Annotated in this window: 54 protein-coding genes (2 of these 54 only partly in view); 27 read left to right on the plus strand and 27 right to left on the minus strand. The window is 60.8% G+C overall.

Annotated elements, in window-relative coordinates; all coding sequences use genetic code 11:
* The 3 genes from dnaQ to LOY52_RS15325 all read right to left on the minus strand — a co-directional run.
* A protein-coding gene (gene dnaQ, locus LOY52_RS15315; RefSeq protein WP_027613146.1) for a DNA polymerase III subunit epsilon crosses the window boundary here: on the minus strand, window positions 1-80 show its 5' end (the start). It extends 679 nt beyond the left edge of the window; 80 of the gene's 759 nt are visible here — the first part of the coding sequence; the start codon lies at window positions 78-80; its stop codon lies beyond the left edge, outside the window.
* A 257-nt stretch (window positions 81-337) separates the two neighbouring features.
* Complete coding sequence (rnhA, locus tag LOY52_RS15320; protein ID WP_003224162.1) at window positions 338-799, minus strand: ribonuclease HI; 462 nt, start codon at window positions 797-799, stop codon at window positions 338-340.
* Window positions 800-890: 91 nt separating this feature from the next.
* The gene (locus LOY52_RS15325) at window positions 891-1649 is read right to left on the minus strand and encodes a methyltransferase domain-containing protein (RefSeq protein ID WP_003224159.1); all 759 of its coding nucleotides are present in this window, start codon (window positions 1647-1649) and stop codon (window positions 891-893) included.
* 66 nt (window positions 1650-1715) lie between these two features.
* Here LOY52_RS15325 and gloB point away from each other — a divergent pair, with 66 nt between their 5' ends.
* The 8 genes from gloB (at window position 1716) to fabI (ending at window position 12421) form a co-directional block, all read left to right on the plus strand.
* Window positions 1716-2483, plus strand: coding sequence for a hydroxyacylglutathione hydrolase (gene gloB / locus LOY52_RS15330; protein WP_258674798.1), 768 nt, complete (start codon window positions 1716-1718; stop codon window positions 2481-2483).
* 99 nt (window positions 2484-2582) lie between these two features.
* Window positions 2583-4049: a LysM peptidoglycan-binding domain-containing protein gene (locus LOY52_RS15335; protein WP_258674800.1), complete on the plus strand. Its 1467-nt coding sequence runs from the start codon at window positions 2583-2585 to the stop codon at window positions 4047-4049.
* Window positions 4050-4225: 176 nt separating this feature from the next.
* Window positions 4226-6058, plus strand: coding sequence for an extracellular solute-binding protein (locus LOY52_RS15340; protein WP_258674801.1), 1833 nt, complete (start codon window positions 4226-4228; stop codon window positions 6056-6058).
* Window positions 6055-7896 carry an extracellular solute-binding protein gene (locus LOY52_RS15345; protein WP_258674802.1) on the plus strand — a complete coding sequence of 614 codons (1842 nt, stop codon included), beginning with the start codon at window positions 6055-6057 and terminating at the stop codon, window positions 7894-7896. Before LOY52_RS15340 ends, LOY52_RS15345 begins: the two co-directional genes overlap by 4 nt.
* A 4-nt stretch (window positions 7897-7900) precedes the next feature.
* The gene (locus tag LOY52_RS15350) at window positions 7901-8974 is read left to right on the plus strand and encodes a microcin C ABC transporter permease YejB (RefSeq protein WP_202370720.1); all 1074 of its coding nucleotides are present in this window, start codon (window positions 7901-7903) and stop codon (window positions 8972-8974) included.
* A gap of 1 nt (window position 8975) precedes the next feature.
* Window positions 8976-9995, plus strand: a complete 1020-nt coding sequence (locus LOY52_RS15355) for an ABC transporter permease (protein WP_007965317.1) — start codon at window positions 8976-8978, stop codon at window positions 9993-9995.
* A gap of 1 nt (window position 9996) precedes the next feature.
* On the plus strand, window positions 9997-11607 hold the full coding sequence (locus LOY52_RS15360) for an ABC transporter ATP-binding protein (protein WP_258674806.1): 1611 nt from the start codon (window positions 9997-9999) through the stop codon (window positions 11605-11607).
* Between the two features lie 19 nt (window positions 11608-11626).
* Window positions 11627-12421 (plus strand): enoyl-ACP reductase FabI, encoded by a 795-nt coding sequence (fabI, locus tag LOY52_RS15365; RefSeq protein WP_053119821.1) that lies wholly within the window; start codon window positions 11627-11629, stop codon window positions 12419-12421.
* Between the two features lie 290 nt (window positions 12422-12711).
* On the opposite strand, the gene LOY52_RS15370 is transcribed toward fabI, so the two are convergent.
* From LOY52_RS15370 to LOY52_RS15385, 4 genes are all read right to left on the minus strand, one after another.
* On the minus strand, window positions 12712-13677 hold the full coding sequence (locus tag LOY52_RS15370) for a sensor domain-containing diguanylate cyclase (RefSeq protein ID WP_258674809.1): 966 nt from the start codon (window positions 13675-13677) through the stop codon (window positions 12712-12714).
* A gap of 61 nt (window positions 13678-13738) precedes the next feature.
* A complete protein-coding gene (locus LOY52_RS15375) occupies window positions 13739-14317 on the minus strand; it encodes a hypothetical protein (protein WP_258674811.1) in 579 nt (192 codons plus the stop codon).
* A gap of 1 nt (window position 14318) precedes the next feature.
* Window positions 14319-16481, minus strand: coding sequence for a xanthine dehydrogenase family protein molybdopterin-binding subunit (locus LOY52_RS15380; protein ID WP_258674812.1), 2163 nt, complete (start codon window positions 16479-16481; stop codon window positions 14319-14321).
* Between the two features lie 20 nt (window positions 16482-16501).
* Window positions 16502-16957, minus strand: a complete 456-nt coding sequence (locus LOY52_RS15385; RefSeq protein ID WP_003224136.1) for a (2Fe-2S)-binding protein — start codon at window positions 16955-16957, stop codon at window positions 16502-16504.
* A gap of 250 nt (window positions 16958-17207) precedes the next feature.
* Between LOY52_RS15385 and LOY52_RS15390 the strand changes: the two genes are divergently transcribed.
* A complete protein-coding gene (locus tag LOY52_RS15390; protein ID WP_258674815.1) occupies window positions 17208-18038 on the plus strand; it encodes an alpha/beta fold hydrolase in 831 nt (276 codons plus the stop codon).
* A 273-nt stretch (window positions 18039-18311) separates the two neighbouring features.
* Here LOY52_RS15390 and LOY52_RS15395 read toward each other — a convergent pair whose 3' ends face one another.
* Window positions 18312-18704 carry a GFA family protein gene (locus LOY52_RS15395; protein ID WP_258674817.1) on the minus strand — a complete coding sequence of 131 codons (393 nt, stop codon included), beginning with the start codon at window positions 18702-18704 and terminating at the stop codon, window positions 18312-18314.
* 92 nt (window positions 18705-18796) lie between these two features.
* Between LOY52_RS15395 and LOY52_RS15400 the strand changes: the two genes are divergently transcribed.
* From LOY52_RS15400 to LOY52_RS15415, 4 genes are all read left to right on the plus strand, one after another.
* Window positions 18797-19465: a bifunctional 2-polyprenyl-6-hydroxyphenol methylase/3-demethylubiquinol 3-O-methyltransferase UbiG gene (locus LOY52_RS15400; RefSeq protein WP_258674819.1), complete on the plus strand. Its 669-nt coding sequence runs from the start codon at window positions 18797-18799 to the stop codon at window positions 19463-19465.
* 216 nt (window positions 19466-19681) lie between these two features.
* Window positions 19682-20185: a VOC family protein gene (locus LOY52_RS15405; protein ID WP_258674820.1), complete on the plus strand. Its 504-nt coding sequence runs from the start codon at window positions 19682-19684 to the stop codon at window positions 20183-20185.
* 36 nt (window positions 20186-20221) lie between these two features.
* Complete coding sequence (locus tag LOY52_RS15410) at window positions 20222-21055, plus strand: AraC family transcriptional regulator (protein ID WP_258674822.1); 834 nt, start codon at window positions 20222-20224, stop codon at window positions 21053-21055.
* Between the two features lie 60 nt (window positions 21056-21115).
* Window positions 21116-21868, plus strand: a complete 753-nt coding sequence (locus LOY52_RS15415; protein WP_258674824.1) for a DJ-1/PfpI family protein — start codon at window positions 21116-21118, stop codon at window positions 21866-21868.
* A 52-nt stretch (window positions 21869-21920) separates the two neighbouring features.
* Here LOY52_RS15415 and LOY52_RS15420 read toward each other — a convergent pair whose 3' ends face one another.
* The 3 genes from LOY52_RS15420 to LOY52_RS15430 form a co-directional block, all read right to left on the minus strand.
* Window positions 21921-22508: a LysE family translocator gene (locus LOY52_RS15420; protein WP_202370730.1), complete on the minus strand. Its 588-nt coding sequence runs from the start codon at window positions 22506-22508 to the stop codon at window positions 21921-21923.
* An 89-nt stretch (window positions 22509-22597) separates the two neighbouring features.
* On the minus strand, window positions 22598-24841 hold the full coding sequence (locus LOY52_RS15425) for an ATP-binding protein (protein ID WP_258674827.1): 2244 nt from the start codon (window positions 24839-24841) through the stop codon (window positions 22598-22600).
* Entirely contained in the window at window positions 24838-25452 is a 615-nt protein-coding gene (locus tag LOY52_RS15430) for a biliverdin-producing heme oxygenase (RefSeq protein ID WP_258674829.1), read from the minus strand. Before LOY52_RS15430 ends, LOY52_RS15425 begins: the two co-directional genes overlap by 4 nt.
* A 275-nt stretch (window positions 25453-25727) precedes the next feature.
* On the opposite strand from LOY52_RS15430, the gene LOY52_RS15435 reads away from it, so the two are divergent.
* On the plus strand, window positions 25728-26348 hold the full coding sequence (locus LOY52_RS15435) for a LysE family translocator (protein WP_258674831.1): 621 nt from the start codon (window positions 25728-25730) through the stop codon (window positions 26346-26348).
* Here the strand turns inward: LOY52_RS15435 and LOY52_RS15440 are convergent.
* The gene (locus tag LOY52_RS15440) at window positions 26345-26758 is read right to left on the minus strand and encodes a VOC family protein (protein ID WP_258674834.1); all 414 of its coding nucleotides are present in this window, start codon (window positions 26756-26758) and stop codon (window positions 26345-26347) included. The two genes, LOY52_RS15435 and LOY52_RS15440, sit on opposite strands and share 4 nt — an antisense overlap.
* 184 nt (window positions 26759-26942) lie before the next feature.
* Between LOY52_RS15440 and LOY52_RS15445 the strand changes: the two genes are divergently transcribed.
* From LOY52_RS15445 to LOY52_RS15455, 3 genes are read left to right on the plus strand one after another with little or no spacing between them, the layout of a single operon-like run.
* Window positions 26943-28025, plus strand: coding sequence for a bifunctional transcriptional activator/DNA repair enzyme AdaA (locus tag LOY52_RS15445; protein ID WP_258674836.1), 1083 nt, complete (start codon window positions 26943-26945; stop codon window positions 28023-28025).
* Window positions 28026-28056: 31 nt separating this feature from the next.
* Window positions 28057-28854 (plus strand): isocitrate lyase/phosphoenolpyruvate mutase family protein, encoded by a 798-nt coding sequence (locus LOY52_RS15450; protein WP_258674838.1) that lies wholly within the window; start codon window positions 28057-28059, stop codon window positions 28852-28854.
* 1 nt (window position 28855) lies between these two features.
* On the plus strand, window positions 28856-29485 hold the full coding sequence (locus LOY52_RS15455) for a DNA-3-methyladenine glycosylase (RefSeq protein ID WP_258674840.1): 630 nt from the start codon (window positions 28856-28858) through the stop codon (window positions 29483-29485).
* Window positions 29486-29632: 147 nt separating this feature from the next.
* On the opposite strand, the gene LOY52_RS15460 is transcribed toward LOY52_RS15455, so the two are convergent.
* From LOY52_RS15460 to LOY52_RS15470, 3 genes are all read right to left on the minus strand, one after another.
* Window positions 29633-30730 (minus strand): extracellular solute-binding protein, encoded by a 1098-nt coding sequence (locus LOY52_RS15460; protein WP_258674841.1) that lies wholly within the window; start codon window positions 30728-30730, stop codon window positions 29633-29635.
* A 2-nt stretch (window positions 30731-30732) separates the two neighbouring features.
* The gene (gene aguA / locus LOY52_RS15465; RefSeq protein WP_258674843.1) at window positions 30733-31854 is read right to left on the minus strand and encodes an agmatine deiminase; all 1122 of its coding nucleotides are present in this window, start codon (window positions 31852-31854) and stop codon (window positions 30733-30735) included.
* A gap of 99 nt (window positions 31855-31953) precedes the next feature.
* Entirely contained in the window at window positions 31954-32838 is an 885-nt protein-coding gene (locus LOY52_RS15470; RefSeq protein ID WP_123587923.1) for a LysR substrate-binding domain-containing protein, read from the minus strand.
* Window positions 32839-33046: 208 nt separating this feature from the next.
* On the opposite strand from LOY52_RS15470, the gene LOY52_RS15475 reads away from it, so the two are divergent.
* Entirely contained in the window at window positions 33047-33535 is a 489-nt protein-coding gene (locus LOY52_RS15475; RefSeq protein WP_258674844.1) for a GFA family protein, read from the plus strand.
* Between the two features lie 124 nt (window positions 33536-33659).
* On the opposite strand, the gene LOY52_RS15480 is transcribed toward LOY52_RS15475, so the two are convergent.
* The 3 genes from LOY52_RS15480 to LOY52_RS15490 form a co-directional block, all read right to left on the minus strand.
* Window positions 33660-34946 carry an ATP-binding protein gene (locus tag LOY52_RS15480; protein ID WP_258674845.1) on the minus strand — a complete coding sequence of 429 codons (1287 nt, stop codon included), beginning with the start codon at window positions 34944-34946 and terminating at the stop codon, window positions 33660-33662.
* Window positions 34947-35654, minus strand: coding sequence for a response regulator (locus LOY52_RS15485; RefSeq protein ID WP_139055957.1), 708 nt, complete (start codon window positions 35652-35654; stop codon window positions 34947-34949).
* Window positions 35655-35880: 226 nt separating this feature from the next.
* Complete coding sequence (locus LOY52_RS15490) at window positions 35881-36489, minus strand: tRNA-(ms[2]io[6]A)-hydroxylase (protein WP_258674848.1); 609 nt, start codon at window positions 36487-36489, stop codon at window positions 35881-35883.
* A gap of 159 nt (window positions 36490-36648) precedes the next feature.
* Here LOY52_RS15490 and LOY52_RS15495 point away from each other — a divergent pair, with 159 nt between their 5' ends.
* Window positions 36649-37512 carry a universal stress protein gene (locus LOY52_RS15495; protein ID WP_258674850.1) on the plus strand — a complete coding sequence of 288 codons (864 nt, stop codon included), beginning with the start codon at window positions 36649-36651 and terminating at the stop codon, window positions 37510-37512.
* Between the two features lie 86 nt (window positions 37513-37598).
* On the opposite strand, the gene LOY52_RS15500 is transcribed toward LOY52_RS15495, so the two are convergent.
* Entirely contained in the window at window positions 37599-38069 is a 471-nt protein-coding gene (locus tag LOY52_RS15500; protein ID WP_007965774.1) for a DUF1289 domain-containing protein, read from the minus strand.
* A gap of 467 nt (window positions 38070-38536) precedes the next feature.
* Between LOY52_RS15500 and acnB the strand changes: the two genes are divergently transcribed.
* On the plus strand, window positions 38537-41146 hold the full coding sequence (acnB, locus tag LOY52_RS15505) for a bifunctional aconitate hydratase 2/2-methylisocitrate dehydratase (protein ID WP_027613175.1): 2610 nt from the start codon (window positions 38537-38539) through the stop codon (window positions 41144-41146).
* A gap of 177 nt (window positions 41147-41323) precedes the next feature.
* Here acnB and LOY52_RS15510 read toward each other — a convergent pair whose 3' ends face one another.
* From LOY52_RS15510 to LOY52_RS15520, 3 genes are all read right to left on the minus strand, one after another.
* The gene (locus tag LOY52_RS15510; RefSeq protein WP_258674852.1) at window positions 41324-42976 is read right to left on the minus strand and encodes a SulP family inorganic anion transporter; all 1653 of its coding nucleotides are present in this window, start codon (window positions 42974-42976) and stop codon (window positions 41324-41326) included.
* A gap of 148 nt (window positions 42977-43124) precedes the next feature.
* Window positions 43125-44405 carry an HAAAP family serine/threonine permease gene (locus LOY52_RS15515; protein WP_258674854.1) on the minus strand — a complete coding sequence of 427 codons (1281 nt, stop codon included), beginning with the start codon at window positions 44403-44405 and terminating at the stop codon, window positions 43125-43127.
* 253 nt (window positions 44406-44658) lie between these two features.
* Window positions 44659-44829 carry a hypothetical protein gene (locus LOY52_RS15520; protein ID WP_258674855.1) on the minus strand — a complete coding sequence of 57 codons (171 nt, stop codon included), beginning with the start codon at window positions 44827-44829 and terminating at the stop codon, window positions 44659-44661.
* A gap of 474 nt (window positions 44830-45303) precedes the next feature.
* Between LOY52_RS15520 and LOY52_RS15530 the strand changes: the two genes are divergently transcribed.
* The 7 genes from LOY52_RS15530 (at window position 45304) to LOY52_RS15560 (ending at window position 50885) form a co-directional block, all read left to right on the plus strand.
* A complete protein-coding gene (locus tag LOY52_RS15530; protein WP_258674857.1) occupies window positions 45304-45687 on the plus strand; it encodes a tautomerase family protein in 384 nt (127 codons plus the stop codon).
* 207 nt (window positions 45688-45894) lie between these two features.
* Window positions 45895-46419, plus strand: coding sequence for a cysteine hydrolase family protein (locus tag LOY52_RS15535; RefSeq protein ID WP_258674859.1), 525 nt, complete (start codon window positions 45895-45897; stop codon window positions 46417-46419).
* 367 nt (window positions 46420-46786) lie between these two features.
* Window positions 46787-47284, plus strand: coding sequence for a DUF4822 domain-containing protein (locus LOY52_RS15540; RefSeq protein ID WP_258674861.1), 498 nt, complete (start codon window positions 46787-46789; stop codon window positions 47282-47284).
* An 18-nt stretch (window positions 47285-47302) separates the two neighbouring features.
* Window positions 47303-47731, plus strand: coding sequence for a hypothetical protein (locus LOY52_RS15545; RefSeq protein ID WP_258674862.1), 429 nt, complete (start codon window positions 47303-47305; stop codon window positions 47729-47731).
* A 171-nt stretch (window positions 47732-47902) separates the two neighbouring features.
* Window positions 47903-48871: a 2-hydroxyacid dehydrogenase gene (locus LOY52_RS15550; protein ID WP_258674864.1), complete on the plus strand. Its 969-nt coding sequence runs from the start codon at window positions 47903-47905 to the stop codon at window positions 48869-48871.
* A gap of 156 nt (window positions 48872-49027) precedes the next feature.
* Complete coding sequence (locus LOY52_RS15555; protein WP_258674866.1) at window positions 49028-50095, plus strand: phosphotransferase family protein; 1068 nt, start codon at window positions 49028-49030, stop codon at window positions 50093-50095.
* A 22-nt stretch (window positions 50096-50117) separates the two neighbouring features.
* Window positions 50118-50885: an SDR family oxidoreductase gene (locus tag LOY52_RS15560; protein ID WP_007965755.1), complete on the plus strand. Its 768-nt coding sequence runs from the start codon at window positions 50118-50120 to the stop codon at window positions 50883-50885.
* A 112-nt stretch (window positions 50886-50997) separates the two neighbouring features.
* On the opposite strand, the gene LOY52_RS15565 is transcribed toward LOY52_RS15560, so the two are convergent.
* From LOY52_RS15565 to LOY52_RS15585, 5 genes are all read right to left on the minus strand, one after another.
* A complete protein-coding gene (locus tag LOY52_RS15565; protein WP_147304815.1) occupies window positions 50998-51219 on the minus strand; it encodes a hypothetical protein in 222 nt (73 codons plus the stop codon).
* 817 nt (window positions 51220-52036) lie between these two features.
* Window positions 52037-52294: a DUF1652 domain-containing protein gene (locus LOY52_RS15570; protein WP_123588182.1), complete on the minus strand. Its 258-nt coding sequence runs from the start codon at window positions 52292-52294 to the stop codon at window positions 52037-52039.
* 134 nt (window positions 52295-52428) lie between these two features.
* Entirely contained in the window at window positions 52429-53925 is a 1497-nt protein-coding gene (locus tag LOY52_RS15575; protein WP_258674870.1) for a helix-turn-helix transcriptional regulator, read from the minus strand.
* Window positions 53926-54114: 189 nt separating this feature from the next.
* Window positions 54115-55008 (minus strand): LysR substrate-binding domain-containing protein, encoded by an 894-nt coding sequence (locus tag LOY52_RS15580; RefSeq protein ID WP_007965231.1) that lies wholly within the window; start codon window positions 55006-55008, stop codon window positions 54115-54117.
* Window positions 55009-55014: 6 nt separating this feature from the next.
* Window positions 55015-56655, minus strand: the 3' portion of a protein-coding gene (locus LOY52_RS15585; protein WP_258674873.1) for a xanthine dehydrogenase family protein molybdopterin-binding subunit. The gene runs 573 nt beyond the window's last position; the window shows 1641 of its 2214 coding nt (coding positions 574-2214); its start codon lies beyond the right edge, outside the window; its stop codon occupies window positions 55015-55017.

Below are 56655 nucleotides of genomic sequence, written 5' to 3' on the forward strand. Positions count from 1 at the left end.
CCGATTTCAATGATCCGGTGACCATCGGTCACCGGCATGCCGGTGGTTTCGGTATCGAGTACAACGGATCTGGTGGCCATCAGTGTTCAATTCTCAACGGGGGGCAATCGTACAAAAGCGGCGATGTTAACACGCTCACGGTGCGCTTCGCCCACCACCGCTTGATCGGCACCTATGACCCTGTAGGAGCTGCCGCAGGCTGCGATCTTTTGATCTTGCTTTTAAAAAAACAAAGTCAAAAGATCGCAGCCTGCGGCAGCTCCTACAGGGGAATGCATTTCAGATTGCAAGCGTGAGCCTGCTCGCGATTGGGTGCGCCACGGTGTAATGGAGGGAATCAGCTCTGCTTGTACCCCCGAACTTCATCCACCCCACGGTTGGCCAACTGGTCAGCCCGCTCGTTACCGTGATGACCAATGTGCCCGCGCACCCACTTCCAGGTGACCTTGTGGCGGTTGACCTGCTCATCCAGCTCTTTCCACAGATCAGCGTTTTTCACTGGCTCCTTCGCCGCCGTTTTCCAGCCGCGTTTTTTCCAGTTGGCCATCCACTCGTTGATGCCTTTCATTACGTACTGCGAGTCGGTCACCAGCAGCACTTCACAGGGCCGCTTCAAGGCTTCCAGGCCACGGATGGCGCCGAGCAGCTCCATGCGGTTGTTGGTGGTGTTGGCTTCGCCGCCCCACAGTTCCTTTTCGACGCCCTTGCACACCAGCAAGGCGCCCCAGCCGCCCGGGCCGGGGTTGCCCTTGCAGGCGCCGTCGGTGAACAGTTCTACGCTATCGACGCTTTCGCTCATGCCACTCTATCCAGAAAAATGCCTGGCCCCGTCAATCGCGGATCAACGATGACCGCGGCCGGAGCAGGTCCGGCCACTATAAAAAGAAGGTTTACGGTTCGATACGACGGCGGTTGACCTTGGCCATCGGCAGCGGAATCAGCTTGCCCATCGGCTCGCGACGCTCCTGACGCACCGGGCGCAGGCCGACCACGATCTTGCGCGCGACCAATAAATAGAAGCCACCGCCCGACAGTTGCCAGTCGCCGGCCTTGCGTTCCCAGCCGGCCAGTCGGGCCTGCCACTTGGGCGACGCGAGCGGCGGACGATAGCACCCGAAGCGGCGTTTCTCCAGCGCAAACCCCAGCAGGTTGAGCCAGTCGGCGACCCGCGACGGCGAGATGCAACGTGCCTGACGCAAGGCGTCGTGAGCGAAAACGTGGCGCAAACCCCAGGTGCTCCAGGGGTTGATGCCGATGATCAGCAGATGTCCGCCGGGGCGTACGCTGCTCGCCGCTTCGCGCAGCAAACCGTGGGGTGACAGGCAGAAATCCAGACCGTGCTGCAACACCACCACGTCGGCGGCGTGCTCGCTCAACGGCCAGGCCTGTTCCTCGCAGACGATCTCGACACCCGGCAACGGCGCGCCGAGCCGCACGTTGCGCTGCACCTGCGGCGCCGACGGCGGGGTCTGGGCCGACGGCCCGTAGTGCACCAGGTAGCCGCCGAAGAACCGCCCCAACTCGTCTTCGAGCATGCGTCGTTCTTCATCCAGCAGAAATTGCCCGAGCGGGCCGGCCAGCCATTCACGGGCCGCGCCGATCAACGCCAGCCAGTCGGGATCGGCCTGAGCGAACGCTTTATCGGTCATGTCATTCTCCAACGCCGCTAGAAGCTCTAAGATGCGCCAATGTTTTCCGCTTGGCGAATTCCGACGATGATACAGATCAGTGCCCTGCCCGCGTTCACCGACAACTACATCTGGTTGTTACAGGATCACCGCACCCAGCGATGCGCGGTGGTTGACCCGGGCGATGCCGCGCCGGTGCAGGCCTGGCTGGCCGCACACCCGGGCTGGGTGCTGAGCGACATTCTGATCACTCATCACCATCACGATCACGTCGGCGGCGTCGAACGCCTGAAAGCGGCAACCGGCGCCAAAGTCTACGGCCCGGCCAGCGAAAACATTCCGGGGCGCGACGTGGCGCTCAAGGACAACGACAAGGTCAGCGTGCTCGGCTGGGACTTCGATGTCTATGCGGTACCCGGTCACACCCTCGGCCATATTGCCTATTATCACCACGGCCTGCTGTTTTGCGGCGACACCCTGTTCGCCGCCGGTTGCGGACGCCTGTTCGAAGGCACGCCGGAGCAGATGCACCACTCGCTCGGCCGTCTCGCTGCCTTGCCCGAGGATACGCTGGTGTATTGCACCCATGAATACACCCTGAGCAATCTGAAATTTGCCGCGGCAGTCGAACCGAGCAACCCGGACATTGCCGCCCGTCTGGAAAAAGTCACCCAACAACGGGAAAAAGGCGTGATGACCCTGCCCTCGACCCTGGCCCTGGAAAAGCTCACAAATCCGTTTTTGCGTACCGCTGAAACATTAGTTACACAAAAAGTGGACGAACGGGCAGGCGCTCAAAACCGGGCGCCGAGTGAGGTTTTTGCGGCTCTGCGAGCATGGAAAGATAAGTTCTAAGTGACTCACCAGCTGGTACAAAAATTCTGAATGGTTGACCGCACGGGGTGCGCTTTCTAGAATCGCCCGACATTTTTGCCCGGAACTTACTTCCAGCCAATGTCGTCATCCATACGTAAGTCCGTCAATTCAGACACGCTGACCCGCCTGGCGCAAGCCATCGCGGTGGCTGTGTCCGCCACGTTGGCGGGCTGTTCCAGCCATGCTCCGCAGCCTGAAGCGAGCCATACGCCGAACATTGCTGCGCGAGCCAAGCAGAAACCGATCTGGCTCAGCGAAAAGCCCAGCCCGCAGGTGCCTCAGGACATCTGGGAGCGCATGCGCGGTGGTTTCCAGCTGCAGGACGGCCTGGGCGTCAACCCGCGCATCGAGCAGCAGCGGCTATGGTTTGCCAGTAACCCGTCCTTTCTGGAGAACGCCGGCGAACGCGGCAGTCTCTACATTCATTACATCGTAGAGCGTCTCGAAGAGCGCAACATGCCGCTGGAGCTGGCCCTGCTGCCAGTGATCGAGAGCGCCTACAACCCGATGGCCTATTCCCGGGCCGACGCTTCGGGCCTGTGGCAATTCATTCCGTCCACCGGTCGTTACTACAACCTGCGCCAGACCCGCTTCTATGATGGCCGTCGCGATATTACCGCCTCGACCACCGCCGCAATGGACTACCTGACTCGTCTGCACGACATGTTCAACGGTGACTGGCTGCTGGCCCTGGCGGCGTATAACGCCGGTGAAGGCACAGTCAGCCGCGCCATCGAGCGTAACGAGAAGCTCGGCCTGCCAACCGACTATTGGAACCTGTCGTCGCTGCCGGCGGAAACCCAGGCCTACGTGCCGAAACTGCTGGCCCTGTCGCAAGTGGTGCTGGCCCCGGAAGCCTACGGGGTGAACCTCAACCCGATCGCCAACGAACCCTATTTCCAGGTCGTCGAAATCAACCAGCGCATGGACCTGTCCAAGGTTGCGGCGGTGGCCAACATCGACGAAGACGAGCTGTTCCAGCTCAACCCGGCCTTCAAGCAGCGCACCACCATCGACGGCCCCCAGCATCTGCTGGTGCCGACGTCCAAGGCGCAATTGCTGACCGCCAGCCTGCAGACCATGCGACCTGAAGAACTGATCAGCCCGCGCTCGCTGAAGCCGGTGTTCGACGGAGCTGATCCGACCGAGGTGGCGAAGCTCAAGCGCGCCTATCGAGTCAAACGTGGCGACAATCTCGGTTCCATCGCCAAGGCCAACAAGGTCGAAGTCAAGGACCTGCAGCGTTGGAACAAGCTGACCGGCAAGAACCTCAAGGTCGGCCAGACCCTGGTGATGCAGGACAACACCAAGCGCGCCCCGGCGCGCAGCGGTGGCCGGGTCAACACGGTGATCGCTGCCAACAGCAAGAGCAAAGGCAAGGCCGACAGCCAGCAGCAGACCCAATACAAGGTCAAGCGTGGCGACACGTTGTATGTGGTGGCCAAGCGTTTCAACGTCGAGATGCAACATCTCAAGCGCTGGAACCCGGGTGCGGGCAAGGCCCTCAAGCCTGGGCAGATGCTCACGGTTTACCAGCCGCACTGAGTTGAAATCAAAAGATCGCAGCCTTCGGCAACTCCTGCATTGATCCCTGTAGGAGCTGCCGAAGGCTGCGATCTTTTTTTTGCATTAACACAGCATTAACCCGCTATCTTTTTCCTGTCCAGACAAGCTGTTACTGTACGGCCACAAAAGCCCAAGCCGCCTGGATCGGATCTGACTTGAAGCGTCCCCTTCTCCTGCTCCTGATCAGCCTGGCCTTGAGCTCACCCGCAAGCGCGACGATTACCGAGAGTCACGGTTATGCGCAGTTCGGCACGCTCAAGTACCCGGCCAGATTTACCCACTTCGACTGGGTCAACCCGCAAGCGCCCAAGGGCGGTACGTTGCGGGTGATGGCGTTCGGCACCTTCGATACGGTCAATCCATACACGTTCAAGGGCACCAGCCCGGTTACCACACCGAATTTCCTGCAGTACGGCATCAACGAGCTGAACGAACCGCTGATGGTCGGCACCGGCCAGTATTCGCCGTCCGGCGACGAGCCGGCATCGAGCTATGGCCTGATCGCGCAATCGGTGGAGTACAGCGAAGATCGCAGCTGGGTAGTGTTCAATCTGCGCCCGGAAGCACGCTTTCACGACGGCACCCAGATCACCGCCTACGACGTGGCGTTCTCCTACCGAACACTGCTCAAGGACGGCCACCCGCTGTACCGCACCGCCCTGCAGGAAGTGTCGCGGGTCGACATCCTCAACCCGCAGCGCATTCGTTTCGTGATGAAACGCTCGGGCAATCCGTTGCTGATTCTGCGCCTCGGCGAGTTGCCGGTGCTGCCGCAGCACTACTGGAAGGATCGCGACTTCAAGGCCACCACCTTCGAGCCACCGCTGGGCAGTGGCCCGTACCGCATCACCTCGGTGACGCCGGGGCGGCAGCTGATTTTCGAGCGGGTCAAGGATTACTGGGGCAAGGACCTGCCGGTCAATCGCGGCAAATACAACTTCGATCGCATGGAAGTCGAGTTCTACCGCGACAGCGACGTGGCCTTCGAAGCGTTCAAGGCCGGCGAATTCGACATCTACATCGAGCATCAGGCAAAGAACTGGGCCAACGGCTACAACTTCCCCGCAGTGCGCCGTGGCGAAGTGATCAAGGCGCAGATCCCGCACCAGATCCCGACCCAGAGCCAGGGCCTGTTCATGAACACCCGGCGCGCAACCTTCAGCGACGTCAAGGTGCGCGAAGCGCTGGGCCTGATGTTCGACTTCGAATGGACCAACCGCGCACTGTTCAGCGACGCCTACCAGCGCACCACCAGCTACTACCCCAACAGCGAATTCAGCGCCAGCGGCCTGCCGGTCGGGCATGAATGGCTGATGCTCAAGCCGTACAAGGATCAGTTGCCCGCGAAGCTGTTCACCGAGCCGTTCAGCCTGCCGCAGACCGACGGCCGCGGCATCCCGCGAGAAACCATGCGCAAGGCCCTGGCGCTGCTCGCCGAGGCCGGCTGGAAGCTCAACGGTCAGCGCCTGCAAAACGCCAAGGGCCAGCCGCTGAGTTTCGAGTTGCTGCTGGTCAATCCGAACCTTGAACGGATCCTCCAGCCGTACATCGAGAACCTCAACAGCATCGGCATCGACGCGCGCCTGCGCACGGTGGATCGCGCCCAGTACAAGCAGCGTCTGGACCAGTTCGATTTCGACATGATCCTGATGACCCTCAACCAGACCCTCAGCCCGGGTCTGGAGCAATGGCAGTATTTCCATTCCAGTCAGGTCGGGGTCAAGGGCAGCAAGAATTACGCCGGCATCGCCAACCCGGTGGTCGATCACCTGCTCGAACAATTGCTCGCCGCGCAAACCCGCGACGAACAGGTCGCCGCCGGCAAGGCGCTGGACCGCGTGCTGCTCTGGCAGCACTACAGCATTCCCAACTGGTACCTCAATTATCACCGACTGGCCTACCGCAACCGGTTGGCCTTCGTCACCACGCCGCCCTACACCCTGGGCCTGAGCGCGTGGTGGCTGAAATCTTCGGAGAACAATAAATGACGCCCATCCGCGCCCTGCTCGTGCAGGCCAGCGGTCTGCTGTTCGCCGGGCTGGCGATTGCCGCCCCGCAACACGCCGTGACCCTGTACAACGAGCCGCCGAAATACCCGGCGGACTTCAAGCAGTTCGATTACGTGAACCCCGACGCGCCCAAGGGCGGGATCTTCCGTCAGGCCGGATTCGGCGGCTTCGACAGCCTCAACCCGTTCATCAGCAAAGGCGTGCCGGCCGATGATGTCGGGCAGATCTACGACACCCTGACCAAGCACAGCCTCGACGAGCCGTTCACCGAGTACGGCCTGATCGCCGCGAAGATCGAGAAAGCCCCGGACAACAGCTGGGTGCGTTTCTACCTGCGCCCGGAAGCGCGTTTTCACGATGGCCATCCGGTGCGCGCCGAAGACGTGGTGTTCAGCTTCCAGACCCTGACCAAGGACGGCTCGCCGCTGTTTCGCGGTTATTACAGCGATGTCGAAGAGGCCATCGCCGAAGATCCGCTCAAGGTGCTGTTCAAGTTCAAGCACACCAACAATCGCGAGCTGCCGCTGATCCTCGGTCAGCTCCCGGTGCTGCCGAAACACTGGTGGGCCAGCCGTGATTTTTCCAAGGGCAATCTGGAGATTCCGCTGGGCAGCGGCCCGTACAAGGTCGCCGAAGTGAAGGCCGGGCGCTCGGTGCGCTATGAACGGGTCAAGGACTACTGGGGCAAGGATCTGCCGGTCAATCGCGGGTTCTACAACTTCGATGTGATGACCACCGATTACTACCGCGACAACACCGTCGCCGTCGAAGCGCTGAAGGCCGGGCAGTTCGATTACTGGCTGGAAATGACCGCGAAGAACTGGGCCAATGCCTACAACATTCCGGCGGTCACCGAAGGTCGCTTGATCAAGGAACAGATCGCCAACAGCAACCCGACCGGCATGCAGGGCTTCGTTTTCAACCTGCGCCGTCCGGTGTTTCAGGATGTGCGGGTGCGGCAGGCGCTCGGCCTGCTGTTCGACTTCGAGTGGACCAACAAACAGCTGTTCAACGGTGCCTACTTCCGCACCCGCAGCTATTTCGAGAACTCGGAAATGGCCGCCACCGGCCTGCCCGACGCCGAACAACGGGCGATCCTCGAACCGTTTCGCAGCAAACTGCCGGCGCAGGTGTTCAGCGAAGCCTTCGAGAACCCCAAGACCGACGCCAGCGGCATGATCCGCGCCCAGCAGCGTGAGGCCTATCAACTGTTGCAGGAGGCCGGCTGGAAGATCGTCGATGACAAAATGGTCGACGCCAACGGCAAACCGGTGGTCATCGAATTCCTGCTGGCGCAGACCGAATTCGAACGCGTGCTGCTGCCGTTCAAACGCAATCTGGCCGACCTTGGCATCGACCTGGTGATCCGCCGCGTCGACGTTTCGCAGTACATCAACCGCGTGCGTTCGCGGGACTTCGACATGATGGTCGGCAGCTTCCCGCAATCCAACTCGCCGGGTAACGAGCAGCGCGAATTCTGGATGAGCGCCGCCGCCGACAAACCGAGCAGCCGCAACACCATGGGCCTGAAGGACCCGATCGTCGATCAACTGGTGGAAAGCCTGATCAACGCCGATTCGCGCAGCAGTCTGGTGGCGCATGCCCGGGCGCTGGATCGGGTGCTGCAATGGGGTTACTACGTGGTCCCCAACTGGCACATCAAGACCTGGCGCGTGGCGTACTGGAACCACATCGGCCACCCGAAAGTCTCGCCCAAATACGACATCGGGATTAACACCTGGTGGGTCAAGCCTGACGCGAAACCCGCCATAGAAGTCGAAACCAAACTGCAAGCCGACCCTGTGGGCACGGAGTAATCAGATGCTGGCGTATATTTTTCGGCGACTGCTGCTGATCATCCCGACCCTGTTCGGCATCCTGCTGATCAACTTCGTGATCATCCAGGCCGCGCCCGGCGGCCCGGTGGAACAGATGATCGCCAAGCTCGAAGGCTTCGAAGGCGCCACCAGCCGCATCGCCGGTGGCGGTGCCGAGGTCTCGGTGGCCGGCTCCGCCTATCGCGGCGCGCAAGGCCTCGACCCGGCGCTGATCAAGGAAATCGAACACATGTACGGGTTCGACAAGTCGGCCCCGGAACGCCTGTGGATCATGGTCAAGAACTACGCGAAGCTGGATTTCGGCGACAGCTTTTTCCGTGACGCCAAGGTCATCGACCTGATCAAGGAAAAGATGCCGGTGTCGATCTCCCTCGGGTTGTGGAGCACGCTGATCATGTACCTGGTGTCGATCCCGCTGGGGATCGCCAAGGCCACGCGGCACGGCAGCCACTTCGACGTGTGGACCAGTTCGGCGATTATCGTCGGCTACGCGATTCCGGCGTTCCTCTTTGCGATTCTGCTGATCGTGGTGTTTGCTGGCGGCAGCTATCTGGACTGGTTCCCGCTGCGCGGCCTGACCTCGAACAACTTCGATGAGCTGAGCCTGGGCGGCAAGATTCTTGACTACTTCTGGCATCTGGCGCTGCCGGTGACGGCGCTGGTGATCGGCAACTTCGCGACCATGACCCTGCTGACCAAAAACAGCTTCCTCGACGAGATCAACAAGCAGTATGTGGTCACCGCCAAGGCCAAGGGCCTGACGCGTAATCGCGTGCTCTACGGCCACGTGTTCCGCAACGCGATGCTGCTGGTGATTGCCGGGTTCCCATCGGCCTTCATCGGCATCTTCTTCACCGGCTCGTTGCTGGTGGAAGTGATCTTCTCCCTCGACGGCCTCGGCCTGATGAGTTTCGAAGCGGCGATCAACCGCGATTACCCGGTAGTGTTCGGCACCCTGTTCATCTTCACCCTGCTCGGCCTGGTGGTGAAACTGATCGGCGATCTCACCTACACCCTGGTCGATCCGCGCATCGACTTCGCCAGCCGGGAGCATTGAGATGAACCTGTCCCCTCTCAATCGCCGCCGCTTTGAACTGTTCAAGGCCAACAAGCGTGGCTGGTGGTCGCTGTGGCTGTTTCTGATCCTGTTCGGCCTGAGCCTCGGCGCCGAGCTGATCGCCAACGACAAGCCGCTGGTGGTGCATTACGACAACCACTGGTACTTCCCGGCAATCAAGCGCTACCCGGAAACCACCTTCGGCGGCGAATTCCCGCTGGAAGCCAACTACAAGAGCCCGTACATCCGCGAACTGCTCAAGGCCAAGGATGCGTGGGTGTTGTGGGCGCCGATCCCCTACAGCTACCAGAGCATCAACTACGACCTGAAAGTCCCGGCACCGGCCCCGCCTTCGGCGGACAACCTGCTGGGTACCGACGATCAGGGCCGCGATGTGCTGGCGCGGGTGATCTACGGCTTCCGCATTTCCGTACTGTTTGCACTGACGCTGACTGTACTCAGCTCGATCATTGGCGTGATTGCCGGCGCGCTGCAGGGTTTCTATGGTGGCTGGGTCGATCTGGCCGGGCAGCGCTTTCTGGAGATCTGGTCGGGGCTGCCGGTGCTGTACCTGCTGATCATTCTCGCCAGTTTCGTCCAGCCGAATTTCTGGTGGCTGCTGGGGATCATGCTGCTGTTCTCGTGGATGAGCCTGGTCGACGTGGTGCGCGCCGAGTTCCTGCGTGGCCGCAACCTTGAATACGTGCGCGCCGCGCGGGCGCTGGGCATGCAGAACGGTGCGATCATGTTTCGCCACATCCTGCCTAACGCCATGGTCTCGACCATGACCTTCATGCCGTTCATCCTTACCGGCGCCATCGGCACCCTGACTGCGCTGGACTTCCTCGGCTTCGGCTTGCCGGCCGGCAGTCCGTCGCTGGGTGAACTGGTGGCCCAGGGCAAATCCAACCTGCAGGCGCCGTGGCTGGGCATGAGCGCGTTCGCGGTGCTGGCGCTGATGTTGAGTTTGCTGGTGTTTATCGGCGAGTCCGCTCGCGATGCCTTCGACCCGAGGAAGTGAAATGAATCAGGACAATCTGATCGAAGTGCGCGACCTCGCCGTCGAGTTCGGCTTCAACGAGCGCCTGCACCGGGTGGTCGAGGGCGTGAGCTTCGACATCAAACGCGGCGAAACCCTGGCGCTGGTCGGCGAGTCCGGCTCGGGCAAGTCGGTCACGGCGCACTCGATCCTGCGCCTGCTGCCCTACCCGCTGGCCCGCCATCCGGCCGGCAGCATCACCTATGCCGGGCAGAATCTGCTGGACCTGAGCGAAAAGACCATCCGCCACATCCGCGGCAACCGCATCGCGATGATCTTTCAGGAGCCGATGACCTCGCTCAACCCGCTGCACTCGATCGAGAAGCAGATCAACGAAATCCTCGGCATCCACAAGGGCCTGAGCGGCAAAGTCGCGACCAAACGCACCCTGGAGCTGCTGGAGATGGTCGGCATCCCCGAGCCGCACAAACGCCTCAAGGCCCTGCCCCATGAGCTGTCCGGCGGCCAGCGCCAGCGGGTGATGATCGCCATGGCGTTGGCCAACGAGCCGGAGCTGCTGATCGCCGACGAGCCGACCACCGCACTGGACGTGACCGTTCAGCTGAAAATCCTCGATTTGCTCAAGGAATTGCAGGCCAGATTGGGCATGTCGCTGCTACTGATCAGTCACGATTTGAACCTGGTGCGAAGAATTGCGCATCGCGTATGTGTCATGCAGCGCGGTTGCATCGTCGAACAGGCATCGTGCGCAGAGCTGTTCCGTTCGCCGCAGCATCCGTACACTCGGGAATTGCTCGGCGCGGAGCCCAGCGGAGGCCCGGCGACCAATAAAATCGGGGCGCCGCTGCTCGAAGTCGAGAACCTCAAAGTCTGGTTCCCGATCAAGAAAGGCCTGCTCAAGCGCACGGTGGATTACGTCAAGGCAGTGGACGGCATCAATTTCAGCCTGCCTCAGGGACAGACGCTGGGGATCGTGGGGGAAAGCGGTTCCGGCAAATCCACCCTCGGTCTGGCAATTTTGCGGCTGATCGGCAGCAAAGGCGCCATTCGCTTTGAGGGCAAACAGCTAGACTGCCTGACGCAGAACGAGGTTCGCCCGTTGCGTCGGGAGATGCAGGTGGTGTTTCAAGACCCGTTCGGCAGCCTGAGCCCGCGGATGTGCGTCAGCGACATCGTTGGCGAAGGCCTGCGGATTCACAAGATGGGCACCGCCGCCGAGCAGGAAGCGGCGATTATTGCGGCATTGAAGGAGGTAGGTCTGGATCCGGAAACCCGGCACCGCTACCCTCACGAATTTTCCGGTGGGCAACGGCAACGTATCGCCATTGCCCGGGCCTTGGTGCTGAAACCGGCGCTGATCCTGCTGGACGAGCCGACGTCGGCGCTCGACCGCACGGTGCAGCGGCAAGTGGTGGAGCTGTTGCGTTCACTGCAAGCCAAGTACAACCTGACGTATTTGTTCATCAGCCATGACCTGGCTGTCGTCAAAGCGCTGAGCCACCAGCTGATGGTGGTCAAGCATGGCCAAGTGGTCGAACAGGGAGCTGCGCAAGATATTTTTGCCGCCCCCAAACATCCGTATACACAGCAGTTGCTGGAAGCCGCTTTTTTGGCACCAGCCACTGCGCAATAACCTGAAAGAGGAGCAACACATGGGTTTTCTCGCCGGTAAGCGCGTACTGATCGTCGGTGTCGCCAGCAAGCTGTCCATCGCATCCGGCATCGCTGCCGCCATGCATCGCGAGGGCGCTGAGCTTGCCTTCACTTATCAGAACGACAAACTGAAAGGTCGTGTTGAGGAATTCGCTCAAGGCTGGGGTTCGAGCCCTGAGCTGTGCTTCCCGTGCGACGTGGCCAGCGATGAAGAAATCGCCAAGGTCTTCGAAGCACTGAGCAAGAAGTGGGACGGCCTGGACTGCATCGTGCACTCCGTCGGCTTCGCCCCGGGCGACCAACTGGACGGCGACTTCACCGAAGCCACCACCCGTGAAGGTTTCCGCATCGCTCACGACATCAGCGCCTACAGCTTCGTGGCCCTGGCCAAGGCTGGCCGCGAAATGATGAAAGGCCGCAACGGCAGCCTGCTGACCCTGTCGTACCTGGGTGCCGAGCGCACCATGCCAAACTACAACGTGATGGGCATGGCCAAGGCTTCGCTGGAAGCTGGCGTACGTTACCTGGCCGGCTCCCTGGGCCCGGACGGCACCCGCGTCAACTGCGTATCGGCTGGCCCGATCCGTACCCTGGCAGCCTCGGGCATCAAGAACTTCCGCAAGATGCTGGCCGCCAACGAAGCGCAAACCCCTCTGCGCCGCAACGTCACCATCGAAGAAGTCGGCAACGCCGGCGCCTTCCTGTGCTCCGACCTGGCCTCGGGCATCAGCGGTGAAATCATGTACGTGGACGGCGGCTTCAACACCACCGCCATGGGCAACATCGAAGAGTAATCTTCGGTCTGCCGATAAAAAAACCCGCCTCTTCAGGCGGGTTTTTTATTGGGTTCAACATCAAAGGATCGCAGCCTTCGGCAGCTCCTACATGAGCGGTGTTGCCCCTGTAGGAGCTGCCGAAGGCTGCGATCCTTTGATCTTCAGAGCAAACAATCGGCGAACATCGCTATCGCCTGACCGGACGCTTTCGCGAGCAAGCTCGCTCCCACAGGGTTCTGCGCTGTAACTGAATTTCGTGAACACCCGATAAACCTGTGGGAGCTGGCTTGCCAGCGATGAGGCCCGAATCAGCGCCGTTTCAACGCCTGCTTGTGCGCATACATCGCCTCGTCGGCATCGGCCAGCAGTCGATCCACCGTTTCATGGCGTTGCGGATCGTATTCGATCTGGCCGACGCTGAAGCGAATCGCGTAACCCCGGTGCAACGTGGCATTGCGTTCGTCCAGGATTTCCTTGAGCCGGGCCATGATCGCTGTGGTTTCGACGTGACTGGAGCCGGTCAGCAGCGCCACGAACTCGTCACCGCCCAAGCGCCCGACCACATCGCTCTCGCGAAAAGCGATGCGCAGCACATCGGCAAAGGTCTTCAGCGCACTGTCGCCTTCGGCGTGACCGTAGAGATCGTTGATCTGTTTGAAGTCATTGAGGTCGAAAAACAGCAACGTCGCCGGTTTGTCCAGACGCGCGCAAGCGTCCAGTGCATGCTGGGCCAGCTGTTTGAAACCGCGGCGGTTGGACAGCAGCGTCAGCTCGTCCATGCTCGCCATCTGCACCGCCATCAACTCTTGCTCGGCCATGCCGGCCAGATCGCGCAACAGGGCACGCTCCTCGTCGTCGAGTTCACGCGGCTGGGTGTCGATCAGGCACAACGTGCCCATTTTGTTGCCGTTGGGCACGGTCAGCGGGTAGCCCGCGTAGAAACGGATGTTCGGCTCGCCGATGACCAGCGGATTGTCATGAAAGCGCTTGTCCTGCTTGGCATCAGGCACCAGCAGCAATTCGTCCTGAAGAATCGCGTGCCCACAGAACGATACATCACGCGGGGTTTCGTTGACGTCGAGGCCGACGCACGACTTGAACCATTGCCGATCCTTGTCCACCAGCGTCACCAGGGCTATCGGCACGTTGAACAGGCGCTTGGCCAGACGGGTCAAACGGTCGAAACGTTCTTCGGGCGCCGAATCAAGAACCTTCAAGCCGTGCAGCGCTTGAATTCGGGTGGCTTCATTGGCGGGTTTGATCGGGGCCAGCATCACGCACTCCATCAGGGTCAATGACCGTTAGAGTAGCTTGATTCGCCAGCGGCTCACACACTCAACCGCCCGCCACCGGACATGGCCCGCCAGCATCGGCCCAAAGCTTGAACTGGGCCACAAAAATGTCATGCGGCACCGGCACCGGTGCGCGCCCTGCTCCGGGGTTCCAGCCCCACAACACCAGTTTGTCGTCGCTGACATGTTTGATCAGCGCGGCGAAGTCACGGTCGCCGTTGCTCGAGCGGTCCTTGATCATTGCGCACAACTTATCCGGTGGCAGACCGATCCAGGCCATCTTGCGCGCCGCCGGCGGCAGGCTCCAGTGTGGCGCTCCCGGTGGCGCATGCGGGCCGTAACTGTCGGGCGGATTGCTCTCGGCGTGGCAGGTGGCGCAAGGCAAACCGGCGGCGCCCTTGCCGTCCATGCCGCGCACCACATTCATCGCGTGTGGTTTGCCCGCATCGAACTGCAGCGGCGAGTCGCCGGGGATGTGGCAGTTCTGGCAGCGCGGGCTCTGGAACACCTTCTGCACCGTGCCGAACGCCTTGAGCGCTTCCTGATCATCGGCGAACAGGTCCGAGGCGTAGCCGCCCAAACCCAGCAACATCACCGTGCCCAACAGCAGATGTCGTTTCATCTCACACCCCCGACAGTTGCAGCGGCAGTTCACGCAGGCGTTGCCCGGTCAGCGCATACACGGCGTTGGCCACCGCCGGCGCGGTGGGCGGAACCCCGGCCTCGCCGATGCCGCCGGGTTTGTCGCTGCTGGGCACGATATGCACCTCGACCAGCGGCATCTCGTTGAGCCGCAGCACCTGATAGTCGTGATAATTGGATTGCACCACCGCGCCGTCCTTGACCGTCAGCTTGCTGTGCAGCGCCATGCCCAGGCCAAAGGTAATGCACGATTCCATCTGCGCCGCGATGCTCTGCGGATTGACCGCGATCCCGCAATCCACCGCACACACCACGCGGTGCACGCGGATCGCCAGATTGTCCTGCGAGACCTCGGCCACCTGCGCCACATAACTGCCGAACGACTCGTGCACCGCCACGCCCAACGCATGCCCGTCCGGCAATGGCGCTGTCCAGTTGGCCTTCTCCACCGCCAGATTCAGCACCCCGAGATGCCGCGCGTGATCCTTGAGCAAGGTGCGTCGATATTCGATCGGGTCCTTGCCCGCCGCCGTGGCCATCTCATCGATCAGCGACTCCATGACGAACGCGGTGTGGCTGTGCCCCACCGAGCGCAGCCACAGCACATTGATCCCGGTCTGCGGTGAATGCAGCTCGACCTGTTGATGGGCCAGGCCCTTGATATACGGGCTGTCGGCCACACCTTCGACCGAAGTCGCGTCGATGCCGTTCTTGACCATGGTCTGTTCGAGCATGGTGCCGGCCATGATCGATTGACCGACCAGCACATGCTGCCAGCTCAGCGGCATACCCTGCCCGTCGAGGCCGATGCGCGCCTGATGCAGGAACATCGAGCGGTAATAACCGCCGCGAATGTCATCCTCCCGAGACCACACGGTTTTCACCGGCAGCCCGGCGGCTTTCGCCACTTGCACCGCTTCGGCGACGAAGTCCGAAGTCGGATTGGCCCGACGCCCGAAACCACCGCCAAGAAACTCGGTATGAATTTCCACCTGTTCCGGTTTGAGCCCGGTGATCTTGCCGGCGACCATCTGGTCGAGGGTCTGGAATTGCGTGCCGGTCCAGATCTCGCACTTTTCGGCGCTGATCTTTACCGTACAGTTCAGCGGCTCCATCGGTGCATGCGCCAGATACGGCACGCTGTATTCAACGTCGATTTTCTTCGCCGCCTTGTCGAAGTTGCCTTTGGCATCCCCGGCCTGACTGGCGGAAGTGCCCGGTGTCGCTGCCAGTTTGCGGAAACTGTCGAGCAGGCCCTGGCCGCTCAGGTCCGCGTGCGGGCCCATGTCCCAATCGACTTTCAATGCATCGCGACCAAGTTTCGCCGCCCAATAATGCTCGGCGATCACCGCCACACCGGTCGGCACCTGTACCACTTTGTGCACGCCGGGCACCGCCAGCGCCTCGGCGCCCTCGAAGGATTTGACCGTGGCGCCGAACACCGGTGCACGGGCAACCATCGCGGTCATCAAGCCCTCGAATTGCACGTCCATGCCGAACCTGGCGCGCCCGGTGATTTTCTCCGGGGTGTCGAGGCGCCTGGTTGGCTTGCCGATGACCTTCCAGTCCTTGGCCTCCTTGAAGGTGATCGACTTCGGATCCGGGACCGGCAGTTGCCCGGCAGCGTCCGCCAGTTCGCCGTACGTCGCGCGTTTATCGCCGGCGATCACCACGCCCGACTCGGTGCGAATCGTCGACGCAGCGACGTTGAAGCGCTTGGCCGCCGCTTCCACCAGCATCTGCCGCGCCGTGGCCCCGGCCAGCCGGTAGCGATCGAACTCCATCCAGGTAGAGGTCGAGCCGCCGGTAATCTGCATCCCGCCAAACGCCGGCATGCCGTAATTGGCCGCCGAGGCCGGCGAGTGCTCGACGCGGATCGTCGACCAGTCGGCGTCCAGTTCCTCGGCGATCAGCATGGTCAGGCCGGTCCAGATGCCCTGACCCATTTCAGAATGCCCGAGCAACACCGTCACGCTGTTGTCAGCGCCGATACGCAAAAACGCATTCGGCGCGAAGACCTTGCCTTCATTCTCCGCCGCCAGGGCAAATCGATGGGCACCGGGGACGACAAACGCCACCACCAGACCGCCACCCAGCACGGCACTGCCCTTGAGAAAGCCGCGACGCGATACAGGACTGTTCATCAGCCTTCTCCCAACATGCCTCAGCCGATTTCGGACGCGCGCTTGACCGCCGCACGGATCCGGGGATAGGTACCACAGCGGCAAATATTGCCGGAGAGCGCCTGATCGATATCGCTGTCGGTGGGTTTGGGGATCTTCGCCAGCAGCGCCGCGGCAGACATGATCTGCCCCGACTGACAGTAACCGCATTGCACTACGTCTAGTTCGGCCCAGGCCTGTTGCACCGGGTGCGAGCCGTCGGTCGAAAGGCCTTCGATGGTAAGGATTTTCTGGCCGTGGGCCACGGCGGTGGCGGGCGTGATACAGGCACGCAATGGTGCGCCATCGACGTGTACGGTGCAGGCGCCGCACTGGGCCATGCCACAGCCGAATTTGGTACCGGTCAGGTGCGCAACGTCACGCAGGACCCAGAGCAACGGCATGTCGGCCGGCACATCGAGCTCCTGATCCTTGCCATTGATATTCAAGGTCAGCATCGGGGGATTTCCTCAGACTCACGGTGTTCTGAAGGGGCGCCGCTACGGCCGTGGAAGCCTGTGCGCGCCTCGGCTTATCCCTTTCAGCAAAGCCTAATTTGCGCGTGAAGCCAGACATGGCGACCACCGGTCATGCCTCAACGCAAAAATGTCGACTTTAATCCTCTGGCTGATAACGGCGCTCACCCGAACCATCAAAACGGTCTGCGACGAGCGCGGTAACCCATCACCTTGGTCAGGAGTCGCGAACATGGGATTTGTCACCACCAAAGACGGCGTCGATATTTTCTACAAGGACTGGGGCCCGAAGGACGCCCCGGTGATCCACTTCCACCACGGCTGGCCGCTCAGCTCGGACGACTGGGATGCGCAGATGCTGTTCTTCCTGGGCCAGGGCTTTCGGGTGATTGCCCACGACCGTCGCGGGCATGGACGCTCGAGCCAGGTCTGGGACGGCCACGACATGGACCATTACGCCGACGATGCGCTGGCGGTGGTTCAGCACTTGGGGGTGAAGAACGTGGTGCATGTCGGCCACTCCACCGGCGGCGGCGAGGTCATCCACTACATCGCCCGGCATGGTCAGGACAACGTCGCCAAAGGCGTGTTGATCAGCGCGGTGCCACCGTTGATGGTCAAGACCGAAAGCAATCCGGGTGGCTTGCCGAAATCGGTGTTCGACGATTTTCAGGCGCAACTGGCGGCCAATCGCGCGCAGTTCTATCGCGACATTCCCACTGGCCCGTTCTACGGCTACAACCGCCCGGGCGCCAAGCCTTCCGAGGGGATCATCGGCAACTGGTGGCGTCAGGGCATGATCGGCGGCGCAAAGGCGCATTACGACGGGATCGTCGCCTTCTCCCAGACCGATTTCACCGAAGACCTGAAGAAGGTCACCGTGCCGGTGCTGGTGATGCACGGCGAGGACGACCAGATCGTACCTTATGCGAACTCGGGGCCTTTGTCGGCGAAACTGCTGCCAAATGGCACGCTGAAATCGTATCCGGGGTTTCCGCACGGGATGCCGACGACTGAGGCGGCGACGATCAATGCGGATCTGCTGGCGTTTATTCGCGGCTGACACACATCATTGTGGGAGCTGGCTTGCCGGCGATGGCGGTGGCGGTGGCGGTGGATCAGGCAACATCAATTGTGGATGTGCCGGCCTCATCGCTGGCAAGCCAGCTCCCACAGGTTTTCAGGTGGTTGCTGAATACTCGGTCACACCAGGGACCGCGTGGGAGCCAGCCTGCTGGCGAAGGCAATCGGTCAATCAATGATGGGTTGGCTGACTCACCGCATTCGCGAGCAGGCTCGCTCCCACAGGGGACTGGGTGATTGGCTTGACTGCGTATTACGCCTCGGTACGCCCTGTACCTTCGCGATCCCGCTCGTAATGGTGTGCCAACGGCAGCGCCGGCAACCATGACTCGCGCCGCACAGTCCACAGTTCATAGGTCGGCGTGAACTGGCTCGGCTCGTCCAGCGAGCCGACATTCACTTCAATTTCATCTCCCGAACGTGCAAGTACCGGCGAACCACAGCGCGGACAGAACACTCGCCCTCGATACTCGCCGGTTTTACCGCTGACGGTCACCGCATCCTCGGGAAATATCGCCGAGGCTTGAAACAACGCGCCGTGGTGTTTGCGGCAGTCGAGGCAGTGGCAGATCCCGACGCGGTAAGGTTGGCCTGATGCTTCGAAACGCACATCGCCGCACAGGCAACCGCCCGTTAATGGCTTCATGGTGTCCATCCTCTGCCAGACTCTGTTAAGCCTTTGAACATAGCAGCCGTACAAGTGAACGCCCACTATCGGCTTTTACCGGAGACAGCGCCATGCCCTCCCCTGAATCCATCTTGTTACAGAGCTGGCACAGCAACGCTGATGCCTGGATCGAAGTGATCCGCAGCGGTGCCATCGAAAGCCGTCAGCAGGTCACCGATCAGGCGATCCTGCTGGCGATCATGGGCCGGCAACCGGAGCGCGTGCTGGATCTGGGTTGCGGCGAAGGCTGGTTGTTGCGGGCGCTGGCGGATCGCGGTATCGATGCGGCGGGAGTCGATGGCGATGCGACGTTGATTGACGCGGCGCGCGAGGCCGGTTCGGCCAAGGTGCATATCGCCAGTTACGCGGCATTGGTTGACGCTGAAATTGATATCGACCGTGATTACGATTTGATCTGCGCCAACTTCTCGCTGCTGCATCAGGACATCATCCCATTGCTCGCCGCGATGCAGGCGTTGCTGGTTCCGGGCGGCGCCATGATCATTCAGACCCTGCATCCGTGGGCCGTGGCGGCCGGCGATTATCAGGATGGCTGGCGTGAAGAGTCCTTCGCCGGGTTCAAGGGCCAGTGGCAGCCGATGCCGTGGTATTTCCGCACGCTGTCGAGCTGGTGCAACGCGCTGGACATGGCCGGGTTTCAACTGGTCAGCCTGCAGGAGCCGCAGCATCCGCAAAGCCCGGTGCCACAGTCACTGTTGATGATCGCCGAACGGCGCTGACCGGGGCGACTCGAACCCCTTGTGGGAGCGAGCCTGCTCGCGAATGCGGAGTGTCTGACAGGCTCGTTGCCGCATGTGCCGACGCTTTCGCGAGCAGGCTCGCTCCCACATTGTTTGGCGTCCAATGCTTCACTTGTCGATCTACGGCACCGCCCTTCGACCAAGGACTGACTACGCTGATAATCCTGCGTGTCTAACCTGCCGAGGATGACTGCCATGCAACGCTTTCAAAAAATCACGCCGTGCCTGTGGTTCGACGATCAGGCCGAAGCGGCGGCGCAGTTTTACTGCTCGATCTTCGATCATTCGAAAATCACCGGCCTGACCCACTACAGCAAGGTCGGCCAGGAATTTCACGGCAAGCCGGAAGGCGCGGTGATGACCGTCAGTTTCGAACTCGACGGCCAGACCTTCACCGGCCTCAACGGCGGGCCGATGTTCAAGTTCAGTGAAGCGATTTCGTTTCAGGTCAATTGCCAGAATCAGGAGGAAGTCGACCATTTCTGGGGCAACCTGTCGGCCGGTGGTCCGGTCGAAGCCCAACAATGCGGCTGGCTCAAAGACCGGTTCGGCGTGTCGTGGCAGATCGTGCCGGTGGCGTTCATGCACATGATGCAGGACGCCGACACCAGCAAGTCGCAACGGGCAATGCAGGCCATGTTCAAGATGAAAAAACTCGACATCGCCGAACTGGAGCGGGCCTTTGCCGGCCAGAGCTAATACACTCCGGTGTCTGGCCCGCCGGGAACCATAACGATGAAACACGCTGCCGCCAAAAACCCTGAAAAAGCCCCTCGCTTCTGGCGCGACGATGCCCTGCCCTTCATCGAAGCGCGGGCCATCGCCGATGGCCGTGAGGTCTGCTACTCACGCCATTCCCATGCGCATTTTTCGATTGGCGCGATCACGGCCGGGCGGAGCATTTATGTGCATGAGCAATCGACGTTCGAAGTCGCCGCCGGCACCGTGGTGCTGATGAATCCCGGCGACGTGCATGCCTGCAACCCGCTCGATGATCAGCCGTGGTCGTACTTGATGCTGTATGTCGAGACGCCGTGGCTGACGGATCTGCAGCATCAACTGGGGTTCAGTGCGGAGCTTGAGTTTCGGCGGTTTTCCACCACGCATTTGCATGACGCCCGGCTGTTTCGGGATCTGCAAGGGCTTTACGCCACACTGGTCGATGAGCAGCAGGACATACTGCGCAAACACAGCGCAGCGGTGGAATTTTTCAGCGACCTGCAACTACGCCTGAACCCGGCTGAACCACCGTTGCGTGAACCGAATTTCAAGCTCGAACGCGCTGCCGATTTCATCCGCGAACACTGCACCGACCTGCTCAGCCTGGAGGACATCTGCACGGCGGCGCAGTTGTCACCGTCGTATCTGATCCGTGCGTTCAAACAGCATTACGGCATGACCCCGCATGCCTTTGTGGTCAACCAGCGCATCCAGTTCGCCCGCGAACGCCTGCGCAGCGGCCAGTTGATTGCCGATGTCGCACTGGAAGCGGGGTTTGCCGATCAGGCGCATTTTCAGCGCGCGTTCAAACAGCACCTGGCGGCAACCCCCGGCCAATATCGCGGCTGACAGACGAAAGCGGCTACGCTGAGGATCAGCGGCCAATTCCGGCCCGGGAGTCTGCTCCGGATGATTCTGATTCTTCTGCCAAACGCCGATTACGATCCGACCGAAAGCAGCGTGCCGTGGCAGGCGTTGCGCAACGCAGACATCGAAGCGCGTTTTGCCACGCCACAAGGCCTGCCGGCCTATGCCGACCCACGGTTGGTGAGTGTTGGTTTCGGCCCGTTGAACGCCATGCTGATGACCCGTAAAGCTGACCTGGACAGCTACGCGCAGATGATCGAATGCGCGGCATTTCGGCAGCCGCTGGCGTATGCCGATGTCGATCCGTCTCAGTTCGAAGGTCTGCTGATTCCCGGCGGTCACGCCAAAGACATGCGCAGCCTGCTGGAGTCCGGACAGGCCCGGCAGATCGCCCTGCAGTTTTTCAAGGCACAGAAACCAGTGGCGGCAGTGTGTCATGGCGTGTTGTTGCTGGCGCGCACCCTCGATCCCGACACTGGGCGTTCGCTGCTGTTCGGGCGCAAGGTCACAGCGCTGCTGGCAGCAACCATGGAGTTGCCGGCCTGGCTGCTGACCGCACCGTGGCTGGGGCGCTACTACCGCACCTACCCGCAGACCGTCGAGGCAGAGGTGACGGCTGCGCTTTCGCGCAAATCCGACTTTGTACGCGGCCCGCTCATTGCCAGACGTGATAGCGCAAAAGCGCCGCAGACAGGGTTCGTGGTGCGCGACGGCAATCTGCTCACGGCACGCTGGCCCGGCGATTGCCATCACTTCGCCGCAGAATGGGTTGCCATGCTGCGGCAGGTTGAATGACCACTCCCCTGTAGCAGCTGCCGCAGGCTGCGATCTTTTTGCTGTTGCAGGCTCAGGGCAACAACAGATAAACCGCGCTCGCCGCCAGCAACAAAGCCATCAACCGATTGAACAGGCGCATCCCCGCCGGATTGCCCAGATACCCGCGCAAAAACGTTCCGGCGTACACCCAGCAACCGACCGACAGATAACAGATCACCAGATACACCGCCGCGAACTGCCAGACCAGCCGCGCCTCGCCATCGGCGACAAACGCGCCCATCCCTGCCACACACGCCAGCCACGCTTTCGGGTTAAGCCATTGCATTACCGCGCCGTACAACATCGACGGCGCCCGCCCCGCCTCGCCTGCATGCAACTGGCCGTCATCGGCAGCCAGTTTCCAGGCCATGAACAACAAAAACGCCACCCCGGCCAATTGCACCACCCGGGTCAGGAATGGCCACAGTTTCAGGACTTCATGCAATCCCAGGCCCATCAGCACCAGCAACAGCACAAAACCCAGCGTCGCTCCCGCCACGTGCCGCTGACTGGCCCGAAAGCCGAACTGCGCCCCGGAACTCAGCGCCACTATATTCACCGGCCCCGGGGTTATGGACGCCACTAGCGCGAACGCCGCCATCGAGACAATCAGACTCATTACACACCTGCTTCAGACTGGAAAACGAGGTGTCAACAGTAGCCAGGGCTTTGCACTGCGTATTGAACAAAATTACCTGGGGCAACCATTCACTCGCCTCCAGACACCGGTACCGTAAACCGAAACTCCGTACCCTCCCCCGGCTCACTGCTGGCCTCGATCCGCCCGCCATGGGCTTCAACAATCCCCTGCGTAATGTACAAGCCCAGTCCGGTTCCGGTCGGGTTGCCCTCCTTCACCGTCCAGTAGCGGTCAAACACCCGCGCCAGGTTTTCCTTGGGAATGCCTTCGCCGGTATCGCGCACGGTAAACACGATTTCCTTGCCGTCAGATTTGGCCAGCACGCCCACCGAACCTTTGCGCGGGGTGAACTTGATCGCGTTGCCGATCAGGTTCGACAGCACCTGAAACAGGCGCTCCGGGTCGGCGTGGATTTTCAGGTCGGGATCGGCTTCGAACGAGATATTGATGTCCTTGTCCAGCGCCAGCGGCCCGAGCAATGACTGGGTTTCCTCGAACATCTGCCCGACGTCCAGGGTCTGCGGGGCGATGGTGTAGCGCCCGGCATCGATCTTCGAGGTGTCGAGCAAGTCTTCGAGCAGCGTGTTCATCCGCCCGGCCGCCTGCTGCATGGTGTCGATCGCGGTGGAGATGCGCCGCGAGGTGTGCGGGCCGTCAGAACTGAAGGTCTTCTGCATCATGCCGCAGAGCATCGAAATCACCGTCATCGGGTTGCGCAGGTCGTGGGAGACCACCGCCACCAGTTCATCACGGGCGCGCACCGCCTCTTGCTCGCGGCGTACCTGTCGCGCCAGGTCGTTTTCCAGTGCCGAACGGCGCAAGTCATTGGCCGCAAACAGATCACCGTGACTCCACTTGGTGGAGATCCCGGCCATCTCGACTTTCCAGATTTCGAACGAAGTGCGCGGGCGCAGACGCAGGCCGGCGTCGGAATTTTCCAGATCCAGCGGCTTGCGCGGGTCGCCGCTCCAGTTGATGTTTTCCTTGACCTCGGGACGGAACCACATCACCCCGTTGTCCACCGGTTTGGGCAGGCTCATGGCAAGCACGCCGCTGGCCACTTGCTGAAAGTGTGCAGCCGGCGGATAGACGCTCGCCAGATGATGGCTGGCGAACACCGGCTCACCGGTTTCCTGCAACCACTTGTGCAGGGCGCGAATGTCTTCCGGCTCCGGGCAGTTGCCATAACGGTGCAATTGCTTGTCTTCGATGATCGCAATGCCTCCGGCGCCGGCCAGCGCCATCAGCACTTGTGGCTGCTGCGCCAGACCGTCGAAGACGTTTTCCGGCGAGTCGATCATGGCCTGATTGAGCAGCGCCAACGCCTCGACTTTCTCCTCGCGCTGGCGGCTGATTTCCAGCGCTTCCATTGCACTGATCTGCAGCGACAGCACCTGACCGATGGTCTGGCAGGCGCTGCGCAACTCATGCGGCACATGCAGCGGCTGGCGGTTGCCGCAGCTGATCAGGCCCCAGAGCTTGTCGCCCTTGAGCAGCGAGATGCTCATCGACGACAGCACGCCCATGTTCTTCATGTACTGGCAATGAATCGGCGAGACGCTGCGCAGGGTGGCGAAACTCAGGTCCAGCGGGGTCTGGGTGTCCGGGCGCAGCTTGGGCACCAGCGGCACTGGCTGATAATCGGCATTCGGGATGATCCGCAGCCAGTTGGTGCGGTACAGCTCACGCGCCTGTTCGGGGATGTCCGAGGCCGGGAAGAACAGGCCGTTGAACACTTCCATCGATGGATCGGACGCCTCGGCGATCACCTGACCGTGACCCTCCTCCTCGAAGCGGTAGATCAGCACCCGGTCGTAACCGGTCATCGCCTGGATTTCCTTGACGCTGATGTCGTACAGGGCCTGCAGCGAAGTGGCCGCTTGCAGTCGCTGGAGCATGCGCCCCAGATGGGTCTGGTTGCCGGCGACGTTACGCGGCTGGAAATTTTCAACGTGGATTTCCAGTTCCAGAATCAACACGTCTTGATGCCGGTGCAGCAGACCTTCGAACGCGGTGCCGTTGAGGCGACAGTGCAGCGGTCCGGCATCGGCAAATACCGGTTGTTGCAACGCCTCGCGCACGGCCGCCGCATGCGTCTCACCCAGCAATTGGTGCAGCGGCTGGCCGACCAGTTCCTGCGCCGGGCGTGCCAGCAGGGTCTCGACATTGGCGCTGATCTGAATGATTTCCAGCGCCGGCTCACTCAGGGTCAGCAACAGGCCATGGGGCTGGATTGCCCCGGGAAAGCGGATCGGTTCGTCGGCACAGTTGGCCAGCAGTTCTTCAAAAGCTTCTTGGTCTTGCGGGTTCATGCCAGTACCTCCCGGCTTTCGAGCCAGCGCTCGAAACAACTGAATGTGGTTCGGGCCGCCGCAACCACGGCTTCACGTTCGCTCGCATCCAGCGATCGACTGCCCAGGTATTCAATGAAATCGCGCCAGCGGCGGCCGGTGGCGGCGCCATAAATGTCGAGGAATGCCGCGCCATTGTCGGCATTCAGGCTCAACCTCGAGGCGATTTCGCGGCGCAGGATCTGCCCGCCGAGGGTTGCCCCTTCCAGCACGTACGTCACTCCCAGACAGGCAGCGCTGGAGTCGATCACGGGCAGCGCCTGACACAGCGGCAAACGGGCGATAGCCTCGACCGACAGACCCTGGGCCCTCAGATCATTGAACAGGGTCGGCGCCTTGAGACGTGGCGCAAGATCGAAATCGACCGGGATCACGCCACTGTCGAGCAATGCGCTTTCCAGCGGCCGATAAAAGCCGTAGTAGGCCTGCATCAGCCGCAAAAAAGCGTTGGAATCGAGGGTATCGGAGAAAAAAGGAAGACGTTTTTCCAGTGCGATGTGCAGTTCGGCAGTGCCGGCTCGCAGATCTTGCAGCACCGGTGGCACATAAACTTCACGGGCCTTTGCTTGCATGTAGATCGCTCTTGGTGGGGCCGCTTCGGGGCCGGCAGGGTGTTTGCAGCTTTGGACGGATATTACACGGCAAACGCCTTTTTCTGACTTGGCGCATAGATTTTTCTGACGAAACCAGCGCCTTCAGACCTTTCAGAGTTCTGAAGAATCAGAAAAGTTCGAATCGTTTAAAGGGAGGTGCTGAAGCTGTACCGCGACAGCACCGCGTGACTGTACGGGTCAACATGCCCGCCGCCTGTGATAAAAAAGCGTCATCGCTTCTGGAGCCCAAGCCCATGGATCTCGCCACGTTCTCGCTGTTTCTCCCGGCCTGTTTCGCCCTGAACATGGCCCCGGGCCCGAACAACCTGCTGTCGGTCAGTAATGCCACCCGCTATGGCTATCGTCGGGCGTGCGCCGCCGGTGTCGGACGGATTATCGCGTTCGCCGCAATGATCGCCCTCGCCGGCGCGGGATTGTCGGCGGTGCTGCAGACCTCGGAATGGCTGTTCCATGCGATCAAGATCATCGGCGCGGCGTATTTGCTGTACCTGGCCTGGCAACTCTGGCGCGCCAACCCCGAGGCCGAGCAGCAGGTCGCCGGAGCGTCGGTGGGGTTCTGGCGGCTGGCGCGTCAGGAGTTTCTGGTGGCGGCGGGCAACCCGAAAGCGATCCTGTTGTTCACCGCGTTTCTGCCGCAATTCGTTGATCCGAGCCGCCCGGTGCCGGCGCAATTCGCGGTGCTCGGCGCGCTGTTTCTGCTGCTGGAATGGATCGCCATCGGCGCCTACGCGTGGATGGGCCTGCACATGCGCCGCTGGTTCGCCGAGCCGCGCGGCAAACGGATCTTCAACCGTTGCTGCGCAGGGCTGTTGTCGGCGGCGGCTACGGTGTTGTTGATGGCGAAACGCGCTTAAGCCTCGGACGGGCCTTTGAGCTCGACCTGATTGCCGTCCGGGTCGAAGCAGTACAGCGACAGGCCGTAGCCCTCGGCACCGAAGCGTCGGGCGGCTTTTTCTACGGTCAGGCCATGCGCCTGCAAGTGCTCGGTCAGCGCCGGTTCATCGAACGGCTCGATGCGCAGGCAGAAGTGATCGACGTTGCGCCGCTCGGTACCGGCCGCCCCGCCGCCCTTTTTGCCAAGTTCGCCTTGCAAGTCGACGAGGTCGATCATCGAGGTGCCGGCGCGCAGGTGTACCAGACCCAATGGTTCGTTGTACCTGACCACCTCGGCACCGAATACCTGACCGTAAAAATCGATACTGCGTTGCAGATCGGCGACACGCAGGACGATGTGATCAATATGTTGAATCGAAAACGGATGCATAAACTCGACACCTCACCCACTCTGTAGGAGCTGCCGAAGGCTGCGATCTTTTGCTTTTGATTTTAAGAAACAAGATCAAAAGATCGCAGCCTGCGGCAGCTCCTACACGGTAGTTCAGGGCATTTGAAAATTCACTGTCGATTTTTCGGTGGAGCCATCGAAATCCTGGATTTAAGCTCTGGCCATGAACATACAAACCGCACTGTTGCCGCCCCACGCCGAGATGGTTCGCGCCATGCTCGAACGCGACACCGCCTACGAGGGGGTGTTCTTCACGGCCGTGAAAACCACCGGGATCTTCTGCCGCCCCAGTTGTACGGCGCGCAAGCCGAAACCGGAAAATGTCGAATTCTTCGCCCATGCCGATGAGTGCTTGAGCGCCGGTTATCGCGCCTGCCTGCGCTGCAAACCGCTGGACGCTGCGGCCATCGCCCCCGATTGGGTGCAGCGCCTGCTCGAAGCCGTGGATGCCGACCCAGAGGTACGCTGGAGCGATGCGCAGTTGCTGGCCGAAGGCATCGAACCGCTGAAGCTGCGGCGCTGGTTCAAGCAGCATTTCGGCATGACCTTCCATGCGTGGCTGCGCACCCGCCGACTCGGTATGGCGCTGGGCGGAATCAAACAAGGCACCTCGATTGACCATGCGGCGTTCGATTCCGGCTACGAATCACTCAGCGGTTTTCGCGATGCGTTCCAGAAGTCGTTCCACATCACCCCGGGCCGCGCGGCCAACAGTGAACCGCTGCTGTTCACCCGCCTGACCACGCCGCTGGGGCCGATGATCGCGATGGCCGAACGTCGCGGACTGGTGTTGCTGGAATTTCTCGATCGCCCGGCGCTGACCCGCGAAGTCGAAGAGCTGCAAACCCGCCACGGCTACGTGGTCGCACCGGGGCACAACGCGCATTTGCGGCAGATCGAAGAGCAACTCAACGAATATTTTGCCGGGACGCGCAATGCATTCAGCGTCCCGCTGCACCTGCCCGGCAGCGCGTTCGACCGGCAAGTCTGGGAGCAGCTGCTGCAAATTCCTTATGGCCAGACCAGCACCTACGGCAGCCTCGCGGCACGTCTGGGCAAACCCGGCGCCAGTCGAGCGGTGGGGCTGGCCAACGGGCACAATCGGCTGGCGATCGTGGTGCCGTGCCATCGGGTGATCGGTGCGGACGGTTCGTTGACCGGCTATGGTGGTGGACAGCCGCGCAAGGCGTTTCTGCTGAGGCTGGAAAACGCTGCGGTGCAGCTCACGCAACCACTGGCTTTCTGACGCTTTGCAGCACTCACAAGAAGGGATTTCGATGAACGCGCTCGACACTCGGTTCCACCAGTTACACCAGGAAGGTCTGCTGATCCTGACCAACGTCGCCGACGCCACCGGTGCGCGGCTGGTCGAGCACGCGGGCGGTAAAGCGGTCGCCACCAGCAGCGCGGCAGTCGCTTGGGCGCATGGCTATCCCGACGGCAACACCCTGCCCCTCGAACGGCTGATTTCAACCGTGGAATCCATCGCGCGGGTAATCCAGGTGCCGCTGAGCGTGGACATCGAGGCGGGTTATTCCGATGACCTTGGCCGTGTGGCCGAAGTGGTCGACGCGGTGCTTGCCGCCGGTGCGGTCGGGATCAATATCGAGGACGGCAGCGGCGCCCCGGAGCTGTTGGCGCGCAAGATCGAAGTAGCACGCGAAGCCGCCCGCAAGCGCAATGTGAAGCTGTTCATCAACGCGCGCACGGACGTCTACCTCAAGGGCCTGGTACCGGCCGAGGATCGCGTCGCCGAAACCCTGCACCGTTCAGCGTTGTACCAGGCCGCCGGGGCCGATGGCTTGTTTGCCGCTGGCGTGACCGCCGCTTATGAAATCGAGGCAATCTGCAAGGGCACGTCACTGCCGGTGAACGTGCTCGGCTTCGCCTGCCTGCCCTCGCCAAATGAACTGCAAGCCTTGGGCGTACGGCGCTTGAGCGCCGGGTCCGGGATCGCTGAGTTCCTCTACGGCGCGATGGGTTCACTGGTGAAAGGCTTCCTCGCCAGCGGCAAGCTCGACACCCACGATCTGAAGGCGCTGACCTACGGCGAAGTCAACGGACTGCTGAAATAGCATGCCGGATCGTTATCAGGCGGCCAGCGAGTTTCTGGCAGCGCTCGACGAGGACTGGCAGCGCCACGTTGCAGCCGTCGGCCCGTGCCTGCATCAACCGCACCCGGCGCGTGCCCCATACGAATCGCTGGTTCGGGCGATTGCCTATCAGCAACTGCACGCCAAGGCTGGGGATGCAATTGTCGGGCGTCTGGTGGCGCTGTTTCCGGGGCAGACGTTTCCCCGGCCGGAACAGATTCTCGCGACCGACTTCGATCAACTGCGCGGCTGCGGTTTTTCGGCGGGCAAGATTGCGACCATTCAGGGCATCGCCCAGGCAACACTGGACGGCGTGGTACCGGATTATCCCACCGCGCTGGCGATGGACGATGAGGCGCTGATCGAACGTTTGGTCAGCCTGCGCGGGGTTGGCCGCTGGACCGTGGAGATGCTGTTGATCTACAGCCTGGAGCGCATGGATATTCTGCCGGCGGATGACTTTGGCGTGCGCGAGGGCTATCGGCGGTTGAAGGGGCTGGAGGTGCAGCCGACGCGCAGGCAGATGATCGAGACCGGACTGGCGTGGAGTCCGTATCGGACGGTGGCCGCTTGGTACCTGTGGCGCATACCCAAACCGCAAATCCCCTTGTAGGAGCTGCCGCAGGCTGCGATCTTTTGACTTTGATCTTTTGAAAAGCAAGATCAAAAGATCGCAGCCTGCGGCAGCTCCTACAGGGGAATGCGTTGCAAAGGTGGGAGCGAGCCTGCTCGCGAAGGCGCCAGTCGATTCAACCTCAAATCAAAGACCTGACTTCAACTTGCTGAACGCCCGAATCAAAGCCCGGTTGAACGCCTTGCCATTGTCATTCTTGCTGTACAGCGAAGCCCGCACCGCCTCCGACGGATACGTTCCCGGATCATTACGGATCGACGCATCCACCAGACCATCCGCCGCCGTGATCGCATTGGCGTAGTGGATGGTGTCGGTGATCGGCGCGATCACCTCAGGCGTCATCAAATAATCCATCAACGCCAGCCCGGCCTGTGGATGCGGCGCATCCTTGGGAATGACCATGGCGTCAAACCAGATCAACGTGCCTTCTTTGGGAATGCGATAACTGAGCTGGAACGGCTTGTTCGCCGTTTGTGCCTGCCCCGCCGCAATCGCCACGTTGCCGTTCCACGACATCGCCACGCAGGTGTTGCCGTTGGCCAGGTCGCTGATGTTCAGGTCGTTGTCGAAGTAGCGAATGTACGGGCGGATCTTCGCCAGTTGCTGTTCGGCGAGTTTCAGGTCATCGAGGCTCTGCCGGTTGATGTCCAGGCCCAGGTACTTCATGACCGCAGCGAACACCTCGTTCGGGTCGTTGAGCAGGCTCACCCCGCAATCGGCAAATTTCGCCACCACCGCCGGGTCGAACAGCATCGCCCAGCTGTCGGTCGGCGCGTTCGGCAGACGCTGCTTGATTGCCTGCTCCTGATAACCCACGCCGGTGGTGCCCCAGGCATAAATACCGGCATAACGGTTGCCCGGATCGAACACCGCCATGTGCTGGCGGAACTCGTCACCGACTCCGGCAAAGTGCGGCACCCGCGCCTTGTCCAGCGGCTGGATCGCACCGCTTTCAATGGCCCGCGACAGGTGCTGGCCGGCGGTCAGCACCAGGTCATACCCGCTGCGCCCGGTGAGCAGTTTGGTCTCCACGGTTTCCAGCGAATCGAAGTGATCGGCGACCACCTGAATGCCGGTCTGCGCCTCGAAATTCTTCAGCGTATCCGGGGCCAGGTACTCGCCCCAGATATACAGATTGACCACCGGTCTGGCGGGGTCGGCGGCCTGCACACACAGGGGTGCAAGCACCAGCAATAACGCTTGAGTCAGTTTGTGCAGGCCCATCATCACACCCCCTTGCGATTAGACGTGCCGGCGTATTGCGGCATGGTGATGCACGCGACGTTGCCGCCACCGAGGAGGATTTCCCGGGAATTTTCGATGCCGACGATCTTGTGCTGCGGGAACAGCTCGGCGAGAGTCGCCATGGCCACCTGATCGTTGCGATCACCGAACAGCGGCACCACGATCGAGCTGTTGCCGGCGTAGTAGTTGATATACGACGCACAGATTCTGGTGCCGGCCTGACGGGTGTGAGTGCTGTCCTGCTGATCGAGGCCTTCGGCTTCTTCGGCGGTCCACTCCAGCACGTCCGGTTGCGGCAGCTTGTGCACGATCAACTCGCGGCCACGGCTGTCACGGGTGCTGCGCAGGATGTCGTAGGCCTCTTGATAGATTTCCCACTGCGGATCGTCGCGGTTGTCGGTCCATTGCAGCACCACTTCGCCGGGGCGCACGAAGCATGCGAGGTCATCGACATGGCCATCGGTTTCGTCGAACTTGCAACCGCGCGGCAGCCAGATCACTTGCTCGGCGCCGAGGTAATCGGTCAGGCGCCGGGTAACTTCATCCTTGCCCAGATGCTGGTTGCGATTGCGGTTGAGCAGGCACTGTTCGGTGGTGAGGATGCTGCCCTGGCCGTCACTCTGGATGCCGCCGAGTTCGGCTATCAGCGGTGCGCGGTAACGGTCGAAGCGTTCGATTTCGAGGATCTTGCTGGCGATCTGGTCGTCCTTGTCCCACGGGTAGTACAGCCCGCCGTCGAGGCCGCCGTAGGCGTTGAATTCGAAGTCGACGCCACGCACTTCGCCGCTCTGGTCGTTGACCACAAAGCACGGGCCGCTGTCGCGGAACCAGGTGTCATTGCAGGTCATCTCGACCACGCGCACCTGCGGCGGCAACTGGCGGCGCGCAGTGGCGAATTGCGCGGCGGAGGCGCAGACGGTGACCGGTTCGCTGTGGGAGATGGCGGTGACGATCTGCACCCAGACTTTCTGCGCCGGTTTCGCGCCGTTGCGCCACACGTCGGTGCGCTCCGGCCAGCCGAGCCAGCAGCCGGACTTGGCTTCGAATTCGCCGGGCAGACGGAAGCCGTCGTGTTTGGGGGTGGAGTCGAGCAAACGTGCCATGGTCAAACCTCGTCTTGGGGTTGGGAATGACCACAGGCTACGATCGCAGGCGGCAGGCCCGCCAACGATGATTATTGCGGAACAGTTGAATTCAACTCATCAATCGGCCAGTTGATCGTTGAACCATTCGAGCATCTGTGCCACCGCCGGACGCTCCAGGCGCAGCCGCTCGCAGACCAGCGCGTATTGGCCGAGCGCGGTCATGCTTGACGTGAATGGCCGCACCAGCCGCCCGCTCAGCAAATCCTCCTGCGCGGTAAGGTTGTCGCCCATCGCCACACCCTGCCCCTGTGCCGCCGCTTCCAGCGCCAGACCGGCATGGGCGAAATACAATTGGCGCTGCGGGCGCAGATCGCCGGCGTGACTGGTCAGCCAGGCGGTCCAGGTCTTGCCGTCCTGATCGTCGTGCAGCAGACAATGGCGCGCCAGGTCTTTCGGGGATTTCAGACTGCCCTGGTTGAACAGCCCCGGGCTGCACACCGGGAAGAATTGCAGCGCCGGTAACGGCCGCACGAAGTAGGCGCTGCTGTCCACCGGACCGGTGCCGTAGGTGATCGCCAGGTCGATATCTTCGCCCGGCGCGCTGGCGTCGATCGGCTGTTCGTAGAGATGCAGGGTGATGTGCGGATAGCGTGCGTAGAAATCGGTGAGACGGTTCATCAGCCACTTCTGCGCCAGCTCGGCGGTGACCGCCAGACGCAAGACCGCCAGCGAGGAAGGATCGCGCAGTTCATCGCAGGCTTCACCGATCAGTTCGAAGGCCTGTTGCAGGCTCTGCATCAGACGTCCGGCGGCGATGGTCGGACGGATCTGCCGGCCTTCGCGGATGAACAGCGAGACGCCGAGTTGTTCTTCGAGCTGACGGATCTGGTGGCTGACCGCGCTGTCGGTGACGCACAACTCGGCGGCAGCCCGGCCGAAATGCGCGTGGCGGGCGGCGCATTCGAAGGTTCGCAGGGCGGCCAGTGAGGGGAGTCTTCGCATGGGTTGGGGTGCCTTTTTTTGGGACATGCTGACCGGGCCTTGAGCAGGCGTCCAGTGGCTCCGCGTTATCGTTCTTCGCGAGCAGGCTCGCTCCCACATTTTGAAATTCGTTCCCCTGTGGGAGCGAGCCTGCTCGCGAACGCGTCTGCATGATCGCCACAAACCTTCTAGGCTCAACCGCACCACTTCAGCCACCGGAGGCCCCCTCATGCACCTCGAAGGCTCCTGCCACTGCGGCGCCGTAACTTTCAGCCTGACCAGCGCCCATCCCTACCCCTATCAACGCTGCTACTGCTCGATCTGCCGCAAGACTCAGGGCGGTGGCGGTTACGCGATCAACCTCGGTGGCGATGCGGCCAGCCTCAAGGTTCAGGGGCGCAAACACATCAGCATCTACCACGCGAAGATGAAGGAAGCAGGTGAAAAACGTGCCCATCGCAGCACGGCCGAGCGGCATTTTTGCTCACAGTGCGGTAGCGGCTTGTGGCTGTTCAGCCCGGAATGGCCGGAGTTGATTCATCCGTTCGCCTCGGCCATCGACACCCCGTTGCCGGTGCCGCCGGAGCATACGCATTTGATGCTGGAATCGAAGGCGCCCTGGGTCGAGGTGGATGCGAAACCCAAGGACAAGCAGTTTGCGGTGTATCCCGAGGAGTCGATTGCGCAGTGGCATGAGCGATTGGGGTTGGTCAAATAAGTACAGTTTTGTGGTGTGATTGATGGCCCTATCGCTGGCAAGCCAGCTCCCACAGGTTGCTGGGCGTACACAAAGCCTATGGGAGCTGGCTTGCCAGCGATAGGGCCGGAACTGACAACACAAATCAGTCGAGATGCGCCCAGGTCATCCGGAACGACGCCCCACCCCACACCGATTCCCCGACCTCGACCTGCCCGCCATGGGACTGCGACACCCTCCGCACCAGCGCCAGACCCAGGCCGAAACCGCCGGTACGACGGTCGCGACTGGCATCCAGCCGCGAGAACGGCTCGAAGATCTTCTCCCGACCTTCCACCGGCACACCCGGACCGTCGTCGTTGACCCGCACTTCGTAGTAATCGCCGCTGCGCACCAGCGTCACCTCGACACGCTGCTCGGCATAACGAATGGCGTTGCGCAGCAGATTGATCACCGCCCGCGCCATAAAGCGCGGCTCGATGCGCACGGTGTCGAGCCGGCAGTCACCGATCAGCAACTGCACCCCCGCCGCTTCCGCCTCCAGCGCCACGCTGCCGACCACGCTGTCGAGCCAGTTGGCCGCTTGAATGTTTTCGCACTTGATCACCGTCGCGCCGCGTTCGAGGCTGGCGTAGGTCAGCAGCTCGGAGACCATTTCTTCCAGTTCGCCAAGGTCGGCGTACATGTCGGCGATCAGTTCGCGGTTCTGGCTGGCGTCCGGTTGCTGCTTGAGCTGGTCGAGTTCGAACGACAATCGCGCAATCGGCGTGCGCAGCTCGTGGGACACCGCGTTGGTCAGTTCGCGCTGATTGGCGATCAGGCTCTCGATGCGCGCCGCCATCAGGTTGAAGTGTTCAGCCAGGTCGCGGATGTTCGAGCGCTTGGACAGTTGAATGCGCACCGACAGATCGTTATCGCCAAAGCGCTCGGCGGCCAGACGCAGTTTTTCCAGATCGCGCCAGTGCGGGCGCACCCAGAAAAACAGTACGCAGCCGATCAGCACCGCGATCATCAAATAGGCACCGGCAATGTAGAACGGCATCAGGCTGGGTTCGGCGGGCAAGCGGATGCTGAGCAGCTGCGAGCCGCCGTCGATGGCAGAAATGTATTGGGTGTATTTGTCGCGGATCACCAGCAAGCCTTGAGCAAGCTCGGCTTTTTCCTCGTCGCTGAGCGCCAGTTGATCGGCTTCGACCAAGGTCAACCCCAAGCCATAGTGCGGGCGCAGGGCCTGCAGTTGTTTTTCACGGGCCGGGCCGTCGAGGTTGCGCAGCAACTCTCCCAGCGTCCAGGCCTGACCACGCACCGCCTCGCGGTTGTAGTCCTGCATCTGATAGTCGAGCAAGGCGTCGAACGTACGCTCGACAGTCTGCAACGCCAGGACCAGGCCCACCGTCATCACCAGAAACAGCCCGAGGAATAACCGCAGCATCTACAGCTCCCACGCGAACGGATTGAACAGATAACCCTTGCCCCACACGGTCTTGATGCACACCGGCTCGCGGGGATTGTCCTTGAGTTTGTTGCGCAACTTGCTGATGTACACGTCGACGCTGCGATTGAGCCCGTCGAACGCGATGCCGCGCATGCGGTTGAGAATGTCATCGCGCGACAGGGTCTTGCCGGCAGCGCTGGCCAGCAACCACAGCAGCTCGAATTCCATGGTGGTCATTTCGATGATCTCGCCGGCCAGACGCACTTCGCGACAGCTGCGATCGATGCTCAAGCGCCCGAACTCCAGCGCACTGACCACGCCGGCTTCCGGCATCTGCCGCCGCTGCAAGGCGCGCAGCCGCGCGAGCAATACCGGCGGTTTGATCGGTTTGATCACGTAGTCGTCGGCACCGGATTCCAGGCCGAGAATATGGTCGAGGTCGTCTTCCTTGGCGGTAAGGATGACAATCGGCGTGTCCGACACACTGCGAATCTCCCGGCACACGTGCAGGCCGCTCTGCCCCGGCAGCATCAGATCGAGCACCACCACTTTGGGCTGGAACTGGAGAAACGCGGCCACCGCCAGATCACCGCGATGCACCGCGCGCACCTCGTAGCCATGCTGCTCAAGAAAGTGCGCAATCAGCGTGGCCAGACGCTCATCGTCTTCGACCAGCAGGACTTTGCCAAAACCCAGGTTATCCATAACGACCGTCTGCCAACCCATGTGTGAAATGGTCGACAGTATGGCGGGATTCGTTGGCAGAGGCCCGTTATCGGTGATGTTTCATACTCTTAAGAGTTTTTAACAATCACACGCAAAAGATCGTCCGAACGCGGCCCGAGCCTTCGGCAGCTCCTACAGGGAAACGCATTCCAAATGTAGGAGCTGCCGAAGGCTGCGATCTTTTGACGTTGTTTTTTCGAACGGGTTATGCGGCGACCGGCACACCACTGTGAAAGCGAAACTCTTCATCCGGCGACTCGATCAGCTCCTGCTCGGCAGCACGTACCTTGTCGATCACCTGAGCGATGTCCTTCGCGTCGCCGTACTGGTAAGCAAGTTTCAGATAACCCTGAAAGTGCCGCGCCTCGCTTTTCAGCAGGCCGAAATAGAACTTGCCGAGTTCTTCGTCGAGATGCGGCACCAGCGCTTCGAAACGCTCGCAACTGCGTGCTTCGATAAATGCGCCGACCACCAGGGTATCCACCAGTTTCACCGGCTCGTGGCTGCGCACCACTTTGCGCAGGCCCGAAGCGTAACGCCCGGCGTGCAGTTGGCGCAGTTCAATCTTGCGGCGTTTCATGAGGCGCATGACTTGTTCGTGGTGCACCAGTTCTTCCCGGGCCAGACGCGACATCATGTTGATCAGGTCGACGTGGGAATGGTACTTGGCAATCAGGCTCAGCGCGGTGCTGGCAGCCTTGAACTCGCAGTTCTTGTGGTCGATCAGCAGAGTTTCCTGATCGGCCAGTGCCGCCTGTACCCAGGCGTCGGGCGTGCGGCAGCCAAGGAATTCGTGGATTTCGGGAAGGATCATGGGGCTCACGGTAAAAGGTCTACGAGCAAAGGCCGCCGATTATACCGGCCTGCCCGCAGACCACCAGTCGCAGGCGTTGATATGCATCAAGTCGCAGGCGCATGAGCAGCAACTATAGTTGTGCAACGCCGTGCCTTTTCTTTGCTGGAGACTCCGCTCATGCAAGCCATTCGCAGCATTCTGGTGGTCATCGAACCCGAACATTCGGAAAGCCTGGCGCTCAAGCGCGCCAAGCTGATCGCCGGCGTGACCCAGGCCCATCTGCACCTGCTGGTGTGCGACCGCAAGCACGACCACGCCGGCATGCTCGGCGTGCTCAAAGCCGCGCTTTTGGCGGATGGCTACAGCGTGACCACCGAACAGGCGTGGAACGAGAGCCTGCACGAAACCATCATCGATGTGCAGCAAGCTGAAGGCTGCGGTCTGGTGGTCAAACAGCATTTCCCCGACAGCGCCCTGAAAAAAGCCCTGCTGACCCCGGCCGACTGGAAACTGCTGCGGCACTGTCCGACCCCGGTGCTGTTGGTAAAAACATCCACTTCCTGGAAAGACCGAGTGATTCTTGCGGCTGTGGACGTGGGCAATGCCGATGGCGAGCACCGGCATTTGCACACCACGATCATTGATCACGGCTACGACATTGCCAGCCTCGCCAAGGCGCATCTGCATGTGATCAGTGCGCATCCGTCACCCATGCTCTCGGCAGCGGATCCGACCTTTCAACTCAAGGAAACCATCGAAGCGAGGTACCGCGAGCAGTGCAAGGCATTTCAGGCCGAGTTCGATGTGGATGATGAACATCTGCATATCGAGGAAGGCCCGGCGGATGTGCTGATCCCGTTCATGGCGCACAAACTGCAGGCGGCGGTGACCGTGATCGGCACCGTGGCGCGGACCGGGTTGTCAGGCGCACTGATCGGCAATACCGCCGAAGTGGTGCTGGATGCGCTGGAGAGCGACGTGCTGGTGCTCAAGCCGCAGGAGGTTGAGGATCATCTGGGGGAGCTGGCGGTGAAGCATTAAAAGCAAAAGATCGCAGCCTTCGGCAGCTCCTACAAGGGAATGCGTTCCACCTGTAGGAGCTGCCGCAGGCTGCGATCTTTTGATCTTCAGGCGCCGAAGGCGTCTTTCAGGAAGCCCGGTGCGATATAGCGCTGATAATGCGCTTCCGACAGCAGGAAAAATTCCCGATCAATGGCATCGCGCAACTCCGGCAGGTTCCAGTCGCGGAACTCCGGCAGCAACACCATCCCGTAGGCTTCCAGATTAATGATCACCCGCGCCCCGCGCGCAATCAGCTGATAGGCCCAGCAATATTCCGACTGATGCGGCACAAAGCGGATCTTGCGCTGTTCCAGCTGTTGGCGCAGGCGCGCCGGATCGAAGATCTCGACCTTGCTCGCCATCACTTGTGACAGCAATTGCTCCAGACGCAACCACACAGCACGCTTTTCCTCCTCGCCGTAACCATTCCAGTGGATCACTTCGTGGTGGAAACGCTTGCAGCCACGGCACACCAGATCTCCGTAAACAGTGGAGCAGAGGCCGACGCAGGGGGTCTTGATGGTTTGATTGGGCATAAATTGGCAAAACACTGAAACGCGGAACAGGTCGGCATGTTAGCCCTTTGTCGGGCATTGATCACCCCTCAAACGTCAGGGGCAAGCGCTGGGTCGGCGTTTACCCTAACCGCGCACAACGCCACCAAAGTCCAATAGAGCGCGACTTACCTTTAAATTTTTTTTGCCGTAGAATCAGCCAGCCTTTTAAGGCGCCAATGTCCGTTAGAAGCTGTTTTCAAAGCGTCACGAGCACAGTCGTTCCTTCAGAGCGGTGTTGGCGAAGGGTTTTTCCAGCGGGGAAAAGCCCAACGCCAACCCTCATCAGCTCCCCGTTCTGCAGGCGTAAAACTTTGAAAGCAGCTTCTGTAAGGAATTGCCGGTAATTCTGGCCAAACGACCCACAACGTCGTGCGGTGCATGAGTACGGCAATTTCGGGATGAGCGTCCCGGACACCCATTTGGGACCACTGATGAGGGTAATAACTGTGCTTGAAGCCTACCGCAAACATATCGAAGAGCGTGCAGCCCTGGGTATCGTTCCCCAGCCGCTTAACGCCGAACAAACTGCAGGCCTGGTCGAGCTGCTGAAGAATCCTCCGGCTGGCGAAGAAGCTTTCCTCGTTGACCTGATCACCAATCGCGTACCACCAGGAGTGGACGAAGCCGCTTACGTCAAAGCCGGTTTCCTGTCAGCCCTGGCCAAAGGCGAAGTCACCTCCCCTCTGCTGGACAAGAAGCGCGCTGTAGAACTGCTCGGCACCATGCAGGGCGGCTACAACATCGTGACTCTGGTTGAACTGCTGGACAACGCCGAACTGGCGCCAGTGGCTGCCGAAGAACTCAAGCACACCCTGCTGATGTTCGATGCCTTCCACGACGTGGCTGAAAAAGCCAAGAACGGCAACGTTCACGCCAAGGCCGTGCTGCAATCCTGGGCTGACGGCGAGTGGTTCAAGAAGCGCCCGGTGCTGGCCGACAAGATCAGCCTGCGCGTGTTCAAGGTCACCGGCGAAACCAACACCGACGACCTGTCCCCGGCACCAGACGCCTGGTCGCGTCCTGACATCCCGCTGCACGCCCTGGCCATGCTGAAAATGGCCCGTGACGGCATCGTTCCGGACGAGCAAGGCAAGACCGGCCCGATGAAGCAGATCGAAGAGATGCGCGGTCAAGGCTTCCCGATCGCCTACGTCGGTGACGTGGTCGGTACCGGCTCCTCGCGTAAATCGGCGACCAACTCGGTGCTGTGGTTCTTCGGCGACGACATCCCTTACGTGCCGAACAAACGCGCTGGCGGTTTCTGCTTCGGCAGCAAAATCGCTCCGATCTTCTACAACACCATGGAAGATGCCGGCGCACTGCCAATCGAGTTCGACGTATCGAACATGAACATGGGCGACGTGATCGACCTGTACCCGCACGCTGGCAAAGTCTGCAAGCACGGTACCGACGAAGTCATCACCACCTTCGAAATGAAGACCCCTGTGCTGCTGGACGAAGTCCGTGCCGGCGGTCGTATTCCGCTGATCATCGGCCGTGGCCTGACCGAGAAGGCTCGCGCCGAACTGGGTCTGCCGGCATTCGATCTGTTCAAGAAGCCGGAAGCACCGGCTGAAAGCACCAAGGGCTTCACCCTGGCGCAGAAAATGGTCGGCAAGGCGTGCGGTCTGGCAGAAGGCAAAGGCGTTCGTCCTGGTACCTACTGCGAACCGAAAATGACCACCGTAGGTTCTCAGGACACCACCGGTCCAATGACCCGTGATGAACTGAAAGACCTGGCGTGCCTGGGCTTCTCCGCTGACCTGGTGATGCAGTCCTTCTGCCACACCGCGGCGTATCCGAAGCCGATCGACGTAACCACCCACCACACCCTGCCTGACTTCATCATGACCCGCGGCGGCGTTTCCCTGCGTCCGGGCGACGGCATCATCCACTCGTGGCTGAACCGCATGCTGCTGCCGGACACCGTGGGTACCGGTGGTGACTCGCACACCCGTTTCCCGATGGGCATCTCGTTCCCGGCCGGTTCCGGTCTGGTCGCGTTCGCCGCTGCCACCGGCGTCATGCCGCTGGACATGCCGGAATCGATCCTGGTGCGCTTCAAAGGCAAAATGAAACCTGGCATCACCCTGCGTGACCTGGTTCATGCCATTCCTTACTTCGCCATCCAGAACGGTCTGCTGACCGTCGAGAAGAAAGGCAAGAAAAACGCCTTCTCCGGCCGCATCCTGGAGATCGAAGGCCTGGAAGGTCTGACCCTGGAGCAGGCGTTCGAACTGTCCGACGCCTCGGCCGAACGTTCGGCTGCCGGTTGCACCATCAAGCTGTCGAAAGAGTCGATCACCGAGTACCTGCAGTCCAACATCACCCTGCTGCGCTGGATGATCGGCGAAGGCTACGGCGATGCACGTACCCTGGAACGTCGCGCGCAAGCGATGGAAGCCTGGATTGCCAACCCTGAGCTGATGGAAGCCGATGCCGATGCCGAATACGCCGAAGTCATCGAAATCGATCTGGCCGACATCAACGAGCCGGTACTGTGCGCACCGAACGATCCGGACGACGCCCGTCTGCTGTCCAGCGTGGCTGGCGAGAAGATCGACGAAGTGTTCATCGGTTCGTGCATGACCAACATCGGTCACTTCCGCGCTGCCGGTAAACTGCTGGATCAGGTCAAGGGTCAGCTGCCAACCCGTCTGTGGCTGTCGCCGCCGACCAAGATGGACGCTCACCAACTGACCGAAGAAGGCTACTACGGCATCTACGGCAAGGCCGGCGCACGCATGGAAATGCCAGGCTGCTCGCTGTGCATGGGTAACCAGGCACGCGTTGAGCCGAACAGCACCGTGGTCTCGACGTCGACCCGTAACTTCCCGAACCGTCTGGGCGACGGCGCGAACGTCTACCTGGCTTCGGCCGAGCTGGCGTCCGTGGCTTCGATCCTGGGTCGCCTGCCGACCGTCGAGGAGTACATGGAATACGCTGGCAAGATCGACAGCATGGCGGCCGATGTCTACCGCTACCTGTCCTTCGACCAGATCGCCGAGTTCCGTGAAGCTGCTGCGAACGCCAAGATCCCGGTGGTTCAAGCCTAACGTTACAACGCAATGAAGAACGCCGCCCATCGTGAGATGTGCGGCGTTTTTTTATGCGTGCTCACAGCAGATAAATACATTTGTGTTCGACATTCCCCTGTAGGAGCTGCCGAAGGCTGCGATCTTTTGATCCTGCTTTTTAAGATCAAGAGCAAAGATCGCAGCCTTCGGCAGCTCCTACAGGGATTCGTCAGGTTTCACGGCTTGCTGCACCGCCCCGTCGACGCTCAGCCCGCTGAGAATCACACGGTTGCTCGTTACTTCGGGCAATGCCTCCAGCACCGTCAGTGCCTCATGCTTGAGTCGCGCCAGAATCAGGCGCTTGCCCTCCTGATGCACCCGCAGGAAAAACTCCTGCATTGCCTCGATGCTGGTGCCGTCCAGGTCGGGGGTTTCCTCCAGACTCAGGATCACTGTGTGCACTGGCGCATCCGAATGACGAATCAAGCGCAACGCTGCACCAAGAACCCGCTCGACATTGGCAAAGAACAACGCCTCACTGGGCCGCACAATCAGCACTCCCGGCTCAGTCACCGCCGTCGGGTGACGCTGCAGATCGACAAAATCATGCCCGCCATCAATGCGCCCGAGCACCTGAATGTCCGCCGCCGACATCTGTTTGAGCATCAGCAGCACGCTGATCGCCACCGACACCAGCAAGCCGTCGAGAATGCCCAGCACCAGCACCGCCCCCACCGCACACAACACCAACAGCCGATCCCGGCGCCAGACGAAGTAACGCCCCAATGGCTGCAGACTCAAGCCGCGCGCCAGCGCATGAATCACGATGGCCGCCAGAATCGGCTCCGGTGTCAGGGCGATCCACGGCAGTACCGTCAGCACGATCACCAGCACCACCAGCGCTGCCACGCCACCGGCCCAGCGTGAAGTCGCGCCGGCGGCCTCGTTCGCCGACGTCGCCGAATAACCGGCCCCCGCCGGCATGCCATGGAACAATCCGGACAACAAGTTCGCTGCGCCGAGCGCCAGCAAGTCACGGTTGGAGGTCACACGGTCGCCGTGCTTGAGGGCGAACGAACTGATCGAGCCGTACGACTCGGCGTACAGAATCATCACCAGCGCAAACCCCACTTCCCCCAGCCGCAGCCAGTCGGCAAACGGCAGCGCCGGCAGGCTCGGCACCTCCAGGCTCAGGTCGATCAAACCGATCATGTTCACGCCATGCGCCGGAAGGTTCAGCCATTGCCCGGCGACGATGCCGATCACCACCACCAGCAAACCGCCAGGCACCCGTGGAAAGCGCGAGAACAGTCCCAACAGCACCAGCGCCACCGCTGCGACGGCCGCCGCCGGCCAGTTCCACTGCGGCAGTTGTTCGAGCAATTGCGGGGCGAAGCGCACCAGATTGGCATCGGTCAGGTGCACGCCGACCACACTGGCGACCTGCTTGAGGATGATGGTCAGCGCGAGGCCGAAAGCGAAGCCGCGCAGTACCGGTTTGGCGATAAACGCGGTGACGCTGCCAAAACGAAAGATCCCCGCCAGCAAGAACAGTCCGCCGGTGACCAGCACCAACCCGACCGCCAGCGTCGCGCGCAACTGCGGGTCGCCATTGGCCATGGTCGCCGTGGCCGCCGCCAGCACCGCTGCCGAGGATGACGTAGCGGAAACAATGGCAAAACGGCTGGTGCCAAACAGCCCATAACACAGCAGACCGGCAAACAGCGCAATCACCCCAGCCTGGGGCGCCAGCGCGGCGATGGTCGAATAGGCCACCGCTTCGGGCAACAACAGACCGGCAATCGACAGACCGGCGAGGATGTCCTGCCAGCGATTGGGGGGTTCTACAGATTGGGGCGCGCTCGACAATCCACTGTCTCCAGACGAAAAAAAGCCGCTGTGCGCGTCACGCACAGCGGCCACTGTAGCTGAAAAGCGTAAGATCGCAGCCTTCGGCAGCTCCTACGGGGTTTGTGTATACCTGTAGGAGCTGCCGCAGGCTGCGATCTCTTGATCTTCAAGCAGTCAGCGAATAAATCACCGCCGAAATGGCCACCAGACCGACCAGGGTAACGAATACGTTCGACGCCTGACCGCGATAACGCGCCATCGCCGGTACTTTACGAATCGCGTACATCGGCATCAGGAACAGGATCGCCGCGATCACCGGACCGCCAATGGCCTCAATCATCCCGAGAATGCTCGGGTTAAGGGTCGCGACGATCCAGCACACCACCAGCATGAACGCCGCGACGATACGATCCAGCGCCTTGGCGCCCGGACGCTTGCCGCTCTTGACGATCAGGCCCTTGAGGCCTTCGCTGGCACCGATGTAGTGGCCGAGGAACGACTTGGAAATCGCCACAAAGGCAATCAACGGAGCCGCAAAGGCGATGGCCGGGTTGCTGAAGTGGTTGGCCAGGTACGACAGGATCGACAGGTTCTGCGCCTTGGCTTCGGCCAGTTGTTCCGGCGACAGGGTCAGCACGCAACTGAAGACGAAGAACAGGACCATCACCACCATCAACAGGTGGGCACGGCAGAGGATCTGCGAGCTGCGCTGCTCCGCATTGACGCCGTAACGACGCTTCTGATCCACCGCGAACGCCGAGATGATCGGCGAGTGGTTGAACGAGAACACCATCACCGGAATCGCCAGCCACAGCGTGTGCAGCAGCGCCGACGGTGCCGGCACTTGCGAGGCAGTAGTGAGAATGCCGCCGTTCCAGTGCGGAATCAGGTACACCGCGAGGAAAAGCAGCGCGACGATGAACGGATACACCATCAGGCTCATCGCCTTGACAATCGCCTGCTCGCCGCAACGCACCACAGCCAGCAGGCCGAGGATCAGCACGAACGACAGCAGCGCGCGCGGGGGTGGCGTGATGTGCAGTTGGTGTTCGAGGAAGCTGGCGACCGTGTTGGTCAGCCCGACGCTGTAGATCAGCAGGATCGGAAAGATGGCGAAGAAGTACAGCAGGGTGATCAGCGCGCCGGCCTTGATACCGAAATGCTGCTCGACCACCTCGGTAATGTCCGCGCCTTCGCGACCGGAGAGCACGAAGCGGGTCAGGCCGCGGTGAGCGAAGAATGTCATCGGGAAGGCCAACAGCGCGAGGATCACCAGCGGCCAGAAGCCACCCAGACCGGCGTTGATCGGCAAAAACAGGGTACCGGCGCCAATGGCCGTCCCGAACAGTCCCAACATCCACGTGGTGTCATGGCGATTCCAGCTCGAAAGTTCAGCTGGTGCTGCCGCTTCATAGCGTGCGTCGACGCTATTGGCCTGATCATTCATCCGGTCGGATCTCCGCATTCCGGTCACTTGCCACTCGGTCAGGACGCGTCGGAAAAAAACCGACAGACATGCTCCGGCCGAAACAGGGGCGCGATTCTCCGTGATAAATGAGCAGAAGCAAAGACTTAGCTGAGGAATGGTTGTGCGGAGCAGATCAGCGGGTTGTCGTTTTCGGGAAAATGGCTGTCGGCTCCGGATACGTGAGATGTCGTTTTCCGGCAAGTTTCAATGTAATACGAGCGGGAAGACTTGATCAGATTGATCGAGCCAGCATGAATCCGAGTGACATGCAAAACAGGCCGAACGCCAGCATTCCCCAGATTGGGTACATATCGCCCTTGTGTCTGATGCGCATTTTTTCAACGTCCTCATCGTATTCTCGATCTGCTCGTTCAATCATGGCCTGACGATCAAATGTACTCATGGTGATTTCCTTTTTTAGAGACAGGATCTGAATGGTATAAACGCGAACACCTAAAACTTAAGTGAAAGTCCTACAACGGCTGCAGTTGCGGTCAACCCTCCTGTAACGACCGCAAGCGGGTAAAAATACGTCTCCCACCTCAGCTTGTTTTCTTCCGCCATAAGTTTTTTCCTCTCGGCCGCAAGTTTCCGTATTTCACTCATTATTCTTTCGAGTTCCAGGTGTTCCCGATTGTTTTGAAGCATTTGCCTTCCTTGGCTATTGGCTGTCACTTCCAGAGCTGCTTTGTACCTCATGATTGCTTGCTCATCGGCAGCCGCATAGCAGACGCATCTGCCAAATTCGTAGGCAAAATCCGCGAAAATCGTAGGTAGCCTCATACAAAAACAGCGGCGAGTTCATCACCCTACACTTTCAATCTGGCCGACATGCTCTAGCGTGAGATGAGTCCCCTGCCCCACGGAGTCTTTGCCCATGCCCCTCGTCCGCGTCGAAATCAAAAAGCACAGCGACCCCACCTTCGCCAGACGCATCGGCGAGCAGATCTACGCCGCCATGCGCAGCACCATCAATGTGCCGGAACACGATAATTTCCAGATCCTCAACGAGCACGACGGCGAGCATTTCATCTTCGACCCGCAGTACCTGGGCATCCAGCGCAGCGATCAGTTGGTGATCATCCAGATCACCCTCAATGAAGGTCGGACGCTGGAGCAGAAAAAGGCCCTGTACCAGACCATTGCGCACAGCCTGAACACCCAACTGGGCATCCGCCTGGAAGACGTGTTCATCAATCTGGTGGAAGTCAAAAAGGAGAATTGGTCGTTCGGCAACGGCATCGCTCAATACGCGAGTTGACAGCCCTTCGCCGCCGCCAGCATGATCGACGGCATGAACGTTCGCCCGCTGCGCCTCACCCGTACCACCACGACCGCTACCGGCGGGTCGTGGTGTTGCTGCCTGAGATGAATCCAGCGCAGTGAACCCAAGGCCCCGCCAGCAATGGACGGGGCCTTGTTGTTTCTCCCGTCCGTGCGGCTTTTGCAGCCCTCAAGGAGAAACATCATGTCCGCAGCATTGTTGATCATCGATATGCAGGTCGGTCTGTTCCATGGCCCGGAAAAACCCCACGACGGCGAACGTGTGCTCGCCAACATCCAGCACCTGCTCCGCCAGGCACGCCTGCAACACGTGCCGATCTACGCCGCACGCCACACCGGCCCGGCAGGTTCACCGATTGCCGCCGGCAGCCCCTTCTGGCAACTGCTGCCGGAACTCGAACTGGATGCCGAGTCGGACCATGTGTTCGACAAGTCCCGCCCCAACGCCTTCCATGACAGCGATCTGGCGCAGCAGCTTAAAAGCCGAAACGTCGAAGATCTGTACCTGGTCGGCATGAAGACGCAGTTCTGCATCGACGCCACCTGTCGCGCCGCTGCCGATCTGGGCTTCAAACCGTTGCTGGTGGCCGACGCGCACACTTGCATGGACACCCCGGCATTACCCGCCCACGTCATCATCGAGCACCACAACGCCACCCTCGGTGCCGTGTTCGTGCGACTGGTCAATAGCGTCGATGTGAAGTTCTGATCAAGTTTGCGCCGCTGCACTTAAGTGCAGCGGCGTCAATGCGAAAACTGCAACGTTATTCGCTTTCCTACAAGACTCTCCAGCATTTACGTTCACCAAAAAACATTTACTAGCGACAACAGGCAGATCTCATACAGAAATAAATTTAAAAAGTCTCAAACCGCACGGACATCTCAGAATAATCCTACAACTCAGAACGAACTAAAAAACAACTACAAAATACTGCCAAAAAATAAATACAGCTGCTTTGTTACAAACAACTACTTTGCCATTGAGCATTCCTGCAAGCCGGGCCTATATTTTTCACCCTTGGGGTTCGAACACTTGATTCGAGCGCTTCCTGAATTATTTTGAAAGAGGACAGCCAATGCCAAAAACCACTCATGCATGCCTGGTGCTTGCAGCATTGCTGTTTACTGGCGGCTGCGAGGCGACGCAAGCCCCGGAGTATTCAAACGCTCGCGACCTGGCGTCTTCACCGCGATGGCTGACCACTCGAGTCTATATCGAAGGCGCGGCCGAAACCGACGTAAAAAACAGTTTCCCCGGCGTTGTTGGCATATCGACCTGGGATCCCGAACGCAATCGCTATGAGTTTTTTTACACCGACAGTGGAGAATCAAAATACAACAATGGCGGCGCGGGTTACTTTTTTGTCACCGGAGACTACGAACAGCATGTTCTAGTACCGGATATCGGCCCCACCAAAACCATTGTTCGACGTATGGAAACATTGAACAAAAACGAATTTACCTATTCCCGGGAAGTACCCCGTGACATGGTGGAAGGCAACCCGCTTGTACGCATCTATGTGGTTCACGCCCCTTACACCGGAACAGTAGAAACTAAATCGGCCTTCAAATAATAAAACAGGACATTCACCGTGCAACCTACACTTAAAACTTTACTGATATCGACAATGCTGATCTCTTCGGTCTACTGCAGCGCGGTCAATGCACAAGCTACCATCCCGCCTGCAAAAAATGTGGTTGCCACGCCTGAGAACGCGATGATGCTCACTGTGTTCCTCAAACATGACCAGTCGCGCCCCTTGGGTGAAATCAAAGCCCAACTCGCCCGACAAGGTTTCTATAAGGCCTTTCCTCCTGCCGGAGTCGAAGTGGTGAGCTGGAACATCATGATGGGTATCGGCCAAGTGGTTACCGTGCGCTTTGCAGCTTCGCGCCTGGCGGAAGTCAACCTCGCCCTGGAAAACACCGCATGGGGCAGTTACCGGACCGAGTTTTATCCGACCTATGATTTCAAATCGATCGCCTTGGCTGAACAGATCAAAGCCCGGACGGTAGAGTGATTACGCCGGCACACGGGATTTCCCGTGTGCCGGCGCCCTTGCTTCTTGCGCGAAGCCGTCCAGAATCAAATCACCACCGTGCGAATGACAACGATTGCCAAGCCGCTCCGCAATCAGCACTCTGCAACAACTTCGCGAACCAACCCCGCCGACGATCACAGGAGCCGCGCAATGCCCGCCACCGTTCTGGTACTGGTTGAAACAATCAATGACTATCTGCCGATTCTCGAGCATCAGGGCTTTCACCTGATCCTCGCACCAACCCCTGCCGAACGTGCGCAAGCCATCGCCAGCCACGGCGCACGGATCGACGCGGTGCTGACCCGTGGCCCGCTGGGACTGACCGCTGAGGAAATCGCCGCCCTGCCGGCGCTGAAAATCATCACCGTGATCGGCGCCGGTTATGAACACGTTGACCTGCAGGCTGCCAGCGATCGCGGGATCACCGTGACCAATGGTGCCGGGGTCAATGCCTCGTCGGTGGCCGATCATGCGATGGCGATGCTGTTGGCGCTGGTGCGCGACATTCCACGCTGCGATGCGGCAGTGCGCCGGGGTGAATGGCCGAAGATCATGCGCCCGTCGCTGGCCAATAAACGCCTGGGCATTCTCGGCCTGGGCGCGGTGGGCATGGCGATTGCCAAGCGTGCTCACCTCGGATTCGACATGCAGATCAGTTACCACAACCGTCAGTTGCGCAGTGATGTGCCTTACGCGTTCTGCTCGACGCCAACCGAACTGGCACGCGCCTCGGACTTTCTGATTATCGCTACGCCGGGCGGAATCGGCACCCAGCATCTGGTGACTCGCCCGGTGCTCGAAGCCCTTGGCGCGAACGGTTTCATCGTCAACATCGCGCGGGCCAGTGTGATCGCCACGGCGGATCTGATCACTGCCCTTGAGCAACGGCGGATTGCCGGCGCCGCACTGGACGTGTTCGATCACGAACCGCAGGTGCCGGATGCGCTGAAAACCCTGAGTAATGTGATTCTCACGCCGCACGTTGCCGGCCTGTCACCCGAGGCCACCCAAGGCACCGTGGAACTGGTGGGAAAAAACCTCGTGGCATTCTTCTCAGGGCAACCGGTGCTGACGCCCATCGCCCTGCCCCCCAGGCTCAACAACCAGCGCGTGCATTGAAAAGAGCCGGCAGCGCCCTGCTGCCGTACCTATTCGAAACGCTGATTATCCTGCAACACGCTAACCTATAAGACCGCTGCGCGCTTGTGGCCGCCCGAGTGCGCCATTAGATTAGCCAATGATGTCTGGCCTCCAAAATAAGCAGAAGGGATAAGCATGGCGCTTACTGACCAGTCCACCCGGATCCGCTCTGGCGAAGAACTCGATGCCAGCCTGATCGATCCGTACTTGAAGAAGCACATTCCGGGGCTGACCGGCACGCCGCAGATCAGCCAGTTCCCCGGCGGTGCGTCGAACCTGACTTACCTTCTGGAATACCCGCAGCAGGAGTTCGTCCTGCGCCGGCCGCCGTTCGGCCACAAGGCCAAATCCGCCCACGACATGGGCCGCGAATTCCGCATCCTCAATCAACTGCGCGACGGTTTCCCCTACTGCCCGAAAGCCTACGTGCACTGCACCGACGAGTCGGTGATCGGTGCCGAGTTCTATGTGATGGAACGGGTCAAGGGCATCATCCTGCGCTCTGACCTGCCGCCAGAACTGGGCCTCGATGCAGCGAAAACCGAAGCACTGTGCAAGAGCTTCATCGACCGTTTCGTCGAGCTGCACCGGGTTGACTACAACGCTTGCGGCCTCGGCGATCTGGGCAAGCCTGAAGGCTATGTCGCCCGTCAGATCAAAGGCTGGAGCGAGCGCTACGAAAAAGCCCTGACCCCGGATGCGCCGCACTGGGAAAAAGTCAAAGCCTGGCTCAACGACAAGATGCCGGCCGACCATCCGACCTCGAGCATCGTCCACAACGACTATCGCTTCGACAACGTGATCCTCGACCCGAACAACCCGATGCAGATCATCGGCGTGCTTGACTGGGAACTGACCACCCTCGGCGATCCGCTGATGGACCTGGGCAACACCCTCGCCTACTGGATTCAGGCCGATGATCCGGCACCGGTGCAACTGATGCGCCGCCAGCCAAGCCACGCCCCGGGCATGCTGACCCGCCGCGAATTCGTCGATTACTACGCCGAACGCTCGGGCATCCGGATCGACAATTTCGACTTCTACTACACCTACGGCCTGTTCCGTCTGGCCGGCATCGTGCAGCAGATCTACTACCGCTTCTACCACGGCCAGACCCAGGACAAACGCTTCGCGCAGTTCATTCACATGAACAAACTGCTGGAGCACATGAGCCTGCAGGTCATTGCGAAATCGAGCCTCTGACGGCCCACACCAAGGAACCCTTATGTCCAAGACTCAGTTGTTCGACCTCGACGGCAAAATCGCATTCGTCTCCGGCGCCAGCCGTGGCATCGGTGAAGCCATCGCCAAACTGCTGGCCCAGCAAGGCGCCCACGTGATCGTCTCGAGCCGCAAGCTCGAAGGCTGCCAGCACGTCGCCGACGCCATCATCGCCGCTGGCGGCAAGGCCACCGCCGTGGCCTGCCACATTGGTGAAATGGAACAGATCAGCCAGGTCTTCGCCGGGATCAAGGAACAGTTCGGTCGCCTCGACATTCTGGTGAACAACGCCGCGACCAACCCGCAGTTCTGCAACGTGCTGGACACTGACCTCGGGGCGTTCCAGAAGACCGTCGATGTGAACATCCGTGGCTACTTCTTCATGTCGGTGGAAGCCGGCAAGCTGATGCGCGAAAACGGTGGCGGCAGCATCATCAACGTCGCCTCGATCAACGGGATTTCACCGGGCGTGTTCCAGGGCATCTACTCGGTGACCAAGGCTGCCGTGATCAACATGACCAAGGTCTTCGCCAAGGAATGCGCGCAATTCGGCATCCGCTGCAACGCCTTGCTACCGGGCCTGACCGACACCAAATTCGCTTCGGCCTTGGTGAAGAATGACGCGATCCTCAAGCAGGCGCTGACGCAGATCCCGCTCAAGCGCGTGGCCGATCCGAGTGAAATGGCGGGGGCGGTGCTGTATCTGGCGAGTGATGCGTCGAGCTACACCACCGGGGTTTCGCTGAATGTGGACGGAGGGTTCCTGTCCTAAACCAGACGCGCCTGTGTAGGAGCTGCCGAAGGCTCGCGCCGCGTTCGGCAGCTCCTACACAGGATTGAGGTCAGGCAATGACCTTATGCACCGCCAGCAAAGCCGCCCCACGCTACTGCGTGACACACCGGGTGGTGGTGATATGCCGAGTGACCTGCTCGTCAACATACATATCGCCCGACACCTGAGTGTTTTCCAGGGTCTGACAGGTACGCACCGGCGGTGGTGGCGGTGCAGCAGGCGGCGGTGGCGGCGGACTGGCGCAGCCGCTCAATAGCGCGATAGAGAAAGCCAGCGACAACGGCAGATACACGCGTTTCCCAGGATTATTCATAGGACGACCCGCGATGAATGGAAGAGCCACTTCCGCCATTGCGCACGAATACCGCGGATGACGGAAGACCTGACCACTCATTCTTTATAGCCGACCACCCTGTAAGCGCCAGTGAAATGGAGGGGGATGGGGGAACTGGCTGTCGATTTTGTGGGGAGCAAAGCTGAGTGGGAGGGATACATCAGCAAGAAATGTGTTCTCTGCAAGGCCGCCATCGCTGGCAAGCCAGCTCCCACAGGATTGAGTATTCCTGCCAGAAACAGGCCGGCTGTGAGGCCGCCATCGCCGGCAGGCCAGCTCCCACAAGGATTGAGTATTTCTGACAAAACTAGATCGGCTGTCAGGCCGCCATCGCTGGCAGGCCATCTCCCACAGGATTGGGTATTCCTGCCAGAAACAGGTCGGCTGTCAGGCCGCCATCGCCAGCAGGCTGGCTACCTGAAGCCCCAGATCAAAAGATCGCAGCCTGCGACAGCTCCTACACTGGCCGAGTGTCAGCTCGCCGAAAGCTTTTGATCTGAGGGCCCGTCGGCAGGCTGAGTGGAGGGATTTGTCCGGGGGTGGGAGCGCAGCGACCGTTTGGCGCAGCCAAACACAGCGAGAGGAGGTGCAGCGAAGCAAACCGGAGGCGCTGCCCCCGGATGAATCCCGCAGCGAAGGAACCCGAGCCCAGGCGAGGGCCGAACGTCAGGGTAAAGCCTTTTGGGTTACCTTTTCGGCGTTTGGAAAAGGTGACCCGCCGTAAGGGCGGAACCATAGGAGGCCGTTACCGCAGCAACGGATATACACCCAAAACCCCCTAAAACCCCCTAAAACCCTAAGCCATATCCGGATCCCGAGCAGCCCGCAAAGAATTACTCTCCAACTCATACCGCAACTCATCCACCAGCGCCGCCACCGACTCAGGCGTACGCAACGCATCGAGCTTCAACCCACTGATCACCAGATCCACCTGCCCCGAATCCGGGTGATACAACTTCACCGTCAGCGAATGATCCCCATCCACTGAACACTCGCACGCCAATGGCGAAAAACTCTGTTCGAGGCTGGCGCGCAACTGCGCAAGATTCATCATGGAGCCTGTTCCTTTAGCTGTTTCGAAGGGAGACGATCCCAAGCCAACAGGCTCGTATCGCACCCCAACAGACTAAGAACTGCCCTATCTCACCAGAACCTGCATTTGCACCGCATCAGCTAGTGCATTTGCACCTACCGCTGACCCTTCGCGCCGCGCTCGCCAGAAAACAGACCACGCTCCCGCGCCCAGACAATCGCCTCGCTGCGGCTGTGCACATCAAGCTTGGAATACACCGTCGCCACATGATTGCGCACCGTATTCGGTGCGAGCTTCAGGCGGGCGGCGATCTCCTTGTCGGCCAGCCCTTCGCAGATCAGCCCCAGCACGTCGCGCTCACGCGCCGTCAGGTCAGTGAACGACACGCTCGGCAGTTGCGGCGAGTTGACCTTCTTCACGTTGGCCAGTTTTTCGATCAGCGTCCGGCTGAACCATGAAGCGTCTTTCATCACCTCTTCAATCGCCGCTACCAGCTCCAGCTCGGTGCGCTTGCGTTCGGTGATGTCCATCAGCACCAGCAGATAGCACGGCGTGTCCTGAATATTCACGGTGTCGGCAGACACCGCGCACTCCAGCAGATCCGCGTCCTTCTTGCGCACCCGCACATCGACCCGATCCACTCGTCCGCTTTTCGCCAGGGCGGTCAGCAGTCGTGCCCGCGCGCCGTCGTCGTCAATGAAATTCAGCTGCGTCACGGTTTTGCCGACAACGTCGTCACTCTCGTACGCCAGGGTGTCGAGGAACGCCTGATTGACATCGATCACCTGCTGTTCGTCGGCGGTGCAGATCAGAATCGGCACCGGAGTCAGGCGGAACGCCTTGGCAAAGCGCTCTTCACTCTGACGCAGCGCGACTTCGGCCTTGTGGCGCAGCTCCATGTCGACGAAGGAAAACAGCATGCAATCCTCATCATTGAGCACCAGAGGCTGCCCGGCGACGATCACTTGCTTGCTGCCGCCATCGGGCAGGCGCAGTTCGGCCTGCATCTGCGGAATGGTCGCCACATCGCGCAGGCGCTGGATCGCCAGATCCTTTTGCTCGGCCTGCTCGAAGATGTCGATTTCATAGGCCGAGGTGCCGATCACCTGCTCGCGGGTGTAACCGGTCATCTCCAGAAACCCCGGATTGACCTTGATGTAGCGCAAATCGCTGAGGCGGCAGATCACCGCCGGCGCCGGGTTGGCATTGAAGGTCTTTTCAAAGCGCTGCTCGGCGTTGGCCCAATCGGTGACGTCGCTCATGATCAGCACCAGTGACTCCGGCTGGCCCTCGCGGTCGGTCAGCACCATGCTGCGCACACTGTGCACCCAGACACGTTCCGGGTCATCCACGGCATGCATCTCGATCAGCAGGTCGCTGAACACTTCACAGCGCGCGACGCGGCTGATCGGATAGTTCTCGGGCGGCAACAGATGATTGTTGCGATACCGCAGAGTGAAACGCTTGGCATACTCATCGGCATTAATGCCCAGCTCACCGATCCGGCTGACACCGTGCATCGCCAGCGCCGCCTCGTTGGCCCAGAGGATGCTCTGATCGAGCTCCAGCAGAATCACCCCGTCGGACAGCCCGGCGATGATCTGCTGCAGCTGGCGACGGTTGGTTTCAGTGGTCAGGACTTCCTGGCTCATTGGATCTCCACAGGGAATGCGCGTGTGAAGATTACGACCGCAAGCGTTCGTGATCGTGCCGAACATAAATTCCCGCACCACCACAGTCCCCCTGTGGGAGCGAGCTTGCTCGCGAATGCGGTATTTCATTCAAATAATTTGTCGGCTGACACACCGCCTTCGCGAGCAAGCTCGCTCCCACAAGAGGGATCAAGGTTGGCCCGACATTTCCACCAACTCCCGCAACGTATCGAGAAACAGCCTGAGCACCGGCGAAGCATCATCAGCGCGGTAAGTCGCATACAACGGCACCTCCGGCAGCGCCGGCGTCAGCTTGCGGAACACCAGCCCCGCCGGAGCCAACTGCTCGATAGAAGCAGGCAGCAGCGCCACCCCGAAACCGGCCCGCACCAGACTGAGCAAGGTCTGCACCTCGATCACCTGCTGGCGGATCTGCGGGGTGAATCCGGCCTGAATGCAGCACTGATAAAGGAAGTTGGCGAACCGCGACTGCTTCAGTTCCAGCGCGACAAACGGCTCCTGCGCCAGATCCGTCGGGGCCAGCACCGCGCGCCTGGCTAACGGATGATCGGCCGGCATCACCACATGAATCGGCTCGTAGATCAACAACTCGTTGCGCAGCAACGGATCGTCATAACCCACGCGAAACACGCAGGCATCGATACGCTTTTCCTTCAACGCCTTGACCTGCGCCGCCGGGGTCATTTCATGCAGCCGCCAGTTCACCTGCGGATAGCGCTCGCGAAACAGATGCAGGGCCTTGGGCAGCACGCCGACCATCACCGAACTGATCATGCCGATTTCCAGTTCGCCGAGTTGCCCGCGCCCGGTCTGCCGGGTCAGGTCCAGTGCCCGTTCCAGTTGTTCAAACACCAGCGGCGCCTGCTCCTTGAGCATCTGCCCCGCTGCTGTCAGCTCGACCCGGTGATGACTGCGCTCGAACAGCGGCGTGCCGAGTTCCTCTTCCAGCAGGCGAATCTGCTGGCTCAGGGGCGGCTGGCAAATGTGCAGGCGCTCGGCGGCCCGGCCGAAATGCAGCTCATCGGCCAAGGCCATGAAATACCGCAGCAGACGCAGGTCCATGGCGGCTTACCCCAAGCTCAGCGGCGTTGAGCGCTGGCGCACGCCGGTCAGCGCAAACAAGGCGTTGGCAATTGCCGGCGCCACCGACGGACTGCCCAACTCGCCGACGCCACCGGGTTTGCCCGGCTCGCCATCCAGCACCACGATGTCCGTGGCCGGCATGTCCGACATCCGGGTCACACGATAATCGTGGAAATTGCTCTGCACCACTCTGCCCTGTTGTATGTCGAGCCGGTCGAACAAGGCATGACCGAGACCCCACATCAGACCGCCGTAGATCTGCTCCTCGACCCCGCCCGGCGAAACCGCCAGACCGCAATCGACCACGCAGGTCAGCTTCTCGACTTTCGACTTGCCATCGACCGTCGCGACCCGCGCCACTACGGCGATGAAACTGGTGTAACCCTGATTGGTGGCAATCCCCAGCGCAGTGCCCGGCGGCAGCGGCTGACCCCAGCCGGCACGCTCGGCGGCCTGTTTGAGCACCGCCACATGCCGCGGCCGCTCCTGCATATTCGCCAGACGGAACGCCAACGGATCGGCGCCCGCCGCGTGGGCCAGCTCGTCCATGAAGCTCTCGATGGCGAACACGTTGGGAATGAAGCTCACCGAGCGATACCAGCCGCTGGGCACATGGCTTTCGTGCTTGACCCAATTCAGCTGCAGATGCGGCGGATGGTAGGCGAAGTCCCACGCGGTGATCGCTTCGGTGGTGCTGTAATCCATGTGATCCGGGCGTTCGAAATAGCCCGGCTCCCACTGCTCCGGCGAGGCCGGTGACACCGCGTGCAGTTGCAGCGCGCTGAGTTGGCCGTGGGCATCCAGCGCACCTTTGACTCGGTGCAGCGTCGCCGGGTGATTGAACAAAGCGTGCATTTCGTCTTCGCGACTGTTGAGCAACTTCACCGGTACACCGGTTTGCTGCGCCAGATACGCCACCTCGAACAACCAGTATTTGGCCTCCCGCGCGCCGAAGCTGCCGCCGGACACCAGTTCATTGATGGTGACCTTGTCCTTGGCAATGCTGCATACGGTTTGCGCCGCTTCCAGCGCCGACGACGGCACCTGCACACCGCCCCAATAGGTGATCGCCTTATCCTGCACGTGCGCGGTGATGCAGATCGGTTCCAGCGGGTTCTGCACTTTGTACGGCATGTGGAAATCGGCTTCGATCAGCTTCGCCGCATGCGGCCATTGCGCGTCAACATCGCCATGCGTCATGGCTTTGATGGTCTGGCTTTTCGGGTCGGAAATAGCGGCCGCTTGCGCTTTGCCCAGTTCCGCGCTGTCGAACCCGGCCAGTGGCGAGTCGCTCCATTTGATCTCCAACAGCTTGCGCCCCTGCTGCGCCGCCCAGAAAGTCTCGGCCAACACCGCGACGCCTTCCAGATTGCCGCCGAGCACGTCTGGGCGCCCGGGGATTGCAAGCACCTGGCGCACGCCCGGCACCTGTAATGCCGCCGCCGAATTCACGCTGTCGACTTTCGCCCCGACTACCGGCGCGCGCTGAATCACCGCCACCAGCATCCCCGGCAACTGAACGTCGATGCTGTACTTGAAGCGCCCGCAGACCTTGGCCGCGGCATCGCGCTTGTGCCGCAGTTTGCCGATGTATTTGAACTGCGCCGGATCCTTCAGGGTGACGTG

Origin of the sequence: Pseudomonas sp. B21-051, from assembly GCF_024748795.1 — a bacterium.
GTDB lineage: Bacteria > Pseudomonadota > Gammaproteobacteria > Pseudomonadales > Pseudomonadaceae > Aquipseudomonas > Aquipseudomonas putida_A.

What these genes read in the sequence shown, in the direction of transcription:
- LOY52_RS15375 (WP_258674811.1), bottom strand. Translation starts at nt 14,317, where the DNA reads ATGAAACGACATCTGCTGTTGGGCACGGTGATGTTGCTGGGTTTGGGC.
- LOY52_RS15385 (WP_003224136.1), bottom strand. Translation starts at nt 16,957, where the DNA reads ATGCTGACCTTGAATATCAATGGCAAGGATCAGGAGCTCGATGTGCCG.
- LOY52_RS15550 (WP_258674864.1), top strand. Translation starts at nt 47,903, where the DNA reads ATGCCCGCCACCGTTCTGGTACTGGTTGAAACAATCAATGACTATCTG.
- LOY52_RS15425 (WP_258674827.1), bottom strand. Translation starts at nt 24,841, where the DNA reads ATGAACCCGCAAGACCAAGAAGCTTTTGAAGAACTGCTGGCCAACTGT.
- LOY52_RS15420 (WP_202370730.1), bottom strand. Translation starts at nt 22,508, where the DNA reads ATGAGTCTGATTGTCTCGATGGCGGCGTTCGCGCTAGTGGCGTCCATA.
- LOY52_RS15495 (WP_258674850.1), top strand. Translation starts at nt 36,649, where the DNA reads ATGCAAGCCATTCGCAGCATTCTGGTGGTCATCGAACCCGAACATTCG.
- LOY52_RS15500 (WP_007965774.1), bottom strand. Translation starts at nt 38,069, where the DNA reads ATGCCCAATCAAACCATCAAGACCCCCTGCGTCGGCCTCTGCTCCACT.
- LOY52_RS15400 (WP_258674819.1), top strand. Translation starts at nt 18,797, where the DNA reads ATGCCCTCCCCTGAATCCATCTTGTTACAGAGCTGGCACAGCAACGCT.
- fabI (WP_053119821.1), top strand. Translation starts at nt 11,627, where the DNA reads ATGGGTTTTCTCGCCGGTAAGCGCGTACTGATCGTCGGTGTCGCCAGC.
- gloB (WP_258674798.1), top strand. Translation starts at nt 1,716, where the DNA reads ATGATACAGATCAGTGCCCTGCCCGCGTTCACCGACAACTACATCTGG.
- LOY52_RS15360 (WP_258674806.1), top strand. Translation starts at nt 9,997, where the DNA reads ATGAATCAGGACAATCTGATCGAAGTGCGCGACCTCGCCGTCGAGTTC.
- LOY52_RS15350 (WP_202370720.1), top strand. Translation starts at nt 7,901, where the DNA reads ATGCTGGCGTATATTTTTCGGCGACTGCTGCTGATCATCCCGACCCTG.
- LOY52_RS15415 (WP_258674824.1), top strand. Translation starts at nt 21,116, where the DNA reads ATGATTCTGATTCTTCTGCCAAACGCCGATTACGATCCGACCGAAAGC.
- LOY52_RS15570 (WP_123588182.1), bottom strand. Translation starts at nt 52,294, where the DNA reads ATGATGAATCTTGCGCAGTTGCGCGCCAGCCTCGAACAGAGTTTTTCG.
- LOY52_RS15450 (WP_258674838.1), top strand. Translation starts at nt 28,057, where the DNA reads ATGAACGCGCTCGACACTCGGTTCCACCAGTTACACCAGGAAGGTCTG.
- LOY52_RS15390 (WP_258674815.1), top strand. Translation starts at nt 17,208, where the DNA reads ATGGGATTTGTCACCACCAAAGACGGCGTCGATATTTTCTACAAGGAC.
- LOY52_RS15460 (WP_258674841.1), bottom strand. Translation starts at nt 30,730, where the DNA reads ATGGGCCTGCACAAACTGACTCAAGCGTTATTGCTGGTGCTTGCACCC.
- LOY52_RS15440 (WP_258674834.1), bottom strand. Translation starts at nt 26,758, where the DNA reads ATGCATCCGTTTTCGATTCAACATATTGATCACATCGTCCTGCGTGTC.
- LOY52_RS15520 (WP_258674855.1), bottom strand. Translation starts at nt 44,829, where the DNA reads ATGAGTACATTTGATCGTCAGGCCATGATTGAACGAGCAGATCGAGAA.
- LOY52_RS15435 (WP_258674831.1), top strand. Translation starts at nt 25,728, where the DNA reads ATGGATCTCGCCACGTTCTCGCTGTTTCTCCCGGCCTGTTTCGCCCTG.
- LOY52_RS15580 (WP_007965231.1), bottom strand. Translation starts at nt 55,008, where the DNA reads ATGGACCTGCGTCTGCTGCGGTATTTCATGGCCTTGGCCGATGAGCTG.
- LOY52_RS15370 (WP_258674809.1), bottom strand. Translation starts at nt 13,677, where the DNA reads ATGCTGGCCCCGATCAAACCCGCCAATGAAGCCACCCGAATTCAAGCG.
- LOY52_RS15335 (WP_258674800.1), top strand. Translation starts at nt 2,583, where the DNA reads ATGTCGTCATCCATACGTAAGTCCGTCAATTCAGACACGCTGACCCGC.
- LOY52_RS15560 (WP_007965755.1), top strand. Translation starts at nt 50,118, where the DNA reads ATGTCCAAGACTCAGTTGTTCGACCTCGACGGCAAAATCGCATTCGTC.
- LOY52_RS15485 (WP_139055957.1), bottom strand. Translation starts at nt 35,654, where the DNA reads ATGGATAACCTGGGTTTTGGCAAAGTCCTGCTGGTCGAAGACGATGAG.
- LOY52_RS15490 (WP_258674848.1), bottom strand. Translation starts at nt 36,489, where the DNA reads ATGATCCTTCCCGAAATCCACGAATTCCTTGGCTGCCGCACGCCCGAC.
- LOY52_RS15530 (WP_258674857.1), top strand. Translation starts at nt 45,304, where the DNA reads ATGCCCCTCGTCCGCGTCGAAATCAAAAAGCACAGCGACCCCACCTTC.
- LOY52_RS15515 (WP_258674854.1), bottom strand. Translation starts at nt 44,405, where the DNA reads ATGAATGATCAGGCCAATAGCGTCGACGCACGCTATGAAGCGGCAGCA.
- LOY52_RS15325 (WP_003224159.1), bottom strand. Translation starts at nt 1,649, where the DNA reads ATGACCGATAAAGCGTTCGCTCAGGCCGATCCCGACTGGCTGGCGTTG.
- LOY52_RS15395 (WP_258674817.1), bottom strand. Translation starts at nt 18,704, where the DNA reads ATGAAGCCATTAACGGGCGGTTGCCTGTGCGGCGATGTGCGTTTCGAA.
- LOY52_RS15540 (WP_258674861.1), top strand. Translation starts at nt 46,787, where the DNA reads ATGCCAAAAACCACTCATGCATGCCTGGTGCTTGCAGCATTGCTGTTT.
- LOY52_RS15480 (WP_258674845.1), bottom strand. Translation starts at nt 34,946, where the DNA reads ATGCTGCGGTTATTCCTCGGGCTGTTTCTGGTGATGACGGTGGGCCTG.
- aguA (WP_258674843.1), bottom strand. Translation starts at nt 31,854, where the DNA reads ATGGCACGTTTGCTCGACTCCACCCCCAAACACGACGGCTTCCGTCTG.
- LOY52_RS15565 (WP_147304815.1), bottom strand. Translation starts at nt 51,219, where the DNA reads ATGAATAATCCTGGGAAACGCGTGTATCTGCCGTTGTCGCTGGCTTTC.
- LOY52_RS15405 (WP_258674820.1), top strand. Translation starts at nt 19,682, where the DNA reads ATGCAACGCTTTCAAAAAATCACGCCGTGCCTGTGGTTCGACGATCAG.
- LOY52_RS15410 (WP_258674822.1), top strand. Translation starts at nt 20,222, where the DNA reads ATGAAACACGCTGCCGCCAAAAACCCTGAAAAAGCCCCTCGCTTCTGG.
- LOY52_RS15555 (WP_258674866.1), top strand. Translation starts at nt 49,028, where the DNA reads ATGGCGCTTACTGACCAGTCCACCCGGATCCGCTCTGGCGAAGAACTC.
- LOY52_RS15475 (WP_258674844.1), top strand. Translation starts at nt 33,047, where the DNA reads ATGCACCTCGAAGGCTCCTGCCACTGCGGCGCCGTAACTTTCAGCCTG.
- rnhA (WP_003224162.1), bottom strand. Translation starts at nt 799, where the DNA reads ATGAGCGAAAGCGTCGATAGCGTAGAACTGTTCACCGACGGCGCCTGC.
- LOY52_RS15455 (WP_258674840.1), top strand. Translation starts at nt 28,856, where the DNA reads ATGCCGGATCGTTATCAGGCGGCCAGCGAGTTTCTGGCAGCGCTCGAC.
- LOY52_RS15345 (WP_258674802.1), top strand. Translation starts at nt 6,055, where the DNA reads ATGACGCCCATCCGCGCCCTGCTCGTGCAGGCCAGCGGTCTGCTGTTC.
- LOY52_RS15535 (WP_258674859.1), top strand. Translation starts at nt 45,895, where the DNA reads ATGTCCGCAGCATTGTTGATCATCGATATGCAGGTCGGTCTGTTCCAT.
- LOY52_RS15575 (WP_258674870.1), bottom strand. Translation starts at nt 53,925, where the DNA reads ATGAGCCAGGAAGTCCTGACCACTGAAACCAACCGTCGCCAGCTGCAG.
- LOY52_RS15430 (WP_258674829.1), bottom strand. Translation starts at nt 25,452, where the DNA reads ATGCAAGCAAAGGCCCGTGAAGTTTATGTGCCACCGGTGCTGCAAGAT.
- LOY52_RS15380 (WP_258674812.1), bottom strand. Translation starts at nt 16,481, where the DNA reads ATGAACAGTCCTGTATCGCGTCGCGGCTTTCTCAAGGGCAGTGCCGTG.
- LOY52_RS15445 (WP_258674836.1), top strand. Translation starts at nt 26,943, where the DNA reads ATGAACATACAAACCGCACTGTTGCCGCCCCACGCCGAGATGGTTCGC.
- LOY52_RS15470 (WP_123587923.1), bottom strand. Translation starts at nt 32,838, where the DNA reads ATGCGAAGACTCCCCTCACTGGCCGCCCTGCGAACCTTCGAATGCGCC.
- LOY52_RS15355 (WP_007965317.1), top strand. Translation starts at nt 8,976, where the DNA reads ATGAACCTGTCCCCTCTCAATCGCCGCCGCTTTGAACTGTTCAAGGCC.